Annotated in this window: 56 protein-coding genes (2 of these 56 cut by a window edge); 26 read left to right on the top strand and 30 right to left on the bottom strand. The window is 35.0% G+C overall.

The window, feature by feature from the left end; translation table 11 throughout:
* From nuoL to pdxA, 19 genes are all read right to left on the bottom strand, one after another.
* On the bottom strand, positions 1 to 638 hold the 5' portion of the coding sequence (gene nuoL / locus CF599_RS02890; protein ID WP_121964538.1) for an NADH-quinone oxidoreductase subunit L. 1252 nt of this gene lie to the left of the window's left edge; the window shows 638 of its 1890 coding nt (coding positions 1-638); the start codon lies at positions 636 to 638; its stop codon lies off the left edge, out of view.
* 6 nt (positions 639 to 644) lie between these two features.
* Entirely contained in the window at positions 645 to 965 is a 321-nt protein-coding gene (nuoK, locus tag CF599_RS02885) for an NADH-quinone oxidoreductase subunit NuoK (RefSeq protein WP_006257701.1), read from the bottom strand.
* 2 nt (positions 966 to 967) lie between these two features.
* Positions 968 to 1483, bottom strand: a complete 516-nt coding sequence (locus CF599_RS02880) for an NADH-quinone oxidoreductase subunit J (protein ID WP_121964537.1) — start codon at positions 1481 to 1483, stop codon at positions 968 to 970.
* Positions 1484 to 1485: 2 nt separating this feature from the next.
* Positions 1486 to 2031 (bottom strand): NADH-quinone oxidoreductase subunit I, encoded by a 546-nt coding sequence (locus CF599_RS02875; protein ID WP_121964536.1) that lies wholly within the window; start codon positions 2029 to 2031, stop codon positions 1486 to 1488.
* A 2-nt stretch (positions 2032 to 2033) separates the two neighbouring features.
* The gene (gene nuoH, locus CF599_RS02870; protein WP_121964535.1) at positions 2034 to 3068 is read right to left on the bottom strand and encodes an NADH-quinone oxidoreductase subunit NuoH; all 1035 of its coding nucleotides are present in this window, start codon (positions 3066 to 3068) and stop codon (positions 2034 to 2036) included.
* Between the two features lie 12 nt (positions 3069 to 3080).
* A complete protein-coding gene (locus CF599_RS02865) occupies positions 3081 to 4106 on the bottom strand; it encodes a 2Fe-2S iron-sulfur cluster-binding protein (RefSeq protein WP_121964534.1) in 1026 nt (341 codons plus the stop codon).
* A 41-nt stretch (positions 4107 to 4147) separates the two neighbouring features.
* On the bottom strand, positions 4148 to 5506 hold the full coding sequence (gene nuoF / locus CF599_RS02860) for an NADH-quinone oxidoreductase subunit NuoF (RefSeq protein WP_121964533.1): 1359 nt from the start codon (positions 5504 to 5506) through the stop codon (positions 4148 to 4150).
* A gap of 4 nt (positions 5507 to 5510) precedes the next feature.
* Positions 5511 to 6041, bottom strand: a complete 531-nt coding sequence (gene nuoE / locus CF599_RS02855) for an NAD(P)H-dependent oxidoreductase subunit E (RefSeq protein WP_121964532.1) — start codon at positions 6039 to 6041, stop codon at positions 5511 to 5513.
* Between the two features lie 4 nt (positions 6042 to 6045).
* Positions 6046 to 7281, bottom strand: a complete 1236-nt coding sequence (locus CF599_RS02850) for an NADH-quinone oxidoreductase subunit D (RefSeq protein ID WP_121964531.1) — start codon at positions 7279 to 7281, stop codon at positions 6046 to 6048.
* Positions 7282 to 7296: 15 nt separating this feature from the next.
* Positions 7297 to 7818, bottom strand: coding sequence for an NADH-quinone oxidoreductase subunit C (locus tag CF599_RS02845; protein ID WP_121964530.1), 522 nt, complete (start codon positions 7816 to 7818; stop codon positions 7297 to 7299).
* Position 7819: 1 nt separating this feature from the next.
* Entirely contained in the window at positions 7820 to 8371 is a 552-nt protein-coding gene (locus tag CF599_RS02840; RefSeq protein WP_121964529.1) for an NADH-quinone oxidoreductase subunit B, read from the bottom strand.
* Positions 8372 to 8385: 14 nt separating this feature from the next.
* The gene (locus CF599_RS02835) at positions 8386 to 8751 is read right to left on the bottom strand and encodes an NADH-quinone oxidoreductase subunit A (protein WP_121964528.1); all 366 of its coding nucleotides are present in this window, start codon (positions 8749 to 8751) and stop codon (positions 8386 to 8388) included.
* A 208-nt stretch (positions 8752 to 8959) separates the two neighbouring features.
* Positions 8960 to 9160: a cold-shock protein gene (locus CF599_RS02830; protein ID WP_121964527.1), complete on the bottom strand. Its 201-nt coding sequence runs from the start codon at positions 9158 to 9160 to the stop codon at positions 8960 to 8962.
* Between the two features lie 361 nt (positions 9161 to 9521).
* Complete coding sequence (gene accC, locus CF599_RS02825) at positions 9522 to 10874, bottom strand: acetyl-CoA carboxylase biotin carboxylase subunit (RefSeq protein ID WP_121964526.1); 1353 nt, start codon at positions 10872 to 10874, stop codon at positions 9522 to 9524.
* Positions 10875 to 10945: 71 nt separating this feature from the next.
* Complete coding sequence (gene accB, locus CF599_RS02820) at positions 10946 to 11422, bottom strand: acetyl-CoA carboxylase biotin carboxyl carrier protein (RefSeq protein ID WP_121964525.1); 477 nt, start codon at positions 11420 to 11422, stop codon at positions 10946 to 10948.
* 23 nt (positions 11423 to 11445) lie between these two features.
* Positions 11446 to 12444, bottom strand: coding sequence for a beta-ketoacyl-ACP synthase III (locus CF599_RS02815; RefSeq protein WP_121964524.1), 999 nt, complete (start codon positions 12442 to 12444; stop codon positions 11446 to 11448).
* Positions 12445 to 12758: 314 nt separating this feature from the next.
* Positions 12759 to 12956, bottom strand: a complete 198-nt coding sequence (gene rpmF, locus CF599_RS02810; RefSeq protein ID WP_121964523.1) for a 50S ribosomal protein L32 — start codon at positions 12954 to 12956, stop codon at positions 12759 to 12761.
* Between the two features lie 9 nt (positions 12957 to 12965).
* On the bottom strand, positions 12966 to 13601 hold the full coding sequence (locus CF599_RS02805) for a DUF177 domain-containing protein (RefSeq protein ID WP_121964522.1): 636 nt from the start codon (positions 13599 to 13601) through the stop codon (positions 12966 to 12968).
* Between the two features lie 50 nt (positions 13602 to 13651).
* A complete protein-coding gene (gene pdxA / locus CF599_RS02800) occupies positions 13652 to 14722 on the bottom strand; it encodes a 4-hydroxythreonine-4-phosphate dehydrogenase PdxA (protein ID WP_121964521.1) in 1071 nt (356 codons plus the stop codon).
* Positions 14723 to 14780: 58 nt separating this feature from the next.
* On the opposite strand from pdxA, the gene CF599_RS02795 reads away from it, so the two are divergent.
* From CF599_RS02795 to CF599_RS02780, 4 genes are all read left to right on the top strand, one after another.
* Positions 14781 to 15377, top strand: coding sequence for a riboflavin synthase (locus CF599_RS02795; RefSeq protein ID WP_121964520.1), 597 nt, complete (start codon positions 14781 to 14783; stop codon positions 15375 to 15377).
* Positions 15378 to 15442: 65 nt separating this feature from the next.
* Positions 15443 to 16024: an RNA polymerase sigma factor gene (locus tag CF599_RS02790; RefSeq protein ID WP_121964519.1), complete on the top strand. Its 582-nt coding sequence runs from the start codon at positions 15443 to 15445 to the stop codon at positions 16022 to 16024.
* A 2-nt stretch (positions 16025 to 16026) separates the two neighbouring features.
* A complete protein-coding gene (locus CF599_RS02785; RefSeq protein ID WP_121964518.1) occupies positions 16027 to 16254 on the top strand; it encodes a hypothetical protein in 228 nt (75 codons plus the stop codon).
* Positions 16238 to 17062: a mechanosensitive ion channel gene (locus tag CF599_RS02780; RefSeq protein WP_254050224.1), complete on the top strand. Its 825-nt coding sequence runs from the start codon at positions 16238 to 16240 to the stop codon at positions 17060 to 17062. The genes CF599_RS02785 and CF599_RS02780 overlap by 17 nt, the downstream gene beginning before the upstream one ends.
* A 93-nt stretch (positions 17063 to 17155) precedes the next feature.
* Here CF599_RS02780 and CF599_RS02775 read toward each other — a convergent pair whose 3' ends face one another.
* Together CF599_RS02775 and CF599_RS02770 are read right to left on the bottom strand one after the other, a co-directional pair.
* Complete coding sequence (locus tag CF599_RS02775; protein WP_121964516.1) at positions 17156 to 18307, bottom strand: tetratricopeptide repeat protein; 1152 nt, start codon at positions 18305 to 18307, stop codon at positions 17156 to 17158.
* A gap of 120 nt (positions 18308 to 18427) precedes the next feature.
* Complete coding sequence (locus CF599_RS02770) at positions 18428 to 18781, bottom strand: hypothetical protein (RefSeq protein ID WP_121964515.1); 354 nt, start codon at positions 18779 to 18781, stop codon at positions 18428 to 18430.
* Positions 18782 to 19479: 698 nt separating this feature from the next.
* Between CF599_RS02770 and CF599_RS02765 the strand changes: the two genes are divergently transcribed.
* On the top strand, positions 19480 to 20457 hold the full coding sequence (locus CF599_RS02765) for a DUF6266 family protein (protein ID WP_254050223.1): 978 nt from the start codon (positions 19480 to 19482) through the stop codon (positions 20455 to 20457).
* Positions 20458 to 20597: 140 nt separating this feature from the next.
* On the opposite strand, the gene CF599_RS02760 is transcribed toward CF599_RS02765, so the two are convergent.
* Entirely contained in the window at positions 20598 to 21428 is an 831-nt protein-coding gene (locus tag CF599_RS02760) for a universal stress protein (RefSeq protein ID WP_121964514.1), read from the bottom strand.
* Between the two features lie 169 nt (positions 21429 to 21597).
* Between CF599_RS02760 and rimP the strand changes: the two genes are divergently transcribed.
* The 4 genes from rimP to CF599_RS02740 all read left to right on the top strand — a co-directional run bounded on the left by rimP (position 21598) and on the right by CF599_RS02740 (position 27227).
* Positions 21598 to 22065, top strand: a complete 468-nt coding sequence (gene rimP / locus CF599_RS02755; RefSeq protein ID WP_121964513.1) for a ribosome assembly cofactor RimP — start codon at positions 21598 to 21600, stop codon at positions 22063 to 22065.
* 14 nt (positions 22066 to 22079) lie between these two features.
* Positions 22080 to 23318: a transcription termination factor NusA gene (nusA, locus tag CF599_RS02750; protein ID WP_121964512.1), complete on the top strand. Its 1239-nt coding sequence runs from the start codon at positions 22080 to 22082 to the stop codon at positions 23316 to 23318.
* A gap of 48 nt (positions 23319 to 23366) precedes the next feature.
* A complete protein-coding gene (gene infB / locus CF599_RS02745; RefSeq protein WP_121964511.1) occupies positions 23367 to 26360 on the top strand; it encodes a translation initiation factor IF-2 in 2994 nt (997 codons plus the stop codon).
* Positions 26361 to 26555: 195 nt separating this feature from the next.
* Positions 26556 to 27227 (top strand): zinc metallopeptidase, encoded by a 672-nt coding sequence (locus tag CF599_RS02740; RefSeq protein ID WP_121964510.1) that lies wholly within the window; start codon positions 26556 to 26558, stop codon positions 27225 to 27227.
* Between the two features lie 50 nt (positions 27228 to 27277).
* Here CF599_RS02740 and CF599_RS02735 read toward each other — a convergent pair whose 3' ends face one another.
* Positions 27278 to 28105, bottom strand: a complete 828-nt coding sequence (locus CF599_RS02735) for an endonuclease/exonuclease/phosphatase family protein (RefSeq protein ID WP_121964509.1) — start codon at positions 28103 to 28105, stop codon at positions 27278 to 27280.
* Positions 28106 to 28254: 149 nt separating this feature from the next.
* On the opposite strand from CF599_RS02735, the gene CF599_RS02730 reads away from it, so the two are divergent.
* Together CF599_RS02730 and CF599_RS02725 are read left to right on the top strand one after the other, a co-directional pair.
* Positions 28255 to 29214, top strand: coding sequence for a bifunctional riboflavin kinase/FAD synthetase (locus tag CF599_RS02730; protein ID WP_121964508.1), 960 nt, complete (start codon positions 28255 to 28257; stop codon positions 29212 to 29214).
* A complete protein-coding gene (locus CF599_RS02725) occupies positions 29183 to 30505 on the top strand; it encodes an HTTM domain-containing protein (protein ID WP_121964507.1) in 1323 nt (440 codons plus the stop codon). The genes CF599_RS02730 and CF599_RS02725 overlap by 32 nt, the downstream gene beginning before the upstream one ends.
* Before the next feature lie 55 nt (positions 30506 to 30560).
* On the opposite strand, the gene CF599_RS02720 is transcribed toward CF599_RS02725, so the two are convergent.
* From CF599_RS02720 to CF599_RS02700, 5 genes are all read right to left on the bottom strand, one after another.
* On the bottom strand, positions 30561 to 31343 hold the full coding sequence (locus CF599_RS02720; RefSeq protein WP_121964506.1) for a UDP-2,3-diacylglucosamine diphosphatase: 783 nt from the start codon (positions 31341 to 31343) through the stop codon (positions 30561 to 30563).
* A 3-nt stretch (positions 31344 to 31346) separates the two neighbouring features.
* A complete protein-coding gene (locus tag CF599_RS02715; protein ID WP_121964505.1) occupies positions 31347 to 31799 on the bottom strand; it encodes a 6-carboxytetrahydropterin synthase in 453 nt (150 codons plus the stop codon).
* Between the two features lie 93 nt (positions 31800 to 31892).
* Positions 31893 to 32876 carry a hypothetical protein gene (locus CF599_RS02710; RefSeq protein WP_254050222.1) on the bottom strand — a complete coding sequence of 328 codons (984 nt, stop codon included), beginning with the start codon at positions 32874 to 32876 and terminating at the stop codon, positions 31893 to 31895.
* 11 nt (positions 32877 to 32887) lie between these two features.
* Positions 32888 to 33697, bottom strand: coding sequence for a hypothetical protein (locus CF599_RS02705; protein WP_121964503.1), 810 nt, complete (start codon positions 33695 to 33697; stop codon positions 32888 to 32890).
* 211 nt (positions 33698 to 33908) lie between these two features.
* Positions 33909 to 34679: an enoyl-CoA hydratase/isomerase family protein gene (locus CF599_RS02700; RefSeq protein ID WP_121964502.1), complete on the bottom strand. Its 771-nt coding sequence runs from the start codon at positions 34677 to 34679 to the stop codon at positions 33909 to 33911.
* Positions 34680 to 35425: 746 nt separating this feature from the next.
* Between CF599_RS02700 and CF599_RS02695 the strand changes: the two genes are divergently transcribed.
* The 5 genes from CF599_RS02695 (at position 35426) to CF599_RS02670 (ending at position 44564) form a co-directional block, all read left to right on the top strand.
* Complete coding sequence (locus CF599_RS02695) at positions 35426 to 39175, top strand: hypothetical protein (RefSeq protein ID WP_121964501.1); 3750 nt, start codon at positions 35426 to 35428, stop codon at positions 39173 to 39175.
* Between the two features lie 30 nt (positions 39176 to 39205).
* Positions 39206 to 40903 (top strand): hypothetical protein, encoded by a 1698-nt coding sequence (locus tag CF599_RS02690; protein WP_121964500.1) that lies wholly within the window; start codon positions 39206 to 39208, stop codon positions 40901 to 40903.
* A 102-nt stretch (positions 40904 to 41005) separates the two neighbouring features.
* A complete protein-coding gene (locus tag CF599_RS02685) occupies positions 41006 to 41623 on the top strand; it encodes a hypothetical protein (RefSeq protein ID WP_121964499.1) in 618 nt (205 codons plus the stop codon).
* 18 nt (positions 41624 to 41641) lie between these two features.
* The gene (locus CF599_RS02680; protein WP_121964623.1) at positions 41642 to 42889 is read left to right on the top strand and encodes a gliding motility-associated C-terminal domain-containing protein; all 1248 of its coding nucleotides are present in this window, start codon (positions 41642 to 41644) and stop codon (positions 42887 to 42889) included.
* A gap of 1171 nt (positions 42890 to 44060) precedes the next feature.
* On the top strand, positions 44061 to 44564 hold the full coding sequence (locus CF599_RS02670; RefSeq protein WP_121964497.1) for a GNAT family N-acetyltransferase: 504 nt from the start codon (positions 44061 to 44063) through the stop codon (positions 44562 to 44564).
* Here the strand turns inward: CF599_RS02670 and CF599_RS02665 are convergent.
* Positions 44545 to 45768, bottom strand: coding sequence for an MFS transporter (locus tag CF599_RS02665; protein WP_121964496.1), 1224 nt, complete (start codon positions 45766 to 45768; stop codon positions 44545 to 44547). The two genes, CF599_RS02670 and CF599_RS02665, sit on opposite strands and share 20 nt — an antisense overlap.
* 20 nt (positions 45769 to 45788) lie before the next feature.
* On the bottom strand, positions 45789 to 46421 hold the full coding sequence (locus CF599_RS02660) for a thymidine kinase (protein ID WP_121964495.1): 633 nt from the start codon (positions 46419 to 46421) through the stop codon (positions 45789 to 45791).
* Between the two features lie 102 nt (positions 46422 to 46523).
* On the opposite strand from CF599_RS02660, the gene CF599_RS02655 reads away from it, so the two are divergent.
* The 10 genes from CF599_RS02655 to CF599_RS02605 all read left to right on the top strand — a co-directional run.
* Complete coding sequence (locus CF599_RS02655) at positions 46524 to 47999, top strand: hypothetical protein (RefSeq protein WP_121964494.1); 1476 nt, start codon at positions 46524 to 46526, stop codon at positions 47997 to 47999.
* Between the two features lie 2 nt (positions 48000 to 48001).
* Positions 48002 to 48676 carry a 16S rRNA (cytidine(1402)-2'-O)-methyltransferase gene (gene rsmI, locus CF599_RS02650; RefSeq protein WP_121964493.1) on the top strand — a complete coding sequence of 225 codons (675 nt, stop codon included), beginning with the start codon at positions 48002 to 48004 and terminating at the stop codon, positions 48674 to 48676.
* Positions 48677 to 49428: 752 nt separating this feature from the next.
* Positions 49429 to 49851, top strand: a complete 423-nt coding sequence (locus tag CF599_RS02640; RefSeq protein WP_121964492.1) for an OsmC family protein — start codon at positions 49429 to 49431, stop codon at positions 49849 to 49851.
* A gap of 3 nt (positions 49852 to 49854) precedes the next feature.
* Entirely contained in the window at positions 49855 to 51558 is a 1704-nt protein-coding gene (gene recJ / locus CF599_RS02635) for a single-stranded-DNA-specific exonuclease RecJ (protein ID WP_121964491.1), read from the top strand.
* Positions 51559 to 51619: 61 nt separating this feature from the next.
* Positions 51620 to 52609 (top strand): aspartate-semialdehyde dehydrogenase, encoded by a 990-nt coding sequence (locus CF599_RS02630; RefSeq protein ID WP_121964490.1) that lies wholly within the window; start codon positions 51620 to 51622, stop codon positions 52607 to 52609.
* A 230-nt stretch (positions 52610 to 52839) separates the two neighbouring features.
* Positions 52840 to 53499: a response regulator gene (locus CF599_RS02625; protein WP_121964489.1), complete on the top strand. Its 660-nt coding sequence runs from the start codon at positions 52840 to 52842 to the stop codon at positions 53497 to 53499.
* A 194-nt stretch (positions 53500 to 53693) separates the two neighbouring features.
* Positions 53694 to 55112 carry a rhodanese-like domain-containing protein gene (locus CF599_RS02620; protein WP_121964488.1) on the top strand — a complete coding sequence of 473 codons (1419 nt, stop codon included), beginning with the start codon at positions 53694 to 53696 and terminating at the stop codon, positions 55110 to 55112.
* 185 nt (positions 55113 to 55297) lie between these two features.
* Positions 55298 to 56149 (top strand): prephenate dehydrogenase, encoded by an 852-nt coding sequence (locus CF599_RS02615; protein ID WP_121964487.1) that lies wholly within the window; start codon positions 55298 to 55300, stop codon positions 56147 to 56149.
* 63 nt (positions 56150 to 56212) lie between these two features.
* Entirely contained in the window at positions 56213 to 56500 is a 288-nt protein-coding gene (locus tag CF599_RS02610; RefSeq protein ID WP_121964486.1) for a Dabb family protein, read from the top strand.
* 399 nt (positions 56501 to 56899) lie between these two features.
* Positions 56900 to 57671, top strand: the 5' portion of a protein-coding gene (locus CF599_RS02605; protein ID WP_121964485.1) for a toxin-antitoxin system YwqK family antitoxin. The gene runs 44 nt beyond the window's last position; the window shows 772 of its 816 coding nt (coding positions 1-772); its start codon is at positions 56900 to 56902; its stop codon lies off the right edge, out of view.

Here is a 57671-nt window from a genome sequence, read left to right as displayed (position 1 = left end):
TTCACTTGGTAGTTAGTTCCACTTAAAATAGCTTGTTTAATAGTCATATAATCTAATGACTGGAATAAGAAAGCTAAGATAAATACACCTACTAAGAACCCTAAATCCCCTATACGGTTCATGATGAAGGCTTTCTTAGCTGCGTCATTGTAAGATTGGTTCTTATGCCAGAATCCGATCAGTAAGTATGAACATAGTCCAACTCCTTCCCATCCGATGAACGTGATAAGAAGGTTGCTACCTGTCACTAATACCACCATAAAGAAGATAAATAGGTTAAGGTAAGCAAAGAACTTTCCATAGTTCTCATCGCCTTTCATATAGCTAGTAGAGTACCAGTGTATCAGTGTACCAATACCTGTTACAAATAATAGCCATAATAAAGAAAGCTGATCAAGTAAGAATCCAAAAGAGATATTAAATCTCTCTGTAGCGATCCAGTTAAACAAGTCAACTTGTATCGGTTCATTTGTACCATTTACTTGTACAAATGCAATTATTGTAATAATGAATGAAACTAAAACTGCAAGGGTAGCAATCATTCCAGCACTATTACCTAATTTCTTTCCGAAGAAAATATTGATTAGTGACCCTACTAGAGGAGCCAATAATAAAAGTAAAATTACGTTCGTATCCATGCGGAATTATCCTTTTAAGTTTTTTAATTTATCAATATCAATTGATCCAATATTTCTGTATATCGTTACTAGGATAGCAAGACCTACAGCTACTTCTGCCGCGGCTACTGCCATAGTAAAGAATACGAATACCTGTCCTTGTGCATCCTGATGATAAGTTGAGAACGCTACTAATAACATATTAGCTGAGTTCAACATAATCTCAATACACATAAACATCACAATTGCGTTACGTCTATATAGAATACCAAATACCCCGATGCAGAATAAGATGATCGATAGGTAAATGTATCTGTCAATACCAATTATTTCAATTACATTCTCCATAATTATGCTTCTTTATCGGTTTTGTCCTTTTTAGAGATTAGTACAGCACCTATCATTGCTAACAATAATAGAACTGATACCATTTCGAAAGGCATTACGTATTCATTTAATAATACTTTACCTAATACTTGTACAGATTGGAAGTCTTGACCGTGATTTGCATATTGCAATTCGTAAGTTTGAGCTCCACGCATAGTAATAGAAAGTAACAATAAACCTACTAAACAGAATGCTATAGTAGCAACTACTTTAGTAATAAGTGGCTTAGAGACCTCGTGGCTAATATTAAGGTTCATTAACATGATCGTAAATAACATTAAGATCATAATTGCTCCTGAATATACCATGATGTGTACCATACCTAAGAACTGAGAGTTCAAAAGGATATAGTGACCAGCTATTGAAAAGAAACTAACAACTAACCATAGTGCACTATGGATAGGATTCTTGCTCAATAGGGTAAGGACTGCACTCCCGAGTGTAATAGTCGAAAGGATATAAAATAATATTTCTACCATGATTAAGCTTGATTCTGTTGTTTCGTATTTGCAATTGCCGCATCAAGAGGCATAACTAATTTGTCTTTTCCGAAGATAAAGCTATCACGAGAAGTATCAGCTTTAGCTATTTGTTTAGATTTAGTCAAGTAGATAGCTTGTTTTGGACAAGCCTCTTCACATAAACCACAAAATATACAACGCAACATATTGATTTCATATATCTCTGCATATTTCTCTTCGCGATATAAGTGCATTTCATCTGCTGTACGTTCTGCTGCTTTCATTGAGATAGCTTCTGCAGGACAAGATAAAGCACATAAACCACAAGCTGTACAACGCTCTCTTCCTTCGTCATCACGCATTAACGTGTGTTTACCACGATATACATCACTGAATGGTCTTGTTTTTTCTGGATAAGCGATCGTTACTTTCTTTTTAAACATGTGTTTTAAAGTAACCATCATTCCTTTGAAGATAGCTACTAAGTAGATCTTCTCAGTCCAAGTAAGTGTCTTATTAGAAACTTCCTTTTTTCTTCCTGATAATGAGTAAGTATTTGTCGACATGCCTAACCTTTTATAAGTAGGATTACAATAGCTGTAACCACTAAATTTAACAATGCAAGTGGAATTAATGATTTCCACCCTAAGTTCATCAATTGGTCATAACGGAAACGTGGTAAAGTCCAACGTACCCACATATAAACGAATATGAAGAAACAGATCTTAATAAATAAAGCAAAAATACCGATTACGTTTGCGATATTCACACCCCAATTTTCTACTGCCCATGACATACCAGGATAGTTATACGCTCCGAAGTATAGAACAGCGATGATAGTAGATGAAATGAATAAGTTAGCATACTCAGCGAATAAGAAGAATCCCATTTTCATAGAAGAATATTCTGTGTGGAATCCTCCGATAAGCTCTTGCTCACATTCTGCTAAATCGAATGGTGCACGGTTAGTCTCAGCAAAAGAACAAATCAAAAAGATTAAGAAACCAACTGGTTGGTAGAATACGTTCCAGTTCATTCCTGCTTGTTGTAATGCTATTTCGCGCATACTTAGTGTTTGTGTCATTAATAGAAGACCTATTAATGAAAGCCCCATCGCAATCTCGTAAGAGATCATCTGAGAAGCTGCACGAATACCACTCATTAGAGAATACTTATTATTAGAAGCCCAAGCTCCGATCATAATACCGTAAACTCCAACAGAAAGTACTGCGATTATGTATAGCAGACCAACATTTAAGTCAGCTGCTTGAAGAATTATATCTCTTCCAAATAAATGAAACTTATCTCCCCATGGAATCACAGCACTTGTCATAAGTGCTAATGTCATTGCAAGGAAAGGACCAAATTTGAATAAGAATTTATTCGGTGTATTTGGTTGAGTTTCTTCTTTTGCAAATAATTTTAAACCATCTGCTAAAGGTTGTAGTAAACCACCTTTACCTGCACGGTTTGGACCTATACGGTCTTGTATCCAAGCAGCAATCTTACGTTCAGCAAGAGTAGCATACATCGCCATAAGCATTGTAACTGCAAACACAACTACAATAATAACTGCTTTATCTATAATAATAGTTTTATCCATACTTATGCCGTTTTATTCTTTTGATTCGTTATCTGTAAAAGGAATCTCCTTCATACTAATCTTTAAGCGATCTTGCTCACGACCTTCTAAGATTTGTTTTTCAGTCTTCATAACTACTGTATCTAATTTTCTAGTGTAGTTATTTTGATTGATAACTGAGAATTTCTCGAATTTACGAGGTCCTTCTATAACCCAATCTTTTGTGTCTTTGTGATCAAAACGACAGCTGTTGCAGATAAATTCCTCTACTTCGTGGAATTCATCTTTACGAGCAGTAACTCTTTGAATTTCTTCTCCGAACATCCATACTGTAGTTTTTCCTGAACATGTAGGACAGTCTCTGTGTGCATTATATGGTTTATTAAACCAAACACGTGATTTGAAACGGAATGTCTTATCTGTTAGAGCCCCAACAGGACATACGTCAATCATGTTTCCTGAGAATTCATTATCTATGGCAGCAGAGATGTAAGTTGATATTTGTGCGTGATCTCCACGTCCACATACACCATGTACTCGGCTATCTGTAAGTTGTTCAGCAGTTTTTACACATCGGTAACAAAGGATACAACGATTCATGTGAAGTTGGATATTCTCTCCGATATTTTCTGGAGCGAATGTTCTCTTTTCTTCTTTAAATCTTTTTTGTTCTTTACCGTGAGTAAAGGCAAGGTTCTGTAAGTCACATTCACCAGCTTGGTCACATACTGGACAGTCAAGAGGGTGATTGATTAATAAAAACTCAGTAACTGCTTTACGTGCTTCAAGTACTTTAGGCGAAGTAATACTTTTCACTTCCATACCTTCCATAACTCCTGTTTTACAAGAAGCCATAAGTTTAGGCATTGGGCGTGGATCAGCTTCACTTCCTTTAGAAACTTCTACTAAACAAGCTCTACATTTACCTCCTGTGCCTTCTAATTTAGAATAGTAGCACATCGCTGGAGGTACTGATTCGCCACCTATCATTCTTGCCGCTTGTAGAATGGATGTTCCTGGTTCTACTTCTATTTCATGTCCGTCTATAGTAACTTTCATAAACTGTGCTTTGTTTAAGCTGAATATATAGTCAGCGTATATTATTTATTGATCAAGTGTTTTACTGCTGAGAAAGGTTCGTTGACGTAATGGTCTCTGTTCTTAACTTTCTCTGGGTATAAAACGTGATATTCAAATTCTTCTCTAAAATGTCTGATAGCAGCAGCAACTGGCCAAGCAGCAGCATCTCCTAAAGGACAGATTGTATTCCCTTCTATGTTACTTTGGATGTTCCATAATAGGTCGATATCATCCATAGTACCATTACCTGTTTCGATACGGTGTAATACTTTTTCCATCCATCCTGTACCTTCACGGCATGGTGAACACTGTCCACAGCTCTCATGAGCATAGAAACGAGCGAAATTCCAAGTGTTTCTAACGATACAAGCAGTATCATTATATACGATGAAACCTCCAGAACCTAACATAGAACCTGTTTCAAAACCTCCATCAGATAGTGATTCGTATGTCATCAGACGATCTTCTCCATTAGCTGTTTTGTAGATTAAATGTTCTGGTAAGATTGGCACTGAAGAACCTCCAGGTACTAATGCTTTGATTGGGCGATCATCAATCATACCACCACAGTATTCATCAGAGTTGATAAATTCATGTACAGTGATTCCCATCTCTATCTCATATACTCCTGGTTTTTTGATATGACCTGAAGCTGAGATTAGCTTTGTACCAGCAGATCTACCTAACCCAAGCTTTGAGTAAGCTTCTCCTGAGTTATTAATGATCCAAGGCACGTTAGCGATAGACTCTACGTTATTTACCACTGTAGGATTACCCCATAATCCACTGATAGCAGGGAATGGTGGTTTAATACGAGGGTTACCTCTTTTACCTTCCAGTGATTCGATTAGAGCAGTCTCTTCACCACAGATATACGCTCCTGCACCACAGTGCACATGTAAATCTAACGAGTAGTCTGTTCCTAATATATTTTTACCAAGCCATCCAGCAGCATACGCTTCTTTAATAGCTCTTTCTAAGATTTTAAATACCCACATATATTCTCCACGAATATAGATGTAAGATAGGTTAGCCCCTAAAGCGAAACTTGATGCAATCATTCCCTCAATTAATAAGTGAGGAATATGTTCCATTAAGAAACGGTCTTTAAAAGTACCTGGTTCAGATTCATCAGCATTGCAAACTAAGTGTCTTGGTTTGCCAGACTTTTTATCGATGAAACTCCATTTTAATCCAACAGGGAATCCTGCACCTCCACGACCTCTTAGACCAGAAGCTTTTACTTCTTCTGTTATTTCATCAGGAGTCATAGATTTAAGAGCCTTTTCTACTGAAGCATAACCACCATTTTGGCGATAAACCTCGTAAGACTTAATCCCTGGAATATTGATTTTATCTAATAATATTTTTGTTGCCATATTACTATTTGTCGTGAAGAATTACATTACCAGCTTTACAATCTTCGATGATTTTATCTATTTTTTCTCTTGTTAAGTGTTCTTTATAGAAATCCCCTAATTGCATCATAGGAGCATATCCACAAGCACCTAAACATTGAACACCTACTACAGAGAACATACCATCAGGTGTTGTCTCTCCAGGTTTTACTCCAAGTTTTTCACAAGCATATTCCATCATATCATCAGCACCTCTGATACCACAGCATGATGTTAAGCAGAATTCGAACATATACTTACCTACTGGTTTTTGGTTATACATTGTGTAGAATGTAACCACCTCATATACCTCGATAGGTGTTATGTCTAATATTTCAGCTACTTTATTCATTAACTCAGCACTTAGCCAGTTGTCATGAGCATCTTGTACTTCATGTAACACTGGTAATAAGGCCGATTTTCTTTTATCAGCAGGGTAGTGGCTAATCAACTCATCAATGCGTTGTTGCAACTCTGGTGTGATGTTTATGTCTTGTTTGTATTTTTTTACTTCCATAGTCTTAAGCGTCTAATTCTCCTGCGATAATATTCATACTCGACAGTGTGATAATTGCATCTGATAGCATACCACCTTTTACGATGTCATTGTACGCTTGGTAGATGATAAAACAAGGTCTTCTAAAGTGTAAACGATAAGGAGTTCTACTACCATCAGTGATTAAGTAGAAACCTAATTCTCCATTACCAGCTTCTACTGGGTGATATAGTTCTGTAACAGGTACAGGTACTTCTCCCATGATAATTTTAAAGTGGTAAATAAGCGCTTCCATATTTGTATATACATCTTCTTTTGGAGGAAGGTAGTAATCTGGAACATCTGCATGATAAGGACCTTCTGGCATCTTATCTAAAGCTTGTCTAATAATTTTTAAACTTTCCCATATTTCAGCATTACGTACACAGAATCTGTCGTAACAGTCTCCGCTTGTACCTACTGGAATTTCGAAATCAAAGTCTTCGTAAGAACAATATGGTGTAGCTACACGTACATCGTAGTCAACACCTGCAGCTCTTAAGTTAGGTCCTGTAAATCCGAAGTTGATAGCCTCTTCAGCAGAGATACCACCTACATTGATTGTTCTGTCCATGAAGATTCTATTACGAGTAAGTAGACCTTCAAATTCAGACCAAATAGGAGGGAACTCTTTTAAAAATTCTTCGATAAGTTGGAATACTTTAGGTGACCATTCTCTTTCGAATCCTCCTATTCTTCCCATATTAGTAGTTAAACGTGCACCACTAATTTCTTCGAAGATTTCATATATTTTTTCTCTGTATTGGAATACGTATAAGAAACCTGTTAAGGCTCCTGTATCAACTCCCATAACTGAACTACAAATGATGTGGTCAGCAATACGAGCAAGCTCCATTACGATTACACGTAAGTATTGTACTCTTTTAGGGATCTCAATACCAAGTGCTTTCTCTACTGTTAACCACCAAGCAGTATTGTTGATTGGAGATGAACAGTAGTTTAAACGATCTGTTAGAACATTGATTTGATAAAAAGGTCTGTTTTCAGCGATTTTCTCAAATGCTCTGTGAATATATCCGACAGTACCTTCTCCTTCTACTACTTTCTCTCCATCAAGTAAAATGATGTTTTGGAAAATACCATGAGTAGCAGGGTGAGTAGGACCTAAGTTTAATATTTGTAATTCTGTCCCGTCTTCTTGAAACTTGTCTTCAATAAGTTTAGCGTAGCGCTTTTCAGGAGGTAATAATAAGTCTGACATAGTTACTGCTTTAAGTTAAGAATTATGAACTGTTCTTCCGAAGAATCTATCGTCTTTGTCTGTTCTTCCAGCATCTTCCATAGGGAATTCTTTTCTCAATGGAAAAGATTCCATCTCGTCCATATTTAAAATTCTCTTTAGTTGAGGGTGATTTTTAAAGATGATTCCATAAAAATCATACGTCTCTCTTTCTTGCCAGTTAGAACTTTTAAATAAATCTGTAGCTGAATCAACTACTGGATTTTTAATATCTAAGAAAGTCTTAAAGCGGATTCTAACGTTATCTATCCAGTTGTGCATGTGATAGACTACTGCTAGTTGTTTTTCTGATGGTAAGTCAACGTAATGAACTCCACAAACATCCGTTAGGAAGTTAAAATTCATTTCATCGTCTTCTTTTAAGAACTTAAGCACATCATGTGTAGCATTAGCTGCAACTTCAAATGACAACATCCCATGTTGTTCATGAAATTCACTTACTGACAAACCAAATGTGTCAATTAGTTTCTTTTGTATTGTAGTGTTATCTAAAGCCATACTATTTGTTTAAGTTGTATGAATCTAATAATTCATCATATTCTTGAGAACCTCTGCGGTTAACTGATTCTGATTTTACGATCTCTTGTAAGCGCAAAACACCATCTAAGATTTGCTCAGGTCTTGGTGGACATCCTGGAACATAAACATCTACGGGGATTACTTTGTCTATTCCCTGTAATACTGAATATGTATCAAATATCCCCCCAGAACACGCACATGCCCCAACAGCGATTACCCACTTAGGTTCAGCCATTTGTTCATATACTTGTCTTAAGATAGGCGCCATTTTTTTAGAAATAGTACCCATAACCATTAGCATATCAGCTTGTCTTGGTGAGAAACTCATACGCTCTGAACCAAAACGAGCTACGTCATACGTAGCTGCCATAGTTGCCATGAACTCAATTCCACAACAAGACGTTGCAAATGGAAGAGGCCACATCGAATTTGCTCGTGCTAATCCTACTACTGAACTTAATTTAGTAGCAAAGAATCCTTCTCCCACATATCCTTCAGGAGCTTCTACTGTGTTATATTTATTATCGCTCATCTCTCTCTAATTTATTAGTCCCATTCAAGGCCTTTTTTCTTAAATTCATATAGTAGCCCTATAAGAATCACAAATAAAAATATTCCCATTTTAAGTAAACCATCCCATCCTAATTCAAGGAAGTTAACTGCCCATGGATATAGGAAAATTACTTCAACATCAAATAATACGAATAATATAGCTACAAGGAAATATTTTACATTGAATGGTATACGTGCACTTCCCAGTGACTCTAAACCACATTCCCAAGTACTGTCTTTAATCTTAGTAGATTTCTTTGGTCCTAATTTGCCAGATACCCAAATAGTCATCGATACAAAACCAGCTGCTAGAGCTATTTGCATCAGAATTGGGATAAAATCAAGTTGACTTGCCTGCATATGTAAAGTATTTATATTAATACAACATACAAATATACACCCGTGAGGTCGTTTTACAAAGTTTTGGAACTCTAGGTGTTGTAGTCTTTGTCTTGTTTGGCTTAATATGTATTTGGATTAATTATAAATAGAAGAATCTGTAATAAAAAAAGCCACCCATTTTGACATGGATGGCTTTTTTAGCAATTGAAAATTTATATTAAATAAATTAATTTCCTATCACTTCTACATCGATTGCGATGATACCTTTCTTACCTTTTTCTTCGTTGTAAGAAACGTGATCTCCTTGGTTTACATTTTTAGATTTTAAACCTGTGATGTGAACAAAAATGTCTTGTTTTGTAGCTTCATTAGTGATGAAACCAAATCCTTTGTCTTCATTGAAGAACTTAATTACGCCTGTATGCATTGTATTGAAATAAATAAAATTATCTTCAAATATAATGTTTGTTTCGAACTAAGCTCAGTTTTTTTGGACTTTTTTTTAAATTTTGTCTTTTATTTAATCATTCAGCTTTGTTTTCTTTCTAATCTCTTTATGTAGTTGTAAAAGTATAGTGGTGATTTTGGATTATTTAGCTTTTTTAACAAAAATGATTTTCTTGTAAGGGTGTTATAGGCTATCTGTAATACAGTTAGTTAATGGTTTTTAAGATTCAATGAGCCTTCGAGGTTATTGGTGTTAATGAATGATTTGTACAAGTGATTAGAGAATAAAAAAAAGGCTATTCTACTTTAGTAGAATAGCCTTTTTGTATAAGAAATTAGGATTAAACCTCTTCTAATGGTTTCATTTTAAATGTTTCCATAAATGCTGTTGTATAATTACCAGCAATGTAGTTTGGGTCATCCATTAATTGTCTGTGGAATGGTATTGTCGTTTTAATTCCTTCAATCACAAACTCGTCTAATGCTCTTCTCATTTTATTAATCGCTTCTTCTCTAGTTTGAGCAGTAGTGATCAATTTAGCAATCATAGAGTCATAGTTAGGTGGAATAGAGTATCCAGAATAAACGTGAGTATCTAAACGTACACCGTGACCACCTGGAGTGTGTAGAGTAGTTATTCTACCTGGAGATGGACGGAAGTCGTTAAATGGATCCTCAGCATTGATACGACATTCTATAGAGTGCATTTTAGGCAAATAGTTTTTACCAGAAATTGGTGTACCAGCTGCAACTAAGATTTGCTCTCTAATTAAATCATAATCAATTACTTGTTCTGTTATTGGGTGTTCTACTTGGATACGAGTATTCATTTCCATAAAGTAGAAGTTTCTATCTCTATCTACTAAGAATTCGATAGTACCAGCACCTTCATATTTAATGAATTCAGCAGCTTTTACAGCAGCATCACCCATTTTTTGTCTCAATTCATCTGTCATGAATGGAGATGGTGTTTCTTCAGTTAACTTTTGGTGACGTCTTTGGATAGAACAGTCACGCTCAGAAAGGTGACAAGCTTTACCATATGAATCTCCAACTACCTGGATTTCGATGTGACGTGGATCAAGGATAAGTTTTTCCATATACATACCATCGTTACCAAATGCTGCAGAAGCTTCTTGACGTGCACTTTCCCATGCTCTGTCTAGTTCGTCTTCTTTGAAGATCTCACGCATACCTTTACCACCACCACCAGCAGTTGCTTTCATCATTACTGGGTAACCGATAGCTTTTGCTGTTTTTTTAGCGTGTTCTAGTGATTCTAGTAGTCCTTCAGATCCTGGTACAGTTGGTACTCCAGCTAATTTCATTGTTTCTTTAGCTGTAGCTTTGTCTCCCATTTTTTCGATCATCTCTGGTCCAGCACCGATGAATTTAACACCGTGCTCTTGACAGATTTTAGAGAATTTAGCATTCTCAGATAAGAATCCATATCCTGGGTGTATAGCATCTGCATTCGTAATCTCAGCAGCAGCTATAATATTTGAAATCTTTAAATAAGATAAGTTACTTGGAGCGGGTCCGATACATACAGCCTCGTCCGCAAAGCGTACGTGTAAGCTATCTGCATCCGCAGTAGAGTAAACTGCTACAGTTTTTATGCCCATTTCTTTACATGTTCTGATAACACGTAGGGCAATTTCACCTCTATTAGCGATTAATATTTTTTTAAACATCTCTTGAAACTTTAATTTAACTTTAGTGTGTTTACTCCGTTAGAAAGTAAAATTGGTGTATTGTAAATTTCTTAAGATGGATCAACTAAGAATAATGGTTGATCAAATTCTACTGGAGAAGCATCGTCAACTAATACCTTAACGATTTTTCCAGAAATTTCAGATTCGATTTCGTTGAATAACTTCATTGCTTCGATTACACAAACTACATCTCCTGCTTTGATAGTTTTACCTACTTCTGCGAATGGTTCTTTATCTGGAGCTGGTTTTCTGTAGAATGTACCGATGATTGGTGATTTTACAGTGATGTATTTTGAATCTTCGTTTGGAGCTGTTTCTGTTGCAGCTACTGGAGCTACACCTTGTTGAGCTACTGGAGCTTGAGTTAATGCTGGAGCTACTGGTACTTGTTGGATGTAAGTAGTTTCAGTATTACCTGCCTCAGTTGTTTTGATGGTGATTTTAAAATCATCCATTTCTAATTTTACTTCTGTAGCACCTGATTTCGCTACGAACTTGATTAAGTTTTGAATCTCTCTAATGTCCATACCTATGTATTGGTTAGTTGTTTTTATTTCGCTGTGTACGCCCACTTTAAGTACATTGCACCCCACGTGAAACCTCCTCCAAAAGTAGCGAAAATAATATTATCACCCTTTTTAAGTTGTTTTTCGTAATCGCAAAGTAGTAATGGTAAAGTGGCAGACGTTGTATTTCCGTATCTTTCGATATTCATTAATACCTTAGAATCATCTAATCCCATTCTGTGAGCTGTTGCATCGATGATTCGTTTGTTTGCTTGGTGTGCAGCTAACCAAGTCACATCTTCTTGAGTAAGATTGTTGCGTTGCATTACTTTTTCACTTACGTCAGCCATATTAGATACAGCATATTTAAATACTGTTTTTCCATCTTGGAATACGTAGTGTTGTTTGTTTGCAACTGTTTCTGCACTTGCTGGTAGGATAGATCCACCTGCTTCTATTTTTAAAAACTCACGACCTACGCCGTCACTTCTTAAGTATTCGTCTTGTACTCCGTAACCTTCAGTATTAGGTTCGAATAAAACTGCTCCTGCTGCATCTCCAAAGATGATACAAGTAGCACGGTCAGTATAATCAATAATCGAAGACATCTTATCTGCCCCGATTAATAATACTTTCTTATATCTACCTGATTCTATATATGCAGAAGCTACTGACATACCATATAAAAAGCTAGAACAAGCTGCTTGTAAATCAAATGAAAATGCATTTGTTGCTCCAATTTTTGAGGCAACATACACTCCTGTAATCGCTACAGGCATATCTGGTGTAGCTGTTGATAATATTACACAGTCTATATCCTTAGGATCTGTACCAGATTTGCGTAATAAATCTTCTGCGGCTTTAATAGCCATATATGAAGCACCTTCTCCAGGTTTTTTAAGAATTCTTCTTTCTTTAATTCCTGTGCGGCTCGTTATCCATTCGTCGTTTGTGTCTACCAATTTTTCTAAGTCAACATTTGTCAACTTGTCTTCTGGTAGGTAACATCCAATCGCTGTAATGGCTGCGTGTATTTTTGTCATATGGTATTGCTTTACTTTATAAAAACATTCCAAAAAGAAGCGAAAATTACAAAAAAAAAACGAATTAACGGTTCTTTCGTGCTCTAAAGTACTTTTTTTGGGCTAAAACGCAAATTTCTGAAAAGCGAATAAACTACAATTTATTGAGTAAAACATACGTGAACATAAAAAATACATACTATAGTATAGATTTATAACAATGTTTGGCAATATGAAGTACGATTAACGTGTCTTTTATGTTTCTCTAAAATAGGTTATATACCAAAAAAAAACTCTCACACATTGTGAGAGTTAATTTGTACTTTGTTTAAAGCTTATGCCTCTACTTGAGCTGTTTTGTCAATTACAACTTGCCCTCTGTAGTACATTTTTCCTTCATGCCAGTAAGCTCTGTGATATAAGTGAGCTTCTCCTGTTACAGGACATGTAGCAATTGTTGGAGCCACAGCTTTGTAATGAGTTCTTCTCTTATCTCTTCTTGTTTTCGAGGTTTTTCTCTTAGGATGTGCCATTTTACTATATTATTTATCCGTTAATAGTTTCTTTAATTCTGCCCATCTAGGGTCAATATCTTTGTTTGTATTCTCTTCTTCTGTCTCTTCTTCTTCATCGTTCTCAAGGTCGTCTATTAAACCGAAGATTTCATCATCTTCATCATCAAATAAACCTCCGAAGTCATCGTCTTCATCTTTTTCCTCTTCGTGAACGTAACCTAGATAGTCTAAAGCTTCTGAGTCTAATGTTCCGTCTTTTACTCCTGGATGAACCCTTTTTTGAGGGATCGCCAGAGCTATCATTTCATATATGTACTGAGCTATGTCAATATGATGTGACGTATATGGGATAACTAAGATCTCATCGTGGTCATTATCAAAGACATCTCCGAACTTTACTACCAAGTCAATTTCACTGTCTATTGGTAAATCAAAATCCTGATTTGTCACATCACAAGGTACGTTTGCGAACCCTTTACTCGTGAAGTGTAGCTCAAATAGATTTATTTTTTTGTCTAAAAGAACGTTTATTTCGGCATTTATATGATTGAAATCACCGTAGTTATAGTTTTCGAAAAAACTGTCATCTACTTTAAAATCAAACGAATGCTTTCCGTTTTTTAACCCTGTAAAAGGTATTAAAAAGTCTTTTTCAATATTCATGAAATACATGATTTGAGCGTGCAAAGATAAAAAATTATTATAATTACAAGCTAGTTATCAAATTTTTTTGTGCTAAAATCTTTTTCTTGAGGCTGTAATGGGTTTGCAGATGCTTCTAGATTTCTACTTCTATTGGTATAAATATCAATAGCTAAGTATAGTGCTTCTTTAAATGATGTCTCATCTGCCGTTCCTTTTCCAGCTATTTCATAAGCAGTTCCGTGATCAGGAGAAGTTCTTATCTTGTCCAGACCTGCAGTGTAGTTTACTCCACTGCCAAAAGAAAGTGCCTTGAAAGGAGCTAAACCTTGATCGTGATAGCATGCTATAACTGCATCAAAGTGTTTATGTGTTCCTGATCCGAAGAACCCATCTGCGGGGAACGGACCTGATACTAAAATACCTTGTTGATTTAGTTTCTCTACTGTTGGTTTTATAATTGTTAGTTCTTCTTGACCGATTACTCCACCATCACCTGCATGAGGATTTAATCCCAAGATAGCAATGCGCGGTTTAAATATATTAAAATCTTGAATCAATGATGTATTGATTGTCTTCACCTTTTGTTGTATTAATTCTGGAGTGATTGCTTTAGCTACATCCTGAATAGGTAGGTGATCTGTCAATAAGCCTATTTTTAAATCGTCACTTACGAGTAACATTAGTGCTTGTCCTTCTAGTTGTTCATTTAAGTAATCAGTATGTCCTGGGTACTTAAATTCTTCATCTACACTGTTGTACTTGTTGATTGGAGCTGTTACTAATACATCTATCTCTCCATTTTTTAATGCTTCAGTAGCAGCTATAAAAGATTTGATAGCGTATTTTCCTATTTGTGGATCGTTCTGACCAAAAGTGATATTAACGTTTTCTTTCCATAGATTTAGAACATTCAACTTATTAGGTACGATTTGATCTAAACTGTCTATTCCTTGTATATTAGTATTGCTGTTTATTATCTTTTTGACATAAGATAGCGGCTTTGAGTTTCCGAATATAACAGGAGTGCACAATTCTAGCATTCTATTGTCTTCGAAACATTTGAGTATGACTTCACTGCCTATCCCATTTAGGTCCCCTATAGAGATTCCCACTTTTATAATTTCTTCCTTCTGGCTCATAGTATCGTCTAAATTATTCCTATTTTTGAAAGCAAATTTAATAAAAATAAATGGAGTTATGTTTACAGGGATAGTTGAAAACATCGGAAATATAAAAAGTATAGTAAAAGATCAAGAAAACTTGCATATTACTGTAGAGTGTGCTTTTACTAATGAGTTACAGGTAGATCAGAGTGTACTACACAATGGTATTTGTCTTACTGTAGTGTCTTTAGAAGAAGGGGCATATACTGTCACTGCTATAAAAGAGACTATTGATGTAACGAGTATTGGCTTTTGGAAAGTAGGACAAGCTGTGAATTTAGAACGAGCTATGTTAATGAATGGTCGTTTAGATGGACATATTGTACAAGGTCATGTGGATCACACGGCTACTTGTATGAGTATCGAAGAAGCAGGAGGAAGCACATACTTTGGATTTGAATATAAGAAAAATTCTCAACACGTGACTATAGAGAAGGGGTCTATCACTATTGATGGTACTAGTCTTACAGTAGTGGACTCGGGTATTAATACTTTTAAAGTAGCGATAATTCCTTACACAATAGAGCATACTATTTTTAAGCAATATGAGGTTGGAACCGTTGTGAACCTTGAGTTTGATGTAGTTGGGAAGTATGTGTCTAAGTTGATACAAGTGAGAGGGTTAAATTAAAAACTAAGAATTTTAAGTTAACTATTGGAGCAAAATACTTTACTTTGCACCTGAAAAACAATAATATGAAGTTTAATTCGCAAAATAGTAATTTTGCAACAATGACTGATGAGGAGTTAGTACAATTCATCGTTCAGAGTAGCAATACTAACTTGTTTGGGATACTTTATGATCGGTACGCACAGAAAGTATATGGTAAGTGTTTAGGTTTTGCTGAATCAAGAGATGTAGCTGAAGACTTGACCCAAGATATTTTTGTGAAGTTATATTTAAACTTGAAGAATTTTAGAGGAGAAGCTAAGTTTTCTACTTGGTTGTATTCTTTTGCGTATAATCATTGTGTCAATTATTCTAAGTTAGTTCTTAAGAAAAAGAGAAATGAAGAAGTGTTGGATGATGAGAATCAATACGCTTTATCTATAGAAGACGAGATCTCAGACGAAGAAATATTTTCTTTGAGTGTGGATAGATTACAGGAGTCATTGGTTAGACTAGATCCGGAAGATAAGATTGTTTTATTGATGAAATATCAAGATGACAAGTCGATTAAGGAGATAGCTATCCTATTAGATTTAGGAGATAGTGCTGTAAAAATGCGACTCCATAGGGCTAAGAAAAAGATTGTAGAAATTTATAACTCGTTGTAATTATGGAAAATCCGTTCAAAAAAATACTTCAGGATGAAAAGTTACCAGATTACTTAAAAAATAGGGTAATAGATAATCTCAACTTTATTAAGTTGTCACTTGACGTGTCCGAATTATACACTGTCAAGGTTCCTCAGACTCTAGGGAGTTTAATTGGGGAGAAAGATTTGAAAAAAGAAAATGAATTAATCAATAAAATTAAAAATAGTAAGAATGATGGAACTATATAACTTTGAATATCCTAGTCAGATGATTAATTCTGTATTGAATTCGCTGTTACAAGGATTAGTAGGCTTTGTTTTTTTGGTTGGCTATATTTTAGTTTCTTGGTTACTGATTAAAGGATGTTCTTATATTTTAAAGAAACTTTTTAAGGTAGTTCGTTTAGAGAAAGTACAAAATTTGCTAAGTGAGAATGACTTTTTAAATAGAGTCAATATTAAAATTAGTGTTTCTAGCGTGTTAATCTTCTTCGTTAAGGTATTCTTGATATTCTTAATGGTGGTAGTAGGTGCCGAGCTTTTTGGGCTAACAATAGTGTCTCGCGAGATAGGTAATTTAATGCTATATATTCCTAAAGTATTTGTTGCTTTATTAATCTTTGTTGGAGGACTATATTTTGCTACTTGGATTAAAAAAGCAGTAGTAGAAGTGCTTAAAGCAGTTGACTTCAGTGGAGCGCGTATGATAGGTAATATCTTGTTTTACTTAATCCTTGTATTTGTGTTTATCACTACGCTAAATCAGATGGGAATTAATACAGATATCATTACTAATAATATCTCTATCATTGTAGGGGCTATATTACTTACAGTGGCATTGTCATTAGGATTAGGATCTAAAGATGTTGTGACTAGATTGTTGTTCTCTTTTTATGCACGTAAGAATCTTGAGTTAGGTCAGTTAATACGCATAGATGGGTTAGAAGGATATGTAATCTCTATTGATAATATTTATTTATGTTTATTAGTAGAAGGGAAGAAGCACTATCTTCCTATCGCTAAGGTATCAGAAAGTCATATCGAAATTGTAAAATAGTAGTCAGATTTTATTTGAAGCTTAAAATATAAAAAGGCGAATGCTCTATATGAACATTCGCCTTTTCTATTTTTATAAGGGATTATTTATTCCTTACATTTTATCTGTCATACGTTGAATAGCCTCATCGTATACAGGTTTGTCTACATTTGATTTAGACATACGATATTGCTCTCTTGCTTTCTCGTATTCGCCTTGATCTTCATATATTCTACCGATATTATAGTATGCGCCTGCACGTACAGTAGGCCCATTAGATAGTGCTATTGCCTTACGGTTTGCCCATAGAGCTTCTGCATATTGACCATTCTTTTTATATGACAATCCTAAGTTACCATACGCCTGACTAAAGTTAGGGTAAGCTGATATCGCCGCAGTATACAGTTCTATTGCTTTTACATAGTTTTGTTTGTCATATTCTTTGGTTGCTAGATTGTTTAACCTTAGTGCCTCATCTTTATTTACAGTATCTAGAGAACCTAGCTCGCCACTTCTCGTGTATCTTAAGTCTCCTCTATCTCCATAACTAGATGTTGTATAGCTATTAATGTCTTCTATTTCTCCCTCTTTCGTTACTTTAAACACAGTCCATAAGTTACCTGTTTTGTTTTTCGGAACGTAGTATGTTCTTACTAAAGATTGACCCACATAGACGAACACAGTAGCGTTACTCTTAGACATCTGCGTGCTGCTAGTAGACGATCTATTCGTAAAGTCGTGTACAGCATAATAGTATTCCGAACCAAACTTCTTCTCTTGGATAGTGATTGTTTCAGGGCCATAACCATCAGTATCATCTACATCTAGATTAGCTTTAGTTCCTACTTTATTACTAAAGTAAACGTGATTATTAGGGAACCATAGATGCGAGTCTAAATCTGCTGGAGTAGATCCCCAAGTCAATACCACACGTATACCATCTAGGTTTTTCATCACAGGACTTATAGCATAAGTCATTCCTGCACAAGCACACTTAGCGACTAAGGTAGAGTACCCATCTTTTTTGATGATAACTTTGGTGTCTCCATTATCTGCATAAGGAACATTAAGATTGACCATTCCGTCCTTATCTGTGTAGCCAGAGATGGTCTGTTCTCCATTGCGTTGGATTAGCACTTGTGCTCCCTCTATCTTTTTATCTTTGACTACAGCACTCAATACTTGTATTTTGTTTTGAGCCATTAGATTTCCTACTAATGCGAAGAGCATTAGTACTGTACTAAATACAGTGATTTTGTTTTTCATATTTCTTTATTAGAATTTTTTGTTAAAAGTAATAATAATTCTAACTATTGCTACAAGTTAATCAGGTGGAAGAAATATTTAAGTAGGACAATTTGAATAAGAAGGCTAATTTGTCGGGTATTAGTTAATTTGCTTTCTTAGTGGAAAGTCACATTCTATCTCGATATTATTCTCTTCGATGTAGATATTATATACAGGAGTATTGTTATTCGCTAATGATAATCCGTATGCGTTTATCTCTATATCTAAAGTGTCTATTGCAGAGAATACATAAGTATTTACCGCTACTACTTTTTCGGTTAGTAAGCAGTATAAGGCTTCGGGTAATGCATTACTATCTAAGATTACATCTCCTCTATATAGATAGGGATGTTGTTTACTTGTATTGATAGAATGAAGTGCTATATGCAACTCGCCTATCTTTATTATTTTTCCCTCAAGAGTTAATAATAACTGTTCTGTTTGCTTCTTCATAGTGGATAATTATCTCAAAGCTAAATAATTATTTTTATTTTTCAATACATCTAGTCTATCTAATATTGTGATGAAGCTTTTTAGAAAGGCAAGTGTTAAGTGTGATTAGTTTAATTTTTAAAATTAACGGACTGCTTTTTTTATTTTACAGCCGTAGCTACTCCTTAAGTGGCTTTATTCTTCCTGCCCTACCTTCTTTTTCTCTTAACATGCTAGCCGATTTACCCTATATCATACTATGATGAAAAATACTACACCCTATTTTTTTTCTCGTAAAAAGTATAAATATTTGCATTTCAATAGATTATATCTGTCTTGTTTTTAGAGGACTACTCTAGAACCTATGTAGAATCTAACTAAATGCTAAGTTGGTCGACAGTTCATGGAGAATAGACTGTATATAGTGGAGCTAGAGGAGTCTTAGTCGATGAATACTTCTGGTATTGATACAATACTTTCCTTTAATTGAAAATGATAGATGAAGTGAGATTACTCCTGAAGTGAGGTAAAATGATGCTTTGATATTTTTCATTTTTAATAGTGAGTTTGCGCTAATGGTCGATGTCTGCTGATATTTCTACTTTTTTTGAAAGTTCTTTGAATAGTTAAATAATTGTATTACTGTGTTTTATATCTTGTGAGTATGAAAAAGGAGGGTGTGTAAAAAAAGTAAATCATAGCAAAATGTAATTACAATTATGGCAGAAATTAAAGATGGAATATTAGGGGGTGTACACGGTAAGATAGGACCTGTAGTTGGGTTTATGTGGAGAGGAAGGTATTTCTTGCGTTCTACACCGCGTAAGTCAAATAAGAGTGCTTCTGAAAAGCAAATAGCGCAACGCAGTAAGTTGAGTTTGGTGTCGACTTTTGCTAATAAAGTCAAGGACTTTGTCAATGCGAATTATCCACTGACGATGCTTAATGATAAGATGGCTACTGGTAAGGAACAATTGATTTCGATGCTGATGAAAGATGGGGTCTTGAAGATAGAGGGGGAACTGTGTCTTGATATTGCTAGTGTATTGTTGTCTATTGGGACTCTGCCTCCTGCTGTGATTAAGAAAATAAGTAAACTTAAGACAGAAAAGATTAAGGTGCAGTGGGATAATTCAATCACCAATGTATTGACAAAGGATTCAGATCGTCTGACTATAATCGCTTACAGTGAGAAGTTACTTGAATTTAAAGAGATAGAATCTATCGCTAGGCGCGAGGATAAATATGTACACTTTGATTTGCCTAAGGAATGGGTGGAGGGTAATGTACATTTCTGGAGTGTGTGGAAATCTGCGGATGGCAAGTTGGTTAGTACGAGTGCTTACCACGGAGTCACAGAACTGAATGAAAGTGTGGAAGTGGAGAATGCAGAATCGGAGGGAAAAAGTGTGGTGGAGAACATGGTAAGTGGAGAATTAGATGCTGAAAATGGTGAAGGGAATAATGGAAATGGGATACTAAGTTCTTATGAAGGAGTAAAGGAGGAGAATATGAAGTCGGATAGAATAGAAACTGGGGCTTTAAGTAATATAGATAGTGCAAAGGCAGAAGCCCAAATAGGAGAAAATATGGGTTCCTCAAATCTTAAAAATCAAGAAGTATTTAAGAAGATAGAGGATTATGAACCATGGTCTGTCTTAGAAGCATTAAAGCGAATTGAAGAACAGGATGAGTGATGAGGAGTGTTTTAAGGAAGTAAGGTAATTTTTTTGTACGAAAAGTTAATGAGAATAGCTGTGTCTGGTAGGTTTTATGCTATAAAAAAAGCTGACTACTTGTTAGTAGTCAGCTGTATTCTATATTGTGATTCTAGATATTAGTCTATCTTAAGAGTCAGTACAGAGATAGGCGAGTGGTTCACTAGATCCTCACTGATACTTCCATTAAAGAAGTGTGATAACCCTGTGCGTCCGTGCGTAGCTATGGTGATTAGATCTGAGTCTACTTTCTTCGCATAGTTAAGTACTCCTTTTTCTACTGTAAGGTCATTATAGATAGATAAGTCATATTCTGTATCTGTGATGTCTTTTAAGAATTCATCTAAAATTTCTTCTGCTACATAAGTAGGTTTGAAGCTATTCGGCGTATTAACCATTAACAAGTGAAGCTTCGTGTTAAACATCTTGTGCAGACGAAGTATCTTTTTGAAAGATTCTTTCATATTATCAGTGAAGTCAGAAGCGAAGACTAAGTCGTGTACTTTAAAGTCATCACCATTACCTTTAATCACTAAAACAGGTGCGTCAGATGTTCTGACTACTTTCTGTGTGTTAGACCCTACGAAGTATTCTTTCACACCACTAGCACCGTGAGACCCCATCACGATAAGATCTACATCATTAGTTTCTGCAGTTTTGGTTACTCCATATGCAGTTCTGTCTAAAATCAAGCTGGTAGATACTTTGATATCAGCGAAAATAGGTGATAATGCTAATTCTTGTAGTTTCTGTTCAGCAGCATTTTTAAAGAACATAACTTCAGGAGCCGGAGTACCTTTTTGGATACTGTCAGTACCCTGTTGTGGTAAGTCAAGGATGTGTAGTAATAGAATTTCCGAATTCTCTGATTTTTTAGCAATACATGCTGCTACTTTGAGAGCATTATAAGCTTGTGTAGAAAAATCTGTTGGAACTAGTATTTTTTTCATAGTGATATTTGTTGTTTTATTTCGATTTAATTACATGATTTAAAGTTAAGAATATAATTATCAATAGGCAAAAGTTTTATTTGTAATAAAAAAATTAATATCTTTGCACTGTTATTTATTAAAAAAATTAAATAATGAGGGGACATCTAGTCCCCTCTTTTTATAGCATATGGCATTAAAAAGTAAAGTACAAGAATTAATAGATAAGGCTTTAGAAGAGTATACATCTATATTTGTTATCGATTTTACAGTGTCTCCGGATAATAAGATTCTTCTTACGATCGATGGAGATGGAGGTGTGACACTACAAGATTGTATCAATTTTAGTAGAGCTATAGAGCATAATTTAGACAGAGAAGAAGAAGATTTCGGACTAGAGGTGGCATCAGCAGGAGCTACGGCACCTATTAAGTTACTACGTCAGTACCATAAAAACATTGGTAGAAAACTGAAAGTAGTGACTCTAGATCAAGAGAAATATGAGGCTACTCTAGATAATGTTATCGATAATCAGATTGTCCTAAAATGGAAAGCGAGAGAAGCTAAGCCAGTAGGAAAAGGAAAAGTAACAGTGGATAAAGAAGCTGTTATACCTTTCGAGAATATTAAAGAAGCGAATGTTATAATTTCATTTTAAAATAAAAAAAGCACATGGAGAATAGAGATTTAGTAGATTCATTCTCAGAATTTAAAGACGAAAAGGATATTGAGCGTGTAACGCTGATGGCAATCTTAGAAGATGTATTTAGAAATGCATTGAAAAAAAGATTTGGTAATGATGATAACTTTGATATTATCGTTAACCCAGATAAAGGAGATTGTCAGATATTCAGAAACCGTATCGTAGTAAATGATGGTGAAGTAGAGAATGAGAACTATGAAATTTCATTATCTCAAGCACGCAAAATCGAACCAGATTTTGAGGTAGGAGAGGAAGTTTCAGAAGAAGTTAAATTAGAAGAGTTAGGGAGACGTGCTATTTTAGCATTGCGCCAAAACTTAAATTCTAAAGTAACTGAGCACGATAACACTACTTTATACAAACAGTTTAAAGACATTATCGGTGAAGTTTATTCTGCTGAAGTGCACCACATCCGTCCAAAAGTTGTAATTTTGATGGATGAGGAAGGAAATGAAATCGTTTTACCAAAAGATAAACAGATTCCATCAGATTTCTTTAAAAAAGGAGAGACTATCAAAGGTATTATCGAGGCAGTAGAATTAAAAGGAGCTAAGCCACAAATCATCATGTCTAGAACATCACAACAGTTCTTAGAGAGATTATTTGAGCAAGAGATTCCTGAGATTGCTGATGGTCATATCACTATTAAGAAAGTAGTGCGTATCCCAGGTGAGAAAGCGAAAGTAGCAGTAGATACATTTGATGATCGTATCGATCCAGTAGGAGCATGTGTGGGAATGAAAGGTTCTCGTATCCACGGTATCGTACGTGAGTTAGGTAACGAAAATATTGATGTAATTAACTTTACAAATAATACTGAATTGTTTATTAAGCGTGCATTAGCACCTGCTAACGTAAACAAGGTAGTTATAAATGAAGAGACTAAGAAAGCGAATGTTTACTTAGCATTAGAAGAGGTATCACGTGCGATAGGACGTGGTGGACAAAACATTAAATTAGCTGGTATGTTAACTGGTTATGATATTGATGTTATGCGTGAATTGAACCCAGAGGATGACGATGTTGAATTAAGAGAATTCAGTGACGAAATCGAAAGTTGGGTAATTGAAGAATTTGCAAGAATCGGTTTAGATACTGCTAAAAGCGTTTTAAGCCTAAGTGTTGATGAGTTAATGAAACGTACTGATCTTGAGGAGGAAACAATTGAGAATGTACTTAGAATTTTGAAAGAAGAATTCGAGGACTAATGAATACAGGTTAACAACACAACACAATTAATACACTAAAAGGATAATATGTCTGAAGAAAGAGCAATAAGAATTAATAAAGTTTTAAGGGAATTGAATATTTCTCTCGATAGAGCCGTTGACTTTTTAAAAGGTAAAGGTTTCGATATCGACGCAACACCTAATGCTAAAATTTCTGATCAAGAATACAGTGTTTTGACTAAACAATTTTCTGCTGACAAAGGTAAGAAAGAGGCATCTATTGAAGTAAGTGAGGAGAAGAAGAAAGAGAAAGAGGCCTTAAAAGTAGAGCGTGATAAAGAATTAGAAGAGAAGAAAAAACAAGAGGAAGCGCGTATTAAGCGTGAGCAAGAGGTTATCCGTGCTAAAGCTGAAGAAATTGCAGCTATTAAGCCTGTGGGTAAAATCGACCTAGAACCTAAAAAGACTAAAGCTTCTTCAGACGATTCAAATAAAGAAAATAAATCTTTTGAAAAAGATGCCCAAGCTCCTGCTAAAGAGAATAAGCAAAAGCTATCTAAAGAGGTTATAGAGGATAAGAAAGAGTCTGTCGCTAAACCTGTGGTTGAGAAAGAAGCATCTAAAGTAACGAACTCAAGTAAACAAGTGGAAGCTAAAAAAGAGGTAGAAAAACCAAAACAGAAAGAATCTGTAACAGGAAGTAAGGATGCTTCATTTAAGAAAGAGGATTCTAAGAAAGTAGAATCTAAGCCTGCAGTGGAGACAGCTAAGACTGAGGAAGCAGTAGACGAGACTATCAAGACAAATTACCAAAAACTTTCAGGTACTACTTTTACTGGACAGACTATCGATTTATCTCAATTCGATAAGCCTAAAAAGAAAAAAGAGGATCCTAAAAAAGGTGGTAATGCAGGTAACAATGCTAAGCCAGGTGCTGGTAATGCTGCAAACAAGAATAAGAGAAAACGTATAGCTAAACCTGGTGAAGGTGGAAACGCTGCTGGAGGTACAAACAACAATACTGCTGGAGGTACTAATAACAACGGTGGAAACAACAACAATAGAAACCAAGGTGGTGGACCACGTCCTAATAACAATAATAATGCTGGTGGTAACAAATTTGGTAACAGAAACCAAAGACGTAACACTACAACTCCTATCGTTAAGGCTGAGCCTACAGATGAAGAAGTGAAAAACCAAATCAAGGAGACTCTAGAACGTCTTCAAGGTAAAGGTAACAAGTCTAAATCTGCTAAGTACCGTCGTGATAAGCGTGATGTTCACCGTAAGAAAACGGATGATGAACAAAAAGCATTAGAAGCTGGAAGCAAAGTATTAAAGGTAACTGAGTTCGTTACTGTAGGAGAAATCGCTACAATGATGGATGTGCCTATTACTAAAGTTATCGGTACTTGTATGTCATTAGGTATTATGGTGACAATGAATCAACGTCTAGACGCTGAGACATTATCTATCGTAGCTGATGAATTTGGATATGAAGTTGACTTTACTACAGCTGCTATTGAAGAAGCTATAGAAGAGGCTCCAGATAGAGAAGAAGATTTAAAACCTCGTGCACCTATCGTTACTGTTATGGGACACGTTGACCACGGTAAAACGTCTTTATTGGATTATGTTCGTAAAGCTAACGTTATCGCTGGTGAGTCAGGAGGTATTACACAACACATCGGTGCTTATGGAGTAACATTAGAAAATGGTCAGAAGATTACTTTCTTAGATACACCTGGTCACGAGGCGTTTACTGCAATGCGTGCTCGTGGTGCGCAAGTAACAGATATCGTTATTATCGTAATCGCTGCTGATGATGACATCATGCCACAAACGAAAGAGGCTATTAGCCACGCTCAGGCGGCTGGTGTACCAATCATCTTTGCTATCAATAAAGTGGATAAGCAAACTGCTAATCCAGAAAAGATTAAAGAGAAATTAGCTTCAATGAATTTCTTAGTAGAAGACTGGGGTGGTACTTACCAATCTCAAGATATCTCTGCTAAGCAAGGTATTGGTATGGCTGAATTACTTGAAAAAGTGTTATTAGAAGCTGAAATGCTTGACCTTAAAGCTAACCCAGATAAGTTAGCAGTAGGTACTGTAGTAGAAGCTTTCTTAGATAAAGGTAGAGGATATGTATCTACTGTATTAGTTCAGGCTGGTACATTAAGAGTAGGTGATTATTTATTAGCAGGATGTAACCATGGTAAAGTACGTGCTATGCATGATGAACGTGGTAAATCAATTAAAGTAGCTGGACCATCAACACCTATCTCAGTATTAGGATTAGATGGAGCACCTACTGCAGGTGATAAATTTAACGTATTCGAAGAGGAAAAAGAGGCAAAACAAATTGCATCTAAACGTACTCAGTTAATCCGTGAACAATCTGTACGTGCTCAACGTCACATTACGTTAGCAGAGATCGGACGTCGTATCGCTTTAGGAGATTTCAAAGAGTTGAACATTATCTTAAAAGGAGACGTGGATGGTTCTGTTGAGGCATTATCTGATTCATTCTCTAAATTATCAACAGAAGAAATTCAAATCAACATTATCCACAAAGGAGTTGGTGCGATTACAGAGTCTGACGTATTGTTAGCTTCTGCTTCTGATGCGATCATTATCGGATTTAACGTTCGTCCAATGGCGTCTGCTAAACAATTAGCTGATAAAGAAGAAATCGATATCCGTAACTACTCTATTATCTATGCTGCTATCGATGATCTTAAAGATGCAATGGAAGGTATGTTATCTCCAGAGTTGAAAGAAGAGGTTACTGGTACTGCTGAGATTAGAGAGTTGTTCAAAATCTCTAAAGTTGGTACTATCGCAGGATGTATGGTTACAGATGGTAAGATCTTCCGTAACTCTAGAATCCGCTTGATCCGTGAGGGAGTTGTAATTTACACTGGTGAGTTAACTGCTCTTAGACGTTTCAAAGACGATGCTAAAGAAGTATCTAAAGGATATGACTGTGGTATCCAAATCAAGAACTACAATGATATTAAGGAGTATGACGTAATCGAAGCTTTCCAAGAAGTAGAGGTTAAGAAGAAACTTAAATAATCAAAATATAATTAAAGAAGGAGCTTGTCAGAATTGACAAGCTTTTTTTTTGAGTAAAATTAACCGTAAGTTAGTACTGACTGGGTTCGTCAGCTAAATGTTAAGCTTGTGATAAAGATTTCTGTCAAGTTGTCTTATTTTAAAATTGGCTTGTATTTTGCACAATAACTATTAAAGCAATAAAAAAGTATAAGTATGATTTGGATTTTAATGATCGCTATAATGGGTGCCAGCTGGCTAGTTGGTAACCGTTTAAAGAAGAAGTTTGAGACTTATTCTAAAGTTCATTTACAGAATGGTATGAGTGGTGCTGAGATAGCACAGAAGATGCTAATGGATCATGGTATCCGTGATGTAAGAGTAATCTCAACTCCAGGTAGATTAACAGACCACTATAATCCGATGGATAAAACAGTGAACTTAAGTGAGGCAGTATATAATGAGCGTAATGCAGCAGCAGCAGCAGTAGCGGCACATGAGGTAGGACACGCTGTACAACACGCTGAAGCTTATCACTGGCTGACAATGCGTTCTAAATTAGTACCAATAGTTAGCTTTACCTCTTCTATTATGTCATTCGTACTATTAGGAGGAATATTAATGTTGAATAGTTTTCCACAGTTATTGTTATTTGGGATTATCTTGTTTGCAATGACAACAATATTCTCTTTTGTTACTTTACCAGTGGAGTATGATGCTAGTAACCGCGCTTTAAAGTGGCTAAAAGCAAAGAATATGGTAACTCAAGCGGAATATGCAGGAGCAGAAGATTCGCTTAAATGGGCTGCACGTACCTATGTAGTAGCAGCTATAAGTTCATTAGCTACGTTACTATACTATGTAATGATCTATATGAATCGAAGATAATAAACATAAATAAATAAGAAACGCCTTCTACACAGAAGGCGTTCTTGTTTTTATAGCGGATTGATCGTAATCATTAAAGGGATGTGATCAGAGACTTTTCTCGCAATAGTAATGTCTTCAAAATCTTCAAAGAACATAATAGGTGTCGCTTTTACTAGTTCGTTTTTCTCACTGTGATAGAATATATTATCATATTCTGAAGCTAGACAATCTCCTTTTATACACTTCTGTCTTAGGCTGCTCTTCTGATCAGCGAAACTAGGTACATATCCTTGTTTCTTTAAGGGATTAAATACAGAATGCTTTTCTGTAAGGTTAAAGTCTCCTAGGAATATAAGGTTGTGTTCTGGGTATATTTCTGGAAAGAACTTCAGATATTTGATTTCAGTTTCTGGTTGATGTTTAGTAGGTAAAGTATGTATGCTACTTATCGTTATCTCCTTTCCTTTATAAATAAACGTTGCCATATAAGGTTCTCTTTCTATTTCTTCTTGGTAGGTCGGTTCTAAGAATGGTTTTCCCTTAAGTTTAACCTTGCTTGTTCTCCAAATATAAGCATAGCGCTCTGAGCGATAAGGAGAGCTTACAGTAGGGTCACTTACTGAATAATCCCATTTGGCACCTGATGATCTGTTTAGCTCCTCGTGTAGTTTAGCAATAGTCTGTGCACCTGATGGGTTAGTGACAACCTCTTGGATAGCGACTATATCTGTTTGTTTAATGACTTTAGCGATGTATTCTATTTGTTCATCTGTTTTGCTTTTACCAATGTTTAGCAAGTTCCAAGTCATAATCTTTACTTGTGCTTGGATAGTGAATGATAGTAATAGGGTAGTAGATAGAAGTAATAAGGCTTTTAAAAATCTCGTACGAGGCATATTGAATTATGTTAAAGGGATTACATTAAATTGTTTTTATAAAGAGGCTTTTGTAAAAATGATGTATTTTTACACGGTTTTATTTTGCATCCTACCTCTTTAGAAAAGGGTGACAAAATTAGTAATGTAACTGATATAAACTTTAAAAATTGAAAACATTTTCTTCTATATCAAATTTTGAAAGTGATAAACGAGTAATAGCAACTTTAGGAACATTTGACGGTGTACACATCGGTCATCAAATGATCCTTAAGAAACTAGTAGATTCTGCAAAAGCAACAGGTGGAGAAAGTCTTGTATTGACATTTTTTCCGCATCCACGTATGGTTTTAAAACAGGATAACACAATAAGATTACTCAATACAATAGAAGAGAAGAAGGAGCTTTTAAAAGGACTAGGTTTGGATAATTTGGTTATTCAGAAGTTTGATTTTGAATTTTCACAATTGACGGCAGAGGAGTTTGTGAAGCAGGTGTTAGTTGATAAATTTAATATCTCTAAGATTATCATTGGTCACGATCACCGCTTTGGTAAAAATAGAACAGCAGACATCAATGACTTAAAAGCATTCGGTGAGAAGTATGGCTTCGAAGTAGAAGAGATCTCTGCTCAGGAGATAGATCACGTATCTATTAGCTCAACGAAGATACGTACTGCTTTAGAAGAAGTAGGAGATATGACTTTAGCGAATGAGTTCTTGGGTTATGAATATTATTTCTCAGGAGTAGTGGTACACGGTAAGAAATTAGGTCGTACACTTGGTTTTCCAACAGCTAATATCGTTGTCGATGAAGATTATAAACTGATACCAAAGAATGGAGTTTATGTCGTGGAATCTGAATTAAATGGCGAAAAAGTAAAAGGGATGATGAGTGTGGGAATTAACCCGACATTTGCTGATCACCCGTATACCATAGAGGTAAATTATCTAGATTGGTCTGGAGATTTGTACGACCAAAGGCTAAAAGTTCGTATCTTAGACAGAATAAGAGATGAATTAAAGTTTAGTGGACTCGATGAGTTAGTTGCGAAGTTAAATGATGATGAACGCGTGACTAGGGAGTTCTTTAGTTGTTATGAAAGAAAAGCTGTTCCAACAGATAGATAATTCACCGTTAATTATCTTCCGTATTTTATTTGGTTTGTTATTCGCTTGTGAGTCGTTTGGTGCGATTGCTACAGGATGGGTAAGAGACAATTTCGTAGATGTTAAGTTTACATTCTCCCATATATATATGGACTTTCTGCAGGTACTAGTGGGGCCTCAGATGTATGTGTATTTCTTTTTGATGGGATGTGTTTCTATAGCAGTAATGCTGGGTTATCGCTATAAATGGACAATGCCCCTATTAACAGTGCTATGGGCAGGCGCCTATTTTCTTCAAAAGACGTCTTATAATAATCACTATTATATGTTATTAGTGATTTGTGTTTATATGTGTTTCTTACCTGCTAATAGATATGCTTCGCTAGATGTTAAACACAATAGAGTAGAACAAGAATTATCAATGCCAACTTATATATCGTGGATATTTATCTTTCAGGTAGGGATGCTGTATATCTATGGTACTGTCGCTAAGTTCTACCCTGATTGGTTAGATGGTACATTTACTAAAATAATGTATCAAGGCGCGAATATTCCAGATGTTTTTAAAGAAATATTTATACAAGATTGGTTTGCAATCACGATAGCTTATTTGGGAATTATATTTGATGGATTAGTTGTGTTCTTGTTGTTGAATAAACGTACGCGTACATTAGCAGTTATAGCATCATTAGTATTCCACTTATTTAATTCGATTACTTTACATATTGGTATATTTCCTTATTTTGCTCTTAGTTTTGCTGTGTTCTTTTATGAACCAGAGCAAGTACGCAGTTGGTTCTTTAAGAAGAAACCTGTGTTAAATGAGTCGGCGTTATTGACTGTACAGCCTAGTGCATTCTCATTAAAATCTAGTGTGAAGTATTTCTTAGTGAGTTTTATGTTTATACAACTTGTATTACCTCTGAGGCATTATTTTATCAAAGGGGATGTATTGTGGACAGATGAAGGTCATCGCCTAAGTTGGCGTATGATGTTACGTTCTAGGGCAGGATATACTAACTATATTACAGAGAATAAAAAGACAGGAGAACGCAAATATTACGATATAGAAGATGTGCTGTCAAGTAAGCAATTAGCACGTTTGTCTTCTCCAGATATGATATGGCAAATGGCTCAGCGTATAAAGAATGAGTACAAGGCTAAAGGTGAAGATGTAGCTGTATATGCTGAGAGCTATGTATCTATCAATAATAGGGAGTTAAGCAAATTTGTTGATTCAACAGTGGATTTGGGAGCAGTGAGTTGGGATTACTTTGGACATTGTGAATGGATATTAGAGAAACCATTTTAGTTGACATAAAAAGATATAAACAAAGAACGCATACTTGATAAGTATGCGTTCTTTGTTATTTGTTAGCTTCTGCTAATTCTTCTTTATATGCTATCAGATGAAGTTTAGTATCATACTTTCCATACGTAAAGTAATTGATCCAATCTCCTAGATTGATATATTTAGATTGTTTGTTTAAGTCAATAATCATTGGTAGATGACGGTGTCCGAAAACAAAGTAATCATAATGAGTAGTCTCTAGTTTGCGCTTTGCATATAAGATTAACCACTCGTTATCTTCACCTAAGAATCTGATATCCTCATCACCAGAGATTAGTTTATTCTTTACAGATAGGTATGAACCTAGTTTAACTCCGATGTCTGGGTGTAGCCATCTAAATAACCATTTAGAGAAGGGGTTAGTGAATACTTTCTTCATTCTCTTATATCCCATATCACCAGGTCCTAGTCCATCTCCGTGTCCTATAAAGAACTTCTTACCATTAATGTCGAATACCTTAGGCTCGTGATATACTGGTATGCCTAGCTCCGTCTCGAAGTAGTCTCCCATCCATAGATCGTGATTACCAACGAAGAAGAATACAGGTATTCCTTTGTCTTTAATCTCAGCTAGTTTACCTAATATTCTGACAAAACCTTTAGGTACTACTGTTTTATACTCAAACCAGAAGTCAAAAAGATCTCCTAATATGAATAAGGCTCCCATGTCATCTTCTTTCTCGCGTAACCACTGTAAGAATATCTCTTCACGAGGAAGGCTTTTCTCACGAGTAGGCGCACCGAAGTGTTGATCAGAAGCAAAGTAAATGCTCTTAGGTGTGTTAATCGTAAAACTCAAGGCTTATAAATTATCTGATTGATGCCATTCAGCATAAGATGATTCTGTCTCTTGTAATCTCAATGAATAAAGTTCAATACCTTGTGGTAACTTACTTTTTATCTTGTGTGCAAAGTCGATTACCATATTCTCACTAGTAGGTTGGTAATCTACAAGAATTACGTGGTGTCCACGTTCTTCTAGTTCTTTTGCTAATTCTATATGTGGGGTATTTCTATTGAAAACAGTAGCGTGATCGAATACATCAACGATGTCTCCTTTCACTATTTTTTTTAAGTCTCCAAAATCTATAACCATACCATACTTCACATTAGCCGTGTCCTCAATAGGAGTACCAATAACAGTAACTGCTAGTTTATAACTGTGGCCATGTACGTTACGACATTTACCATCATAACCATATAGTGCATGTCCAGTCTCAAATGTGAATTGTTTTGTAATTCTAATCTTAGGCATAACTAAAAATTTTGACAAAGGTACATAAAAATATGTATGCCCTCATAAAATAAGGGTTTGGTTTAACACCTGTCTATCATATAAGGTATATGATTAGAATAGTCTATACCTAACTTGAACGGATAGTTTAGGCCACCATTTGATGCGATTTAACCATTTCTCTGCGTCTTCATTATATTCAAAGGTTTCATCTAGTTTATAATCAATTACACCACCATCTTGTTTGATTTTATAATCCCCTTGATACATCATCCCCAATTCGACAGAGATACCCCACTTCTTATTAGTTACTACTCTTCCCATACCTATTCCTAGATAAGGTTTGATAATACCACCTAAAGTTACATTTGCCTTTACATTACCATTATCTACATTGATTTTATTACCTTGAAAGTCTATTTCAGGCCAATCCTCCCCCTCTTTAAGTTTTGCTCTTTCTCCTTGGTGATCGATAAGATAGCCATCTAAGTTCGTTTTATTCTCTCCTATATAAAAACCACCTGAGAAAAAGAATAATCCATCAGGGACGGGATAATAATCGACTAAGGCGTGTAGATGTATTATATGAAGCTTTCCTTTCATAGATAGGTTTGGTTTATACCCAAAAACTCTGCTTAGATCTCCATTAGGATCATCTAATCCAACATCATAGTGCTTAGAGTTATAGTAGAATAGATCTATACCTGCTCTAAGTTTTAGTGATTTATTAATAGGAGTTAAGGCTTCTATCGTTAAACCCATAGTGGAAAGTCCTGCGCTTATCGTCCAGTCATAAAAGAACTCATCAGAGTAGTGCTTCGCTATATTATCACGTGTGAACTCTTCACCTCCTAAATGTTGAAGAAAGGCAGTGGAGTTATTCGGTGGTAACGTAGGGTCGGACTTCTTCTTTTTTTTGTCTTTAGATTTTTTAGTATCTTGTTCTTCTGTTGTACTATTCGCTGTTTCTGATTGATCAGAGGTTGTTTTAGTATTCTCTTCTAGCTGTATGTTAGAAGATTTGGTTTCTTCCTGAGCATAAATACTATTAGTACTGATAAATAAACCTCCTATAATAAGTAGTATTAGATGTTTCAATTTGCTAAGTTTTAAAATATACGGTAATTGATTTGTAGATTAACCATAGGCCACCATTTAAGCCATTTAGTTACTTTATCAGCATCTTCTATTGATGCATTTACGTCAGAAGTAGTCGCTACTGTTTTACCATTTTGTTTAAGAGTATAATCTCCTTGATATAGAACACCTAGTTCAAATTTGACTCCTACTCTGCGTTTAGAGACTGCTCTACCTAATCCGATACCGAAGTAAGGCTTAATAGTTTGTCCTAAAGTCAAATCCGCATCTAATCTACCATCAGTTATATCAAGTTCTTTGCCGTCAAAGTCTATAGTCGGCCAGTCATACCCTGGTCTAAGTTGTACAGGAGTACCATCGCCATCAGTTAGAAGTCCTTTTGCTTTGATCTTTGTATTCCCTAAATAGAAACCAGCAGTTAAATGAAGAATACCTTTTCTAAAAGGATAGTAATCCACTAAAGCATGACCATGAAAAGTATTTAAAGAACCTTTTGTTTCATAAGTTGGAGTGAATCCGAAAGCTTCGTTTAATGTGCCTTGTTCATCATCAATATCAAAATCATATTGTTTCGTATTAAAGTTGAAGATATCAAAACCCGCTCTAAGTTTTAAACTTTCAGAGATAGGAGTTGATACTTCTGCAGTGAATCCAAGAGTTGATAATCCAGCAGAAACATTTAAGTGGCTTAGAAAACCACCATCATAGTGTGAAGTGCTGTATCTTCCTTTGTCCTGATCGTCTTCTAAATTAGCCGTGTTAGAAGCAAAAACAGCACTACTTAGTAATAGTACTACTGTTAAGCAGTTTAGTTTTTTCATTAGTCATTTTTTTGTAAAGATAACATTTAGGGTTAAAATTAGTTAAAAAGAATAGTGAACTTATGTGTTTTGTTAGTAAAGTATCTTAAATAGATAGGCATGTATTTGTATTTTGGGTATAAAGGAAGTAAAAAATCCCTCTAGAAGTAATGCTTCTTAGAGGGATTCAAATATTAAATGATCTAAAATATACTTAATAGCTAAGTATCCTTTATTTTGTTTTAAACTGTTGTAAAGCATTCACTGTGAACTCTGAAAGTACAAGTCTTCCTGATATCTCAGCTCTTTTGCTTAAAAGTTCTGTCCAATGTTCTGTACCTTCCCAGAATACCTTTTTCATTTCATATAATGCTTCTGGATTATAAGCGCTGATTCTAGTTGCAAAGGTATCTATCTCTAGATCCATGCGTTCTACAGTATCGTATACTTCATCATAAAGCCCATGTATCTGTGCCCAGTTTGCAGTTTTCCATTCATGAGCATTTAAGGACATGTTGGTAAAGGCAGTTTTACCTATTTTGCGTGATACAGCAGGTTCTATTACAAAAGGACCAATACCTATAGCTAGCTCAGATAATTTTACAGCAGCATTAGATGTAGCGAAACAGTAATCACAAGCAGCAGCTAATCCAACTCCTCCTCCTACAGCCTTACCATGTATACGACCTATAAATAGCTTAGGGCTTTTGCGTATGGCATTAATAACATTAGCAAATCCCGAAAAGAAAGCTTGTCCTGTAGTAGTGTCTTTTATAGAAAGTAACTCATCAAAAGAAGCACCAGCGCAGTAAGCACCAACCCCTTCACTTTTTAGAATGATAGTTGTGATTGTGGTGTTTTTACTTAAGGTATCAATCATTTCTGTTAATCGCGCTAGTTGAGTGCTTGGAAAAGAATTACTTGCGGGACTATAAAATGATAATGTAGCTACTTTATCAATAATTACTTCTGTTATAAAAGGTGTGTTTAGGTCTTGGCTCATATTGTGTATTTTTCTTAAATGTAATAAATATAGTATTAAGCTACTTGTTTTTTAGCAAATCCTTTCATTGTGTAAACTTTAACAGTCACATAATATGAATATTAGCTGTATTTTTTTAGTAGTAAAATCGGCTTTGTATTGTAGATGTTATTGTTTGATACGTTTATTTATGCATTAACGTTCTATTTTATGATAAAATAATATTTTTTCACTTGATATTAAGTATTGTTGTTGTCTGTCTTGTTGTAAAGTGTGTTATTATTACGAATTGTTTGTATTACTTTTGCACTGAAATTAAAATAATTTGTAACAAATAATTGGTTGTTAACTATTTTTAATACAGTTGTTTATGTTTTTGTGCACATCACGGTAGGTGATTTTTTTTAATTAATAAGTCACTATGGCGTGGTATTTGTTAATTAACAGATAGAGTAAGTTTAATAGTATAGTTGTAGTTATAATAGGGGTAACTACTTTGAGTCGATCAGCTCACACTATCTAAAAAGAGAGAGAGAGAAAAGAACAAAATAGCAACACTTTCTTTGGTTGCAAACTACATATAAGTTTAACGGACTTAGTACATCTAGCATATAGATGAGTAAAGTTATGTCAATAGGGCAGACTTGATAAATAACAATATTTATCGAGTAGGGAATACTTGTCTTTATTCTAAATAGCGGATAGTTTGTATTTAAAGGAGTATTCGTTTGTTAATGTGTGTGTTAAAGGTAAATAAGGATTAAGAAATGAGTGAAAGAAGATTACATATTTTATTAGTTGTTATTAGTGTTGTACTTGGTGCATTTTCACCTGTCTATGCTCAGTTTAATATACAAGAGAGTTTTAGTCATAGGACGGTTAATAACAAGGTTATTATTGGAGATAATGCAATACTTACTGGAAATGATAAGATAGATAAGTATGGTTATGGTTGGCTTAGGCTAACATCTGATGCAATGAAACGTCAGGGATATGCTATTATAGATGAAAGCTTTCCTTCAACGAGAGGAGTGTTAATAGACTTTGAATATAAATCATGGAGAACCAAGGATGGTGATATTAAAGGAAAAGGGGGTGATGGTATCTCTGTGTTCTTGTATGATGGAAGAATTACTAAAGAGCGATTTAAATTAGGTAGTTATGGAGGTGCTTTAGGTTACGGGCCAGGTGGTAATTTACTTGGAGTTACCGGAGGGTATATTGGTGTAGGACTTGATGAATTTGGAAACTTTGTCAATATGTCTAACGGAACGCCTAATAAAGAAGGGAAGTTTCAACAGAACGTCTCACTACGAGGTAAGATAACAGATAACAGTCATACAACAGCTAGATACTTAAAGCACGTTTTAAGGCCTGGTGGAAAAGATGTTGATTACAGCAGTAAAACTTCTACACGCCCTGATTCCTATAACTATTATAGAAGAGTTCAGATAGAGATGAAACCTATTCTTGAAGAGGATAGAACAAAGAAAAATTCTGATGGTACTTATGTTTTAAAGAAGAAGTTCAGAATCAAGGTACGTATACAGAATGTACATAATGAAGGGTTTATAGAGGTACTTGACTATATCTATGATGAGATACCTTATGATACTTTAAAGATCGGGTTTGGGGCATCTACTGGAGATGCAGTTAATATGCATGAGATTAGAAACTTAAATGTGACTACTCCAGATGGTTTACTTATTAATAAAACAGTTGATCTATTAGAAGCCAAGAAAGGAGATAAGCTGACCTATACGATAGAGATGTCTAATCACTCTTCGGATCTATATAAAGACTTCTTGTTAAGTGATTATCTCGAGTCTATTAAGGATTTCTTCAGAGTAGAGGAAGTATCATTTGATAATCGTGGAAATACAAAGAATACGCTGACACCACCGAAAGAGGTTACAAGTATGTTTATGGCAAAGAATATTGTCAATTGGAAAGTGTCTTTAGATGCGCATTCTTCTTCAAGAGTGATTATAAAAGGAACAGTGATAGGTTATCCTGGGAAGGGAGTTTTATCTAATGAAGCTTCTTTAAATGTAACCAACCTTAGGTTGCCTTATGTTGACCCTACTAAGTTAAGCGCTATCGCTCAGACTAAGATCACAGGCAAACCACATGAAGCTACTACGATAAGAGTAGATAACGCTGTGATATGTGAAGGTGATGAAGCTATTCTGACTGCGAAAGAACCTGTTTTGGGAGGTTTGTTAAAAGTTGATTCATACCGATGGTTTAGGGATGGTAATTTATTTAAAATCACGGAGCCAAATAAAATACTAGAGGGTGGTAAGGTAATAGAAGAACTTTTGCCTACGAATCAGATAGCAGTGACAGAACCTGGAGTATACACTGTAGTATATGTCTTTAATGGAGTGAGTTCTGAAGAATCAAATAAAGTGAAAGTAACTACGCTGCCAACGCCTAAGCTAGTACTGAAGAACCCTACTGATTCTTTTACTTATAATCTAAATGTAGGGGACGCGATGGTATTGCCGTTAGTGGTAATCGCTAATTCGACAGATAAGGTACAGTGGTATGATCATAAAGGTAAGGAGATAAGCGATAGAACACAACCTATCATTTTTAATACTCCAGGTGTATATAATTACACTGTAGTAGGTGAAAATAAGAATGGGTGTGCTGATGTAAAAACAGTACAGATTAATGTATTTGACGATAGTTTATGTCCACCTACTTATCAACGCGAATGGGCAACAGACTATACTGCATGGTACTCAGCTATCACAGGAGCAGTCTCTAATAAAGCTAATGCGATAGATGGACGTCCTGATACATATTCTACCATTACAGTCGCAGTTGGATTATTAGGATTGGGAACTACGTGGCAGAATATATACTTCGCTGAAGAACAAGAACCAGGAACACCAGTAACGATTAAGTTAGGTAAAGAGTACAGTGGTTTAGTTGCTTTAGGTGGATTGACAGTAGCAGGATTAGATGCAAGAGGAAAAGTAATAGGTTCTTTACAAGGTGTAGATGGAGGTTTGGTAGACCTATTATCAGGAGACAATGTAGTAGAATACACTTTTGTTCCTTCTAATAAAAAAGGGCCGCAGAAGTACTTAGGAGTACAGGTAGTCTTAGGATCTACACTTGGAGTAGCACAGAATGCTAAGGTTTATGGTGCTTATGTGAATAAGCTTGTTGATAACCCAAGTTGTGCACCAGTATTGCCTAATATCAACCCAAATGTATTAGATGTACTGCACGGTGTAGAAGATGTAGGATTAGGATTAGTAAGTGCTACAGCATCTGTTAGCCATCCGTGGAATGCAGTAGATGATGATCCTGATAGTTATGCAGTAATAAGTAGGGGAGTTGCAGTAGCTAATATGGCGAGCCTGACCGTAGTCTTTAAGCAGACTGCTATGCCAGGGGATGAATTACATATTACAGCAGAGAATAAGAACCCTGGTATACTGAGTTTAGAACTAGTCAAGGGATTTAAGATACAGCGCTATCTCGGAGATAAAAAGGTAGGTGAACCTCTGACAGAATCTAATGGTGCCTTGCGTTTAAGGCTATTGGGTATAGGAGGTAGAGATAGGTATCGAATTATAGTAGCTCCTTCTAAAGAGCCTTTTGATAGAGTCAAAATATCTTATGGATCAGTAGTAGGTATATTAGGTGATTTTACGCATATCTATAATGTGGATTTAGTGCCAACAGTGGATTTAGGAATGCAGATAGAGGTAGATGAGTATGGGTACGAATTAGAACAGGTACTTCAGTTATGTGTTGGTGAACCACTTCGAATTAAACCACAGAATAGTCACTGTACGACTTATGAAGTATATACAAGTGAAAAAGGGGGAAGTAGATTGCCGTCATTAGGAGACATGTTTACCATAGACCTTTCAAAACGATATAAAGTAGGTGAAGAGTTTACAGTATATGTGCAGGCCAATAGAAATGGATGTAGTATAGGGACAAGAACACCGATTAAGATAAAAATTAATGAGATGCCTGCTATTGTGAAAGTGACAGCGATAGACGCAAAAGCGAAGGAAAGTATCATTGATAAAGAGATAAAGATTAAAGGTGGGCAACAAATACAATGGGTGCCTACTGTCACAGGAGAGATACAATTATACGAATGGGAGTATCTGTTTGATTCAGAGAGTGAGTGGAAGAGCTTGCCATTTGTGACTGTTAATAACCCAGTAGTTGAAGTTCGCAAAACCATTGTGGAGCGTGATGCAAAAGGGAAGGTAGTATTTGATAAACAAGGTAACCTAGTTATCAAGCAGAGAGGCGGAGTATTTATTACCAAAGCAGGTACAGGTATTGCCACAGTCAACTTCCCAAAGAATGCAATAGTAAATGGAGAGAATTGGAATCAGAGGAAAGGTAAAATCAGATTGACCATAACGAACCTTACAGGTTGTAGCTCCTCTCAGATATATGATTTGTCCTTATTAAAAGGATATAGGGATGGAATATTCTCTAACCCAATGTTACCAAGTAAAAAGTCAGAATAATAAAACAATAAACAATAGAAATTACAACAGATGAAAAAGATTACAATTTTAGCCGCTTTATTAGGATCAATGTACACAGCTTCTGCTCAGGTAGGTATCGGAACACCAGACCCTGCTACTTCTGCAGAACTTGAAATTCTTTCAACAAACAGAGGGGTACTTATTCCGCGTATTGGTTTAACGGATTTAACTGTATTTGCTCCTATTGACGGTGAGAAAGTAGAGAGTCTATTGATTTACAATACGAATGAAGTAAAAGATAAAGATATCCTAAAAGGATTCTATTACTGGACAACTGAGAAAGGTGGACAGTGGAATAGAATAGTTAGTAAAACAGAGCTAAACACTGTTATAGAAGGTTTGGGAGGAAATGTTACTAAGTTAGAAGGGGATGTGAAGAACATTCAAGATGTGATTAACTATATCGTGCCATCTAATCCAGATAATAAAGACGGAGTTAAACAAGGTCATACAACTATTGTTTTTGATCCTGTGAAAAATGAATTCAAGTATGTAACGTATAATTCAACTGAGAATAAATACGAGACGAAAGATGTGGATATGGAAGATATGGTTATTAAAGAAGAGACTAAAACATTCTTCCGCATACTAGAAGCTTCTGGTGATAACAAAACAAAGAAATATTTATTCTTCTCAGAAACGACTATTCAAAATTGGTTAGCTCTAAAAGGAAATGAAGGGAAAAAAGAAGATGATGTGCCTAATGATGCAACTGGAGTAGTGTCAATAGATGTAATAGGTGATATCACAGGAAATATCAATCAATTCTTTACGAGTAAGACAACTGTTCTAAAAGACGGTAGTACAACTGAATACTATACAGTAGAAGAGTTGATTAAAAATATGTCTACGAAGGTTGAGGGTAACGTAATCTACCAAAACACGGGTGCTGAAGGTAAAGCGAACTGGGAGTTTAAGTTCTTTAAAGATGGAAAGTATGAATCTATTAATCTTAAAGATTTAATCTCAAGTACAGAGACTACTACTGTAGTAGTTCCTGTTGAAAAGAACGGTAAGACGGTAGGGTATAAATACTTTAATGAGGTAGCTGTAAAAGCATTCCTAGCAGCTAATAGTGGTAAAACTGCAGCTGATATTAAAGCTGATACAGAAGGTGGTATACTAGTAGATGTAGTTGGTAATATCGTGAATAACTTCAATGACATCTTAAACCAAGAAGTAAAAGAAGGAGATAAAACGTATAAAGTAGGAGACCTAATCTCTAAGTATATCAACAAAGGCGGTAATGTGTACTATGGTGCTATAGCTGAAGGTAAAGGAGACGTATTCTACCAAATCGATGAGAGTGGTGCGAAGAAAGAAATCAACTTTGACTTTATCTCTAACTATATTACTAATAATGTAGAGAAGATTAAGAATATCTTAGGAGATCATATCTCAAGTGAAAATAAAAAGATAATCAATACTGGTAATACAATAAACGGACACAAAGTATACAAGTTTATGGGAACTACTAATATCGGAAAGGCTAATTCAGCTAAGACATCTGGAGTAACTATTCCTGATGGTGCTAAAGTTGGTTCTGTAGTAAGTATCCAAGTATTAAAAGGAGAGATGCTTAAGACGACTTCTACGACAGATATTAAAGTAGTAGATAATAAGTTAGAGTTTAATATTGGTTCAGGTAATCAATACTATATGATAGGCTCTGGGGATTACAACGTTATCGTTGAATTCACGGAATAATCAGAGATATAAAAGTAAACAACAAGAATTCAATCAACTCACACCGTGCGAGTCTTGTCTTGAATAAAGACTCGCACTTTTTTTCAATGAATTTAAAGATAAATGATGAAGCAATTATATTTCGCAATGCTTGCTGTGCTTTTTAGCGCCTTAAGTTTTGCACAAACTAAAATTGGTACATCACCTGAGATAAATGCGGATGCAATGTTTGAGGTAGAGTCTTCTAATAAAGGATTATTATTACCTCGAGTAGAACTAACATCTACTAAATTATCTGCTCCACTAAGTACGCACGTCGCAGGTATGACAGTTTATAATATGAAGGCACAGAACGATGTTGTTGTAGGGTTTTATTACAACGATGGAAATAAGTGGCAGCAGATGGTAACGAAGGATTATAAAGCTGTAAAGTTTTTTTATATGCCATCGATATTGTTTGATACCTCAGAAGATCGTACAGGAGTAAAGATTAACTTATTCGAAGAGTATAAAAAGCAATTCGCTTTAGAGAATAAAAGTCACTTTATTAGTGAAGGAGCACCTGAATCAGGGATTCCTTACTTTGAGAAACCAACTGATTTATATTACTATGTAACCAGTTATGACAAGGATGTTTTTACCATCAAGTCTATTACTAAAGAAGGAGTAATGACTTATGATGTGAAAGCGGCAGCCACAGACTGTACGATTATGAATATCGTATTCGTAGTAAAAGACTAACAATAGCTATTAATGAAGATGAATATATATACTAGATTACTAATACTTATCGGATTACTACCCACTATATTTTATGGTCAGGCGGTTAATAAAGGTATGTTTTATATCAAACCAGGTTCTGTAGTCTCAGTGTATTATCCGTTAGAGAATAAAGGAGAAGGAGTATTTGAGAACAATGGAGAACTTTATCTTCATGACAATCTTACTAATAACGGAAAGATCTTTGATTATAAAGGAAATAGTCCTCAAGGCAAAACTTATCTTGTTGGTAATAAACTTCAACTGATTGAAGGAGGTACTATAACTAACTTTAATTCTCTGATCTTAAATAATCCGTCTAAGTATAAGGCATTTGATATTAAAGCACCTCTAAGTATTGCTGGAAATGTTGAGTTTTTAGAGGGAATAGCTAAAGTGGATTCTATCAAAGGAGCGTTTACATTTCTTAATCATGCTAAAGTTGTTAATGTAGGAGACCACAGTCATATTGAAGGTGAAGTAGAGAAAGAAGGTAATGAGGAGTTTACTTATCCTAAGGGGGATAAGGGGTATTATAGACAGGCTACTATATCCGCACCACAACATAATAAGGATATATATGTAGGAAGATATAGTCTAGGTGATCATAAATTCTTTAAGATTAGACCGAATGCTGCTGGTATAGTGGATAAAGTGAATACTAAAGAGTATTGGGTAATCGAACACTCTAAATCAACATCGAGTAACGTTATTTTGACATTGAGTTGGGATGAACGTACTACACCTAAGGAGATATATGCTAATGCAAAAGAGAATCTACATATCTTAAGATGGGATGCTAAAGAACAACTTTGGGTAGATGAAGGAGGTATTGTAGATGTAGAGAATAAGACAGTTACTACTCCTGCATCATTAGATCGCTATGGATTCTTTACGCTTGGAACAGTTAAGAAGGATAAGATGCTTAAAGGAGATGTTGTGATTTATAATCTAGTCAGCGCAAATGGTGATGGACAGAATGATTTCTTTAGAATAGATAATATAGAACGCTTTCCTAATAATAAGGTAGAGATATTTAATCGATGGGGAGTGAAAGTGTATGAAACAACTAATTATAATAGTAGTGGTAATACGTTTAGAGGGTATTCTGAAGGCCGACTTACGATCAACAAGAATGAACAACTTCCAACAGGTACTTATTTTTACGTACTATCTTATGAATATAAAGATGAATCAGGGTCTCGTAATATCAAAAAATCGGGATACTTACATCTAGAAACGAATTAATATTTTAATCTAGATACAACATTTAAATGAGAATGAATTGTACAAAACAGAGTTAATTGAAGCGATGTAAAGTAGAGTTAATTCTTAGAAAATGGTAGTTACAGATTTAAGAATATTGCTAAACACATATTGTTTAGTAAAGAAAACATAAGCAGATTTGACGCTTATTTTATAACTATATACCTTACCGTATTTGTTAAGAGCTAGAGCAGAATTGCTTTGGCTCTTTTTTTTACTTCAGTTTAGGTACTAGTGATATTTAGCTAACATTGATTCTGGGTTAAATAGTGAAGGTGCCAATAAAAAATAAGTGTTAGATAGAAGAAGGGTAACTATTTGTAACTGAAATATTGGAAATAGTAAGATCCACTATAAGTAATCTTTGTGCCTATAGAGTTTATTTAGATAAGAAATGTTACTTTAAATGACTTGATTAGTAGTGTGTTGGGGTTGGTTTTTCTCAAATGTTAATAAGTAGTGTGAAATTAGGTAAATCCACTATTTGAGTAATTGTTAGTGAACTAAAAATATTTGAATTCTTTTAGTGTCAAAATGAGTGTTTTTCTTTGTTTATGCTTTATTGTATGCTTTAATACTAAAATATCGTCAGCAAGAAGTATTTGAATTACTTCATTTGTTATTAAGAAAAAGTATCTTTTCTATCTATTTGAAGTGTGGTAATTTAGCTTTAGAGATCACCCGAAAAGTGAATTTATAAGAATAAAGAACACTATACTATAGGAGGTGGATCTGTTAAGGGTATATATGGTGTTGAATGGATGACAGGTTTATAATAGAAATCACTAAAGTTGTGAAAGACCTCCGTTTTAGTAGTTATACTAAACGCATTCTGACTGATAAAAAAGGTTTCACAGGAGATAGTTATTACTTTTGAAGTGTCCTTATCAGAGCTTTTTTCTGATGTGTTATTCGTTGAAAGGCTAAAAACATTAATGACATACATATTCGCTATGGGGCAAAACTTTAAGTTTTTACTGCATATAGGCTCACTAGAGAAGTTTGTTTTCTCTAAGCCAAATATGGTGAATATCAGTATAAACAACCAAGCTATATGTTTAATATAATGTTTCATTTAAGTACAAATATATTTGTTTCTAGTTAATGAACAGATGGAGTTAGTGAAGATATATGTTTTTTAACATTTAAAGTTATGGAAGATAAAATGTTGTTTTTTGAAGTTATGACTCAAGATGAAGCTCTTGACATAGCTTACAATTGGAAGTATGAAGGAGAGCTAAGCTTTTATAATATGACTTCTGATGAAGAAGATCTAAATAATTTTTTAGATGAGAATGCTCGTGGGCAGAATACATTTAGTGTTCGTACATCACGTGAAAAGGAGATTATAGCTTACTTTTATTATTATCTAGTAGATAATAACACAGCAGAAATAGTACTAGCCATTAATCCCTTGTATCTTAATAAGGGATATGGTAGAGAGATCATTTTGTATGTTGAAGAAGCTCTTGGCGAACGAAAAGGCGTTGCGAAAATCAGTGTCGCCGTTGCTGCTTTTAATAATAAGTGTAAGGATTTTTACGAGTGCTTAGGCTTTAAGAAAGTAGGAGAATTCAACAACCAAACGAATGGAGGAGTATTTACATTCTTAAAAATGGAGAAGAACTTAGCTACAGTTAATTCATCATTCTCTTAACAGAGTAGTTTAAACCTAATGCAGCGATAATCACTAATACTGATGTTCCTAACCATAATACATCGTATCCTAGATATGTAGCAACTTTAGTTCCTAATATCGGAGAGATAATAAACCCGATAGCGAATGTAAGACCATTCACTCCCATATAAGCTCCTTTGTTTTTACTACCTGCACGCATAGCTGTCACAGTAGAAGTGAAAGGCATTGCTAACATTTCAGACACACATAATATAGTCATAGAAATATATATCGCTATATATCCGTGGTCAAAAGCTAACATACCATACCCTAAAGCACTAATCATAACCCCATAGACAATAGTCTGTCTGATAGTGAAGTATTTCTCAGCGACATAGACTAATAGCATTTCTGTTAAGAAGATTAGCAGCCCGCTATATCCTAATATTAGACCTATCTGTATCTCGTCTAATCCTACAGCTTTCTCATAGAATATTGGTAATGTACTTAATAATTGTAAGAAAGCAATAGCGTATAATGTACAGAAGAAACTATACACTAAGAACATTTTATCCTTATAAGGTGATTTGTTAGATACGTCTTTTACTTCGTTTAATTCAGAGATACCCTCTTGTTCTAATAGAAGTTCTTTGTTTGTCTTTCTTCCTTTAAAAAAGTAGATGAATACTATTGCAGCTAAGAAAGCAGCGGTAGCATTCACATAGAATAGTAAGGCATAAGACACTGCCGCTAAGATACCTCCCATAGCAGGACCAATAGAGAAACCTAAGTTTACAGCCATTCTATTTAAAGAAAAAGCACGAGTGATATTCTCGGGTTTAGCATACATTGTGATTGCTACAGAGTTGGCTGGTCTAAACATTTCACTGACTGCACTTTGTAATAACATCATTAAGGCTAAACTTATAACTGATGTAAAGTGCGGTAGCATAATGAATACAGGGATACTACCTAATAAGCTTAAATACTGTACTTTATAGTTTCCGATACGGTCAGTAACCCAACCTCCTAATGTGGTACCGATAATAGAACCAACCCCAAAACAGGCTAATACATAACCTGTCTCTTCTTGACTAAAGTAAAGCTCTTTAGTCATATACACTCCTAAGAAAGGCAATACCATAGACCCCGATCTATTAATTAACATTACAATTGCAAGCATCCATGATGCAGATGATAAACCTTTGTAAGAGTCGATATAGATTTGGGCTAATTTCTTCATGAGTGGTATTGCTTAGTGTATTATTCTATTTGTTCTGGTGGTATAGTGTTTTTTACTTCTGATTTTTTAATATCTATTCCTCTTACAGCATTATAGTATGCTGCTCTACTTAGAGGTTCATATTCTTGGGTTTCACCTAGCATGACGATATCTTCACTAGCTGCCTTACGGAAGCTATAGTTGGCTAAGTTCCCCGTGCGAGTACAGATAGCATGTACTTTCGTGACATACTCTGCAGTAGCCATTAAGGAAGGCATAGGTCCAAAGGGATTTCCTTTAAAGTCCATGTCTAATCCAGCGACTATAACGCGTATTCCAGCATTCGCGAGGTCATTACATACACTGACTATTTCATCATCGAAGAATTGTGCTTCATCGATACCTACTACATCACATCCATCAGCTAATAGTCTAATGTGTGCGGCAGAAGGAACTGGAGTAGAGCGTATTTCGTTAGAATCATGTGACACTACGAACTCGTCATGATATCTAGTATCAATAGCAGGTTTGAATATTTCGACTTTTTGTTTGGCAAATTTGGCTCTTTTTAGTCTGCGAATTAGTTCTTCAGTCTTGCCAGAGAACATAGAACCGCATATAACTTCGATCCAACCAAATTGTTCTTTGTGATTAACGGGATTTTCGAGAAACATTTTGTAATTTTCAAGCTGAAACCAGCGGTTTTTTCTGTTATTTTTGTAAAGAGCAAATTTATCAAAAAAAGCTCGTCAATTTACTAATGCAAAATAAAAGTTATGAAGAAAGTCTTAGAAGGAGAGTTGTTAAGTCTAGCTCATCGTGTATTACAATTGAAAGACAGGGAGGTAGATAGTCTCTTTAAAGAAGCAAAGGAATTATACGAGAAGCTATTAATACTGAAGTTTTATCAAGATCACCTTGATGAAGGACGTATTAAAGATGTCTCTCCTGAGAAATTAGATGATGCACTGAAAGCTTTGACAATTAATAATTTGAATACTTCTTCTGTTGACGAGAATGTTCGTCATCAGATGCCTGTTGATTTAATTGAAGAAGATTATCCTATAATTGTTGATAGTGAAAAAGAAGCTATTAGTACTATAGACGAAAGTTTATTAGCTGAGAAGGTTACTAAACTTGCTCCTGAAATGAAAGAAGAAATTCCTGTCATAGCACATAAAGTTATGTATGATGAGCCTTTTATTACAGATGTTTATATTGACGAGAGTGATAATGAAGCAGATGATGCTCAGTTACACCAGTATTTAGATCAACATGAAGCGATGTTAAAGCAGAATGAAGAGGCTTTAGCTTCAGTATCTCAAGTAGAAGAAGAACAAGTGGACGATTCGGACGATGTTGAAGTAAATACATTCTATGGAGAAGAACAAGAATTAATAGAGAAAGAGGAAGTAGTAGTACACTATGAGACTCCTTTAGTAGATGTTACTCCTGGTGTAGAAGAACATATGGTGATTGCGGTAGAAGAAGAATTACCAGTAAGAACAGAAGTACCATCTCCTGTATCTATAAATGAACCATTAGTAGCTACACATGATGATGTGTGGTCAGCTCCAATAGTTCATAAGTTAGAAGAAGAAAAAGTAGAAAGTATAGAAGAGACAATAGTAAATATAAATCAACAATTTGCAACAGCGACAATCGATGAACCTGTGCTTAGTACTCCACCAGTGGAAGTATCTAAAGTAGTAGAAGAAAGAACTACTGCTAATGGTAATCAGACTTCTTCTGATGACCCTTTCTTTGGTTTTGACTTTAGTGATGTTGAGTTTGTTAGAGTTGAGGATGTAGATCGATCTGTTGTGGACAAATTTGAGACTACATTTACGACGGCTGAGGTTAAGACTGAACCTGTAGTTGCCGTTGTAACGCCTACACCACAGACAGAATATATTCCGACACCTAAGGTGGAAGAAACGCAGAATACATTATTTAATGTGGAGAGTACACCTGTGCGTGAACCACAGATTAATAAAAACAAATCAATAAACGATATTTATAATACTACGATTGTAGTTGGACTGAATGATCGTATTGCTTTTGAAAGACACTTGTTTAATGGAAGTGCAGAAGATTTTAATAGAGTATTATCTCAATTAAATACAGTAAGTTCATTTGATGAGGCAAATAGCTTGATAGAACATTTAATCAAACCAGAATATAATAACTGGGAAGGTAAAGATGAATATGCAGAACGTTTTATGGCGTTAGTAGAAAAACGCTTTATATAATTATGGGGAAACTTTATTTGGTACCTACACCAATTGGAAATTTAGAGGATATGACGTATCGTGCAATTAAAGTGTTGCAGGAAGTTGATTATATCTTAGCAGAAGATACACGTAATAGTGGGAAACTATTAAAACATTTCGAAATAATGACTCCGATGTTTAGTCATCATATGCACAATGAGCATAAGACAGTAGAGGGGTTAGTGAAGAGAATGCAAGCGGGAGAGACTTTCGCGCTTATCTCTGATGCTGGTACTCCTGCTATCTCTGATCCAGGATTCTTATTGACTCGTGCATGTGTAGAGCAGGGAGTAGATGTGGAATGTCTACCAGGGGCAACAGCATTCGTACCCGCATTAGTAAATAGTGGGTTGCCTAATGACAAGTTCGTTTTTGAGGGTTTTTTACCAGATAAAAAAGGAAAACAGACTAGATATTTAATACTTGCAGAAGAGACTAGAACAATGATTCTATATGTTTCTCCTCATAAGTTAGTGAAGACTCTAGTGGAGTTTAAAGAATATTTCGGAGAAGATAGACAGGTTTCGGTTTCAAGAGAATTGTCTAAACTACATGAAGAAACAGTAAGAGGAACAGTTACAGAAGTACATGCTCATTTCGAAGCTAAACCACCGAAGGGAGAGATAGTTGTTATCGTAGCAGGTAAAAGTAAGTAGATAATAGATTGCTGTTTTATATAGCAGGTTATTGTAATATATAAAAATACCCATAGTATACTGCTATGGGTATTTTTTTTGTCTAAAAACTTTATTGAATATTAGTTGGTTAGATTGTTTTAATCTCTTAAAGAATTATTGCTATTCAACACCACCTCTAGATTACTTTAGGATTTGTTCAGAAAAGATACCTTAAAGTGGGGTACTGTTGAGTAAATGTTGAGGAGGTGTTGAAGAAGTTTTTTTTGATACAATCATTCTAAAAATTAGGATGCATAAACCCAGAATCAGCATTAGCCAAATACTACAAAGTAATTCTACTTTATAGTTCTTTCATTAGCTCTATAACCATACTATAGTATGCTGAAATCACTAATTTAGACCTATCTTGTATAATTGCTTTTCGTTTATCTGTCTATCGCTTATTCTGGGTTTACCCCAGAATAAGCATTAGCCAAATGCTACAAAATAATTCTATTTTATAACTCTTCAATAATGCTATAGTAGGCTTTAATCTTAGCTACTGGTCTTTTTATATTTTGTATGTGTATCACTTATTTTGGGTTAGTAAAGAGACCGTTTAGTAGAGTTGACTAGTTAAGGTTCTTAGATAATAATGCTTAATAATTATAGGCTACTAGATATAAGATAGGGAATGTAATTTAAGATTAGTGTTAGATTGATGTCTTTACAGCTTCCATAACAAGTGAACATTGATTTTTTTTTGATACATTTGGTAAAAACAGAACATTATGTCACATAAAGTAACTACAAGTTGGATAGAAAATATGCAGTTCGAATCTACTAATCCAAGTGGAGGAACGATTAGAATAGATGCAGGACCTGAGAATGGAGGAGATAATATGGGGCTTAGACCTAAGGCACTTATGTTGTCAGCACTTGCAGGATGTTCTGGATTAGATATTGCACATTTAATAAAGAAGATGAGATTAGAAGTTTCTGATTTTAAAATGGAAACGGAAGGATTACTTACAGAGACAGATCCAGCTACTTATCATACTGTTATTGTGGATTATCATTTTACAGGACCTAATTTAGAAGAAGAGAAGCTAAAGAGAGCAGTTGATTTATCTATCGAGAAGTATTGTGGAGTAATGGATATGTTTAGAGAGTTTGCAGAAGTAAAAACTAATATTTATTATCATAAAGAGTAATTAATGCGCTGGTATTTAAAACAAGATCCAGATGAAAATATAGTTGCTCATTTACAAGAAGTTTTAGGTGTTAATGCCATTATTGCTAGGTTATTGGCACAGAGAGGTATTACTAACTATGAGGATGCTAAGAAGTTTTTTAGACCCTCTCTTTCAGATTTGCACGATCCCTTTCTGATGGCAGATATGGCTAAGGCTGTTCACCGTATCACGATAGCTAAAGATAATCGCGAGTCGGTATTAGTTTTTGGTGATTATGATGTCGACGGTACTACTTCAGTAGCATTGATGTCTTCTTATTTACATGAACTTGGTATTCATGCACATTCTTATATCCCTGATCGTTATAACGAGGGTTATGGCATTTCATTTCAAGGAATAGACTATGCTATAAAGAATGATATTACCCTTATTGTCGCACTAGATTGTGGCATTAAGTCTATAGAACATGTTGAGTATGCTAAGCGCCATGGCGTAGATTTTATTATCTGTGACCATCATTTACCTGGAGATGTTATACCTGATGCGATAGCTGTATTAGATCCTAAGCGACTTGACTGTTTATATCCATATAAAGAATTATGTGGTTGTGGTGTTGGTTTTAAATTAATCCAAGCATTGAGTATTTCTTATGGACAACCATTTGAAACTATACAACCCTATCTAGATCTTGTAGCTGCAGCTATTGCCGCAGATGTGGTTCCTATTACAGGAGAGAATAGGATATTAGCACACTATGGATTACAAGTGATTAATAGCAGTCCTAGACCTGGTTTAAAGGCACTAATGAAATTATATGACTTAGCTACTTATACGATGAATGACATCGTCTTTAAACTTGCACCAAAGATTAATGCTGCTGGACGCCTCGAACACGGTAATTTTACAGTAGAATTACTCACTGTGAAAACGGATGAAGAGGGCGATATAGCTGTACAAAAAATCATTAGTATAAATGAGGAACGCAAGTCTTTAGATCAAGGAATTACTGAGGCAGCATTAAAACAAATAGTAGATAATAAATTAATAAATGCTAAGAGTACGGTAGTTTATAGCTCTTCTTGGCATAAAGGAGTAATAGGCATAGTGGCATCCCGTCTTATAGATACATATTATAGACCCACTATTGTTTTTACAGATAGTGGAGAATATCTTGCTGCATCTGCGCGATCGGTTAAAAACTTCGATATATATCAAGCGCTAGAAGCATGTTCAGAGCACCTTATACAGTTCGGAGGACATATGTATGCAGCTGGGCTTACCATAAAGAAAGAGAACTTAGAAGCATTTAGACAAAAGTTTGAAGAAGTAGTCTCTAATACTATTAGGGAGTCAGATTTGATCCCTGAGATAGAGATAGATAGTAAGCTGAATTTTACAGATATTACGGATCAGTTTCTTCGTATACTAAAACAATTTGAACCTTTCGGAGCAGGTAATCCTAATCCAAGTTTTTTAACCTCTAAGGTTTTTGATACTGGGTATGCTAAATTAGCTGGTGCAAAAGGAGAGCATCTAAAGATGAGTTTTAAACAGAGAGGAGCGCTTGGATTTAAGTTTAGTGCAATAGCATTTAACCTAGGATCACATTATGATAATGTGAAAGAGAAAGAGTTATTTGATATCATCTATGCTATAGAAGAAAACAACTGGAGGAATAAAACTACTATTCAATTGCAAATAAAAGACATGCAAATGTCTAAATAATTGAATAAAGTGTTATTTTTATCAAGTATAAAAACTATTTATCAATCCAAATAATAACATTATGAAAATCGCAGTAGTAGGCGCTACCGGAATGGTAGGAGAAATCATGCTAAAAGTATTAGCGGAAAGAAATTTTCCTGTAACAGAATTAATCCCTGTGGCTTCTGAGAAGTCTGTAGGTAAGGAAGTAGATTTTAAGGGTAAGAAGTACACGATAAAGTCTATGGAAGAAGCTGTTATGATGAAGCCGGATATTGCTTTGTTTTCAGCAGGAGGGAGTATTTCCTTAGAATGTGCACCAAAGTTTGCGGCAGTAGGAACAACAGTGATTGACAATTCATCTGCATGGAGAATGGACGCTACGAAGAAGTTGATTGTCCCTGAGATTAATGCAGACTCTTTAACTAAAGAAGATAAGATTATAGCTAATCCTAACTGCTCTACTATACAGTTGGTAATGGCTCTTTCTCCTTTGCATAAAAAATATGGTATTAAGAGAGTAGTAGTTTCTACTTATCAGTCTATCACAGGTACAGGTGTAAAAGCTGTACAACAGTTAGAAAATGAGTATAAAGAGGTGAAAGGGGATATGGCATATAATTATCCTATTCATCGTAACGCTATTCCTCACTGTGATGTATTCGAGGATAACGGATATACTAAAGAGGAGATGAAGTTAGTTAAGGAGACGAAGAAGATTCTTAGAGATGACACTGTATTAGTAACAGCAACAGCTGTAAGAATACCTGTAGTGGGTGGACATAGTGAGGCTGTGAATATCGAATTTGCTAACGATTTTGATCTAGCTGAGGTACGTCGTATACTACATGATACTCCTGGAGTAGTAGTACAAGACAATAATGATACGAATACTTACCCTATGCCATTATATGCACAAGGTAAAGATGATGTGTTCGTTGGACGTATTAGAAGAGATGAAAGTCAAAAGAATACACTTAATATGTGGATCGTAGCAGATAACTTACGCAAAGGAGCTGCAACAAATACAGTACAAATTGCGGAGTATTTAATAGCAAATAAATTAGTGTAATAGTACTAATCAAAGTATATAATAGAAGCATTAGGCATATGTCTAATGCTTTTTTTTATATTTTTTACTAATGCTATTTTAAAATATTGTACTTTTATATTAGTTGTATAGGTGTTTTTAACATAGTTGTTGACAATATGTGTATAAGTGGATGCCTCTTGATTATAATAAAAACTTTTATTTACAACATATTGTTTAAATTTGATGTGTAATTCTCAAAACACGATTTTATGAGTAAAATACTACTAGTGGATGACCACCCTCTTATCGTAGAGGGATATGTATTAGCGCTTTCAAAAGAAAAACTGGGATTGGGAAATGTTGAATTTGATAAATCATTTGACTGTTCTAGTGCCAAGGTTATTATAGATGATGCAGTATCTAAGAATGAACCATATGAATTAGCTATTGTTGATTTTTCATTGCCGAATAAGGATAACTCACCACTTAATGATGGTGGAGATATTGTTGCCTATATACAGAAAGCGATGCCTGAATGTCGGACTATTATATTAACTGGCCACACAGAAGTTATTACTATCTATAATATCGTGAAGAACATTCGACCTGATGGTTTAGTAAGTAAGCATGAGATTACACCTGATAATTTAGTGGAGATAGTGAAGAGTGTTTTTAATGGTGCGCGTTATCAAAGTGATATAGTAAAGCACTGTTTAAGTGAGATTGTTAGGAAAGAGGTTATGTATGATGATTATAATAGAGAGATTTTAGTACTTCTGTCTAAAGGTTATAAACTACAGGAACTAGAAAATCACATTCCTTTATCTAATCCTGCCATAAAGAAAAGATTAGCGAAGATGAAGCATGTATTTGAGGTTTCAGATACTGCTAATCTAATTCAACTTGTATTAAAAGAAGGATTTGTTTAATATAAAAAGCACTGTTACTAAAACAGTGCTTTTTTTTTGCATTAAAATCTATAGTCATCTAGAATATTAGAGTAATTGTAGTGAGACTGTCTAATATTTTTCACTTATCTATATTCTTTCTAATTATGATAATTGTCATGTTTTAACTTGTTGATGGTTAGTACTTTTAACCTTGAAAAAAAAGTATTAGTAGTATGAAAATAGAACAGATATATACAGGATGTATAGCACATGCGGCTTATTATGTAGAGAGTAATGGTGAGGTAGCAATATTTGATCCGCTGAGAGATGTAGATCCTTATCTAGAAAGAGCTAAAAGTGACCATGCTGTAGTAAAGTATGTTTTTGAGACACACTTCCATGCTGACTTTGTGAGTGGTCATCTTGATTTAATGCAAAAGACAGGAGCGAAGATTGTCTTTGGACCTACAGCTACACCTGGATATGATGCTGTTATAGCAGAGGATAATCAGATTTTTAAGTTGGGTGATATTCAGATTAAAGTATTACATACTCCCGGGCACACTATGGAGAGTAGTACCTATCTGATTATAGATGAGAATGGTAAAGAACACGCTATAATTAGTGGAGATACTCTATTTATCGGTGATGTAGGACGTCCTGATTTAGTACAGTTAGTTAATTCGGCTGTAACGGAAGAGATTCTAGCTAGACGTTTATACCAATCGCTTCGTTCTAAGGTAATGGTGTTACCTGACGATGTGATTGTTTATCCTAATCATGGTGCAGGTTCAGCTTGTGGGAAGAATATGAGTAAGGAAACAATGGATACTTTAGGTAACCAAAAGAAGACAAACTATGCATTGCGTGCTGATATGACAGAAGATGAGTTTGTAATTGAGTTATTGACAGGGCTAGCGACTCCTCCTCAGTATTTTCCTAAGAATGTATTGATGAACATTACAGGATATGAGCACTTAGATACTATTTTAGAGCGCGGTAATAAACCTTTGTCTGTAAGTGAAGTAAAAGAGTTAGCGAAAAGAGAAGATGTGATTGTTTTAGACACACGTAATCCTCAACTATTCTCAGAGGGATTTGTTCCTGGAAGTTTAAATATAGGATTAAATGGACAGTTTGCTGTATGGGTAGGAGAGTTGATTAAGGATATTAAAGCTCCTATTGTGCTAATCACAGAGGAAGGCAAAGAGGAAGAGAGTATGATTCGCCTATCTAGAGTGGGATATGATAATACTATTGGGTATTTAAATGGAGGTTTTGAGGCTTGGAAATCTTCAGGAGAAGAAGTACAAACTATCAAACGTATTACACCTGCTGAGATGGATAAGTTGTATTCTGAAGGTAAAGGGATATTATTAGATGTACGCAAGATCAACGAGTTTAAATCAGAACATCTAGAGGATTCGAAAAGTTTGCCACTTAATGTATTAGAAGATAAAATAAATACATTGTCTAAAGAAGCTAAATACATCATCTACTGTGCTGGAGGGTATAGAAGTATGATGGCTGCATCTATATTTTATAAATATGGATTTACTAATCTAGTAGATGTAATAGGAGGATATAATGCTATCAGTAAAGAGAGTTCATTAGACCATACTGATTTCGTTTGTCCTACATCTATGTTATAACTTTTTCGGTTCTAGTTTCTTTATTTAGTTTTTTGGTTAGTTATACTGTTGTAAAACAGGAGTTCGTGTATTTCTCTAAAATGCACTCACGAAACTAGAATTGAAAAGTTTTTTAAAAAAAGAAGGGTTACTTGTGTGAAAACAGAGTAGGTATTAATAGCTTTGTTAAACACAATAGAGGTAATATGGCAAAAATAGTAGGATTAGTAGGTGTCGGTCTTATCGGGGGATCTATTGTATTAGATTTGAAAGAGAAAGGCTTCGCTACTAAAGTATTGGTATCAGATTTGTCTGAGCGCAATGCACAGAAGGCATTAGAGCTGCGTATCGCAGATGAGATAACGGACTTAGATGTATTAATAGAAAGATCAGATATAATAATTATAGCGACTCCTGTGAACGCAAGTGTAAAGCTAGTGTCGTATGTATTAGATAGAGTAAGAGAGGGGCAGTATGTGATGGATGTAGGATCTACTAAGTCACTTTTGGATAAAGAAGTAGATGGTCATCCTCGTAGAGATCAGTTTGTGGCAACGCATCCGATGGCAGGTACTGAGTTTAGTGGCCCTGAGGCAGCTTTTAAAGGTTTATTTAAAGACAGGGTAGCCATTATATGTAATCCTGAAAAATCTAATCCTAAAGCATTAAATGCAATATCTGAGTTGTATTATCATTTAGAGACACGTATGATATTAATGGATTCTAATTCACATGATGAACATGTAGGCTACGTATCACATTTATCACATGCCATATCATATGCTTTAGCGGTAGCCGTATTAGATAAAGAGAAAGATGACACAGCTATCTTTAACTTGGCAGCTGGGGGATTTGCTTCTACAGTGAGGCTAGCGAAGAGCTCGGTAGATATGTGGTTGCCAATTTTTGAACAGAATGCAGAGCATATTTTACCTATTTTAGATACCTATTTAGATAAGTTGACAGAATTTAAAACGTATTTGGAGCAGGGAGATACAAAGAATCTTGCAGGTTTTATTACGGAGGCAAATCGCATAAAAGACAAGTTGAAAAAATAAGAACAGAAATGTAAGACTGAACAATGTTTTGACTACATTGTTTGTTTAAAACATATATAAGTTATGATAACACATATAGTAATGTGGAGGCTGAAAGATGAAAATAAAGAAGCCAACAAATTAGAGATGAAAAGACTTTTAGAAGGTCTTAAAGGAAAAGTAGAGGCATTAGAGTCTATCTCTGTATCGTTTAACGATGCTCAAGCAGATCCTAAAAACTTTGAGGTAATCTTACATACAACATTTAAAGATTTCGATCAGTTAGATGCCTATGCTAAGCACCCAGAACATTTAAAAGTAGTTGATTTTATTAAATCAGTAGTAACAGAGCGCGTAGCGATCGATTATTAATCTGATGAATACGATAAGATAGTTTTTAGTTATCAATTTTAGTTTAAAAGCAGTTTGTAGTAGTAAGCAAGCTGCTTTTTTTTTGTATCCTTTGTTTTATTATTAAACCCAGAATACGCGATAGACCTATTAACGAGAGTAAATTATACAAAACAGCTCTGAATTTATGAAAAAAGCATACTATAGTATGGTTTTAGAAGAAATGAAAGAGATGTAAAGTAGAATTTATTCGTAGTATAGGGCGAGTGCGGAATCTGGGTTAAAATCAAATTAAGTGTAGGGATTCTGTCGATTCGATTATTGTATCTTTTTTAGTTCTTGATAATTAATAATTTATGCTTATTTTTATGTTAATTAGAACGAGATAATCTCTCTAAGTATTAATTAAAAGCTGTAATTATGAAGAAAATTGCATTGTCATTATTGTGTATGATATTGCCTGTATTAACTATTACAGCACAGACTAAGATTGATTTTACTGATATCGAAATTGTCAATCTTGGGGATGGACAGCGTTATATTAAGGAACTAAAATCTAGTAATCCGCTCAATGGGAAGAAACGCATTATTAATGGGGTGACAGATCAGTATATCGATGTAGAGCTTAAAGATGGATTCTTAAATGGAAAGTGGGAGTACTATGATAAGAGCAAGCTTAAAGAGGCTTTAAACTTTAAGAATGGTTATATGGATGGTAAGCAACAGGCTTACTTTGTGGCGACAGGTAAACCTGAATATGAAGGTAATACTAAGATGGGAAAGAAACATGGTGAGTGGATCTACTTTAGCAGTAATGGGAACAAGCGCGAGATGGAAGTCTATGCAGACGATAGTATGACTAAACGCGTAACCTACTATACAAGTGGTCAAGTAGAACAGGAACGCAACTTTAAACAAGGCAAAGAAGATGGTGTATCTAAAGCTTTTACAAATGAAGGAAAGATGAAGTATGAGAAGACTTTCGTCAATGGAAAGCAGATTGGTAAGGAACGCTCTCTAATCTCGTCTAATAATGGAGATTACTTTATCACCTGTAGTTATAATGACAAAGGAAATAAAGATGGGGACTATACTGAAGAATGGGCTGACTCTAAGAAACCAAAAGTAAAAGGGAAGTATGTAAACGGTCAAAAAGATGGCAAGTGGACTCAATGGACTTCTAGAGGTGAAG

Source organism: Myroides sp. N17-2, assembly GCF_002286775.1.
Classification (GTDB): Bacteria; Bacteroidota; Bacteroidia; order Flavobacteriales; family Flavobacteriaceae; genus Flavobacterium.
The sequence above is the reverse complement of the archived record's forward strand: the minus strand, read 5'-3'. Positions and strand labels throughout refer to the sequence as shown.

What these genes read in the sequence shown, in the direction of transcription:
- nuoK (WP_006257701.1), bottom strand. Translation starts at nt 965, where the DNA reads ATGGAGAATGTAATTGAAATAATTGGTATTGACAGATACATTTACCTA.
- CF599_RS02880 (WP_121964537.1), bottom strand. Translation starts at nt 1,483, where the DNA reads ATGGTAGAAATATTATTTTATATCCTTTCGACTATTACACTCGGGAGT.
- CF599_RS02875 (WP_121964536.1), bottom strand. Translation starts at nt 2,031, where the DNA reads ATGTCGACAAATACTTACTCATTATCAGGAAGAAAAAAGGAAGTTTCT.
- nuoH (WP_121964535.1), bottom strand. Translation starts at nt 3,068, where the DNA reads ATGGATAAAACTATTATTATAGATAAAGCAGTTATTATTGTAGTTGTG.
- CF599_RS02865 (WP_121964534.1), bottom strand. Translation starts at nt 4,106, where the DNA reads ATGAAAGTTACTATAGACGGACATGAAATAGAAGTAGAACCAGGAACA.
- nuoF (WP_121964533.1), bottom strand. Translation starts at nt 5,506, where the DNA reads ATGGCAACAAAAATATTATTAGATAAAATCAATATTCCAGGGATTAAG.
- nuoE (WP_121964532.1), bottom strand. Translation starts at nt 6,041, where the DNA reads ATGGAAGTAAAAAAATACAAACAAGACATAAACATCACACCAGAGTTG.
- CF599_RS02850 (WP_121964531.1), bottom strand. Translation starts at nt 7,281, where the DNA reads ATGTCAGACTTATTATTACCTCCTGAAAAGCGCTACGCTAAACTTATT.
- CF599_RS02845 (WP_121964530.1), bottom strand. Translation starts at nt 7,818, where the DNA reads ATGGCTTTAGATAACACTACAATACAAAAGAAACTAATTGACACATTT.
- CF599_RS02840 (WP_121964529.1), bottom strand. Translation starts at nt 8,371, where the DNA reads ATGAGCGATAATAAATATAACACAGTAGAAGCTCCTGAAGGATATGTG.
- CF599_RS02835 (WP_121964528.1), bottom strand. Translation starts at nt 8,751, where the DNA reads ATGCAGGCAAGTCAACTTGATTTTATCCCAATTCTGATGCAAATAGCT.
- CF599_RS02830 (WP_121964527.1), bottom strand. Translation starts at nt 9,160, where the DNA reads ATGCATACAGGCGTAATTAAGTTCTTCAATGAAGACAAAGGATTTGGT.
- accC (WP_121964526.1), bottom strand. Translation starts at nt 10,874, where the DNA reads ATGTTTAAAAAAATATTAATCGCTAATAGAGGTGAAATTGCCCTACGT.
- accB (WP_121964525.1), bottom strand. Translation starts at nt 11,422, where the DNA reads ATGGACATTAGAGAGATTCAAAACTTAATCAAGTTCGTAGCGAAATCA.
- CF599_RS02815 (WP_121964524.1), bottom strand. Translation starts at nt 12,444, where the DNA reads ATGACAAAAATACACGCAGCCATTACAGCGATTGGATGTTACCTACCA.
- rpmF (WP_121964523.1), bottom strand. Translation starts at nt 12,956, where the DNA reads ATGGCACATCCTAAGAGAAAAACCTCGAAAACAAGAAGAGATAAGAGA.
- CF599_RS02805 (WP_121964522.1), bottom strand. Translation starts at nt 13,601, where the DNA reads ATGAATATTGAAAAAGACTTTTTAATACCTTTTACAGGGTTAAAAAAC.
- pdxA (WP_121964521.1), bottom strand. Translation starts at nt 14,722, where the DNA reads ATGAGCCAGAAGGAAGAAATTATAAAAGTGGGAATCTCTATAGGGGAC.
- CF599_RS02795 (WP_121964520.1), top strand. Translation starts at nt 14,781, where the DNA reads ATGTTTACAGGGATAGTTGAAAACATCGGAAATATAAAAAGTATAGTA.
- CF599_RS02790 (WP_121964519.1), top strand. Translation starts at nt 15,443, where the DNA reads ATGAAGTTTAATTCGCAAAATAGTAATTTTGCAACAATGACTGATGAG.
- CF599_RS02785 (WP_121964518.1), top strand. Translation starts at nt 16,027, where the DNA reads ATGGAAAATCCGTTCAAAAAAATACTTCAGGATGAAAAGTTACCAGAT.
- CF599_RS02780 (WP_254050224.1), top strand. Translation starts at nt 16,238, where the DNA reads ATGATGGAACTATATAACTTTGAATATCCTAGTCAGATGATTAATTCT.
- CF599_RS02775 (WP_121964516.1), bottom strand. Translation starts at nt 18,307, where the DNA reads ATGAAAAACAAAATCACTGTATTTAGTACAGTACTAATGCTCTTCGCA.
- CF599_RS02770 (WP_121964515.1), bottom strand. Translation starts at nt 18,781, where the DNA reads ATGAAGAAGCAAACAGAACAGTTATTATTAACTCTTGAGGGAAAAATA.
- CF599_RS02765 (WP_254050223.1), top strand. Translation starts at nt 19,480, where the DNA reads ATGGCAGAAATTAAAGATGGAATATTAGGGGGTGTACACGGTAAGATA.
- CF599_RS02760 (WP_121964514.1), bottom strand. Translation starts at nt 21,428, where the DNA reads ATGAAAAAAATACTAGTTCCAACAGATTTTTCTACACAAGCTTATAAT.
- rimP (WP_121964513.1), top strand. Translation starts at nt 21,598, where the DNA reads ATGGCATTAAAAAGTAAAGTACAAGAATTAATAGATAAGGCTTTAGAA.
- nusA (WP_121964512.1), top strand. Translation starts at nt 22,080, where the DNA reads ATGGAGAATAGAGATTTAGTAGATTCATTCTCAGAATTTAAAGACGAA.
- infB (WP_121964511.1), top strand. Translation starts at nt 23,367, where the DNA reads ATGTCTGAAGAAAGAGCAATAAGAATTAATAAAGTTTTAAGGGAATTG.
- CF599_RS02740 (WP_121964510.1), top strand. Translation starts at nt 26,556, where the DNA reads ATGATTTGGATTTTAATGATCGCTATAATGGGTGCCAGCTGGCTAGTT.
- CF599_RS02735 (WP_121964509.1), bottom strand. Translation starts at nt 28,105, where the DNA reads ATGCCTCGTACGAGATTTTTAAAAGCCTTATTACTTCTATCTACTACC.
- CF599_RS02725 (WP_121964507.1), top strand. Translation starts at nt 29,183, where the DNA reads ATGAAAGAAAAGCTGTTCCAACAGATAGATAATTCACCGTTAATTATC.
- CF599_RS02715 (WP_121964505.1), bottom strand. Translation starts at nt 31,799, where the DNA reads ATGCCTAAGATTAGAATTACAAAACAATTCACATTTGAGACTGGACAT.
- CF599_RS02705 (WP_121964503.1), bottom strand. Translation starts at nt 33,697, where the DNA reads ATGAAAAAACTAAACTGCTTAACAGTAGTACTATTACTAAGTAGTGCT.
- CF599_RS02700 (WP_121964502.1), bottom strand. Translation starts at nt 34,679, where the DNA reads ATGAGCCAAGACCTAAACACACCTTTTATAACAGAAGTAATTATTGAT.
- CF599_RS02695 (WP_121964501.1), top strand. Translation starts at nt 35,426, where the DNA reads ATGAGTGAAAGAAGATTACATATTTTATTAGTTGTTATTAGTGTTGTA.
- CF599_RS02690 (WP_121964500.1), top strand. Translation starts at nt 39,206, where the DNA reads ATGAAAAAGATTACAATTTTAGCCGCTTTATTAGGATCAATGTACACA.
- CF599_RS02685 (WP_121964499.1), top strand. Translation starts at nt 41,006, where the DNA reads ATGATGAAGCAATTATATTTCGCAATGCTTGCTGTGCTTTTTAGCGCC.
- CF599_RS02680 (WP_121964623.1), top strand. Translation starts at nt 41,642, where the DNA reads ATGAATATATATACTAGATTACTAATACTTATCGGATTACTACCCACT.
- CF599_RS02670 (WP_121964497.1), top strand. Translation starts at nt 44,061, where the DNA reads ATGGAAGATAAAATGTTGTTTTTTGAAGTTATGACTCAAGATGAAGCT.
- CF599_RS02665 (WP_121964496.1), bottom strand. Translation starts at nt 45,768, where the DNA reads ATGAAGAAATTAGCCCAAATCTATATCGACTCTTACAAAGGTTTATCA.
- CF599_RS02660 (WP_121964495.1), bottom strand. Translation starts at nt 46,421, where the DNA reads ATGTTTCTCGAAAATCCCGTTAATCACAAAGAACAATTTGGTTGGATC.
- CF599_RS02655 (WP_121964494.1), top strand. Translation starts at nt 46,524, where the DNA reads ATGAAGAAAGTCTTAGAAGGAGAGTTGTTAAGTCTAGCTCATCGTGTA.
- rsmI (WP_121964493.1), top strand. Translation starts at nt 48,002, where the DNA reads ATGGGGAAACTTTATTTGGTACCTACACCAATTGGAAATTTAGAGGAT.
- CF599_RS02640 (WP_121964492.1), top strand. Translation starts at nt 49,429, where the DNA reads ATGTCACATAAAGTAACTACAAGTTGGATAGAAAATATGCAGTTCGAA.
- recJ (WP_121964491.1), top strand. Translation starts at nt 49,855, where the DNA reads ATGCGCTGGTATTTAAAACAAGATCCAGATGAAAATATAGTTGCTCAT.
- CF599_RS02630 (WP_121964490.1), top strand. Translation starts at nt 51,620, where the DNA reads ATGAAAATCGCAGTAGTAGGCGCTACCGGAATGGTAGGAGAAATCATG.
- CF599_RS02625 (WP_121964489.1), top strand. Translation starts at nt 52,840, where the DNA reads ATGAGTAAAATACTACTAGTGGATGACCACCCTCTTATCGTAGAGGGA.
- CF599_RS02620 (WP_121964488.1), top strand. Translation starts at nt 53,694, where the DNA reads ATGAAAATAGAACAGATATATACAGGATGTATAGCACATGCGGCTTAT.
- CF599_RS02615 (WP_121964487.1), top strand. Translation starts at nt 55,298, where the DNA reads ATGGCAAAAATAGTAGGATTAGTAGGTGTCGGTCTTATCGGGGGATCT.
- CF599_RS02610 (WP_121964486.1), top strand. Translation starts at nt 56,213, where the DNA reads ATGATAACACATATAGTAATGTGGAGGCTGAAAGATGAAAATAAAGAA.